Origin of the sequence: Acinetobacter suaedae, from assembly GCF_008630915.1 — a bacterium.
GTDB classification, from domain to species: Bacteria; Pseudomonadota; Gammaproteobacteria; order Pseudomonadales; family Moraxellaceae; genus Acinetobacter; species Acinetobacter suaedae.
In genome coordinates this window covers 2767053-2824723 of the sequence record NZ_CP043909.1, presented here as the reverse complement: position 1 = coordinate 2824723, position 57671 = coordinate 2767053, and the positions used below count along the sequence as shown (strand labels likewise).

The 57671-nt window shown below is 40.0% G+C and carries 56 protein-coding genes and 1 pseudogene (2 of these 57 cut by a window edge); 35 read left to right on the top strand and 22 right to left on the bottom strand.

The window, feature by feature from the left end; all coding sequences use genetic code 11:
* Window positions 1-389 carry the end of a PHP domain-containing protein gene (locus tag F2A31_RS13080; RefSeq protein ID WP_004637865.1) on the top strand. The gene continues 487 nt to the left of window position 1, outside the view, so the window shows 389 of its 876 coding nt (coding positions 488-876); the start codon falls outside the window, past its left edge; its stop codon occupies window positions 387-389.
* On the opposite strand, the gene F2A31_RS13075 is transcribed toward F2A31_RS13080, so the two are convergent.
* Both F2A31_RS13075 and radC read right to left on the bottom strand, forming a co-directional pair.
* A complete protein-coding gene (locus F2A31_RS13075; protein WP_075316221.1) occupies window positions 384-1295 on the bottom strand; it encodes a bestrophin family protein in 912 nt (303 codons plus the stop codon). The two genes, F2A31_RS13080 and F2A31_RS13075, sit on opposite strands and share 6 nt — an antisense overlap.
* A 44-nt stretch (window positions 1296-1339) precedes the next feature.
* On the bottom strand, window positions 1340-2074 hold the full coding sequence (radC, locus tag F2A31_RS13070) for a RadC family protein (protein WP_150026783.1): 735 nt from the start codon (window positions 2072-2074) through the stop codon (window positions 1340-1342).
* A 114-nt stretch (window positions 2075-2188) separates the two neighbouring features.
* Here radC and coaBC point away from each other — a divergent pair, with 114 nt between their 5' ends.
* The 6 genes and pseudogenes from coaBC (at window position 2189) to F2A31_RS13040 (ending at window position 6556) form a co-directional block, all read left to right on the top strand.
* Window positions 2189-3442 (top strand): bifunctional phosphopantothenoylcysteine decarboxylase/phosphopantothenate--cysteine ligase CoaBC, encoded by a 1254-nt coding sequence (gene coaBC / locus F2A31_RS13065; RefSeq protein ID WP_017395626.1) that lies wholly within the window; start codon window positions 2189-2191, stop codon window positions 3440-3442.
* A gap of 156 nt (window positions 3443-3598) precedes the next feature.
* Entirely contained in the window at window positions 3599-3976 is a 378-nt protein-coding gene (locus tag F2A31_RS13060) for a cytochrome b562 (protein WP_017394705.1), read from the top strand.
* A gap of 166 nt (window positions 3977-4142) precedes the next feature.
* Window positions 4143-4988, top strand: coding sequence for a methylated-DNA--[protein]-cysteine S-methyltransferase (locus F2A31_RS13055; protein WP_150026781.1), 846 nt, complete (start codon window positions 4143-4145; stop codon window positions 4986-4988).
* Window positions 4975-5712 (top strand): 2OG-Fe(II) oxygenase, encoded by a 738-nt coding sequence (locus tag F2A31_RS13050; RefSeq protein WP_150026779.1) that lies wholly within the window; start codon window positions 4975-4977, stop codon window positions 5710-5712. The genes F2A31_RS13055 and F2A31_RS13050 overlap by 14 nt, the downstream gene beginning before the upstream one ends.
* A 4-nt stretch (window positions 5713-5716) precedes the next feature.
* Window positions 5717-5961 (top strand): annotated as a pseudogene (locus F2A31_RS13045) (Ada metal-binding domain-containing protein).
* Window positions 5948-6556 (top strand): alpha-ketoglutarate-dependent dioxygenase AlkB family protein, encoded by a 609-nt coding sequence (locus F2A31_RS13040; protein ID WP_005085472.1) that lies wholly within the window; start codon window positions 5948-5950, stop codon window positions 6554-6556. The pseudogene F2A31_RS13045 and the gene F2A31_RS13040 overlap by 14 nt, the downstream one beginning before the upstream one ends.
* A 55-nt stretch (window positions 6557-6611) precedes the next feature.
* Here F2A31_RS13040 and secB read toward each other — a convergent pair whose 3' ends face one another.
* The 4 genes from secB to rsgA form a co-directional block, all read right to left on the bottom strand.
* On the bottom strand, window positions 6612-7070 hold the full coding sequence (secB, locus tag F2A31_RS13035; RefSeq protein WP_005085470.1) for a protein-export chaperone SecB: 459 nt from the start codon (window positions 7068-7070) through the stop codon (window positions 6612-6614).
* 27 nt (window positions 7071-7097) lie between these two features.
* Window positions 7098-7358, bottom strand: a complete 261-nt coding sequence (gene grxC / locus F2A31_RS13030) for a glutaredoxin 3 (RefSeq protein ID WP_004637875.1) — start codon at window positions 7356-7358, stop codon at window positions 7098-7100.
* Window positions 7359-7369: 11 nt separating this feature from the next.
* Window positions 7370-7786 carry a rhodanese-like domain-containing protein gene (locus F2A31_RS13025; RefSeq protein WP_004637876.1) on the bottom strand — a complete coding sequence of 139 codons (417 nt, stop codon included), beginning with the start codon at window positions 7784-7786 and terminating at the stop codon, window positions 7370-7372.
* Window positions 7787-7882: 96 nt separating this feature from the next.
* On the bottom strand, window positions 7883-8941 hold the full coding sequence (rsgA, locus tag F2A31_RS13020) for a ribosome small subunit-dependent GTPase A (protein ID WP_004637877.1): 1059 nt from the start codon (window positions 8939-8941) through the stop codon (window positions 7883-7885).
* A gap of 124 nt (window positions 8942-9065) precedes the next feature.
* Here rsgA and orn point away from each other — a divergent pair, with 124 nt between their 5' ends.
* The 3 genes from orn to F2A31_RS13005 all read left to right on the top strand — a co-directional run bounded on the left by orn (window position 9066) and on the right by F2A31_RS13005 (window position 11517).
* Window positions 9066-9626: an oligoribonuclease gene (gene orn, locus F2A31_RS13015; RefSeq protein ID WP_162784529.1), complete on the top strand. Its 561-nt coding sequence runs from the start codon at window positions 9066-9068 to the stop codon at window positions 9624-9626.
* Between the two features lie 159 nt (window positions 9627-9785).
* Entirely contained in the window at window positions 9786-10514 is a 729-nt protein-coding gene (locus F2A31_RS13010) for a Bax inhibitor-1/YccA family protein (RefSeq protein ID WP_017395631.1), read from the top strand.
* Window positions 10515-10713: 199 nt separating this feature from the next.
* Window positions 10714-11517, top strand: a complete 804-nt coding sequence (locus tag F2A31_RS13005; RefSeq protein ID WP_035375350.1) for an enoyl-ACP reductase FabI — start codon at window positions 10714-10716, stop codon at window positions 11515-11517.
* 168 nt (window positions 11518-11685) lie between these two features.
* Here F2A31_RS13005 and F2A31_RS13000 read toward each other — a convergent pair whose 3' ends face one another.
* Window positions 11686-12156: a hypothetical protein gene (locus F2A31_RS13000; protein WP_150026777.1), complete on the bottom strand. Its 471-nt coding sequence runs from the start codon at window positions 12154-12156 to the stop codon at window positions 11686-11688.
* A 337-nt stretch (window positions 12157-12493) separates the two neighbouring features.
* Here F2A31_RS13000 and F2A31_RS12995 point away from each other — a divergent pair, with 337 nt between their 5' ends.
* Window positions 12494-12919, top strand: a complete 426-nt coding sequence (locus F2A31_RS12995) for a hypothetical protein (RefSeq protein ID WP_005085454.1) — start codon at window positions 12494-12496, stop codon at window positions 12917-12919.
* A gap of 10 nt (window positions 12920-12929) precedes the next feature.
* Here the strand turns inward: F2A31_RS12995 and F2A31_RS12990 are convergent, their stop codons facing one another.
* The 7 genes from F2A31_RS12990 to F2A31_RS12960 form a co-directional block, all read right to left on the bottom strand.
* Window positions 12930-14318, bottom strand: a complete 1389-nt coding sequence (locus F2A31_RS12990; RefSeq protein ID WP_150026775.1) for an efflux transporter outer membrane subunit — start codon at window positions 14316-14318, stop codon at window positions 12930-12932.
* Window positions 14319-14578: 260 nt separating this feature from the next.
* Window positions 14579-16570: a MacB family efflux pump subunit gene (locus F2A31_RS12985; protein WP_150026773.1), complete on the bottom strand. Its 1992-nt coding sequence runs from the start codon at window positions 16568-16570 to the stop codon at window positions 14579-14581.
* 1 nt (window position 16571) lies between these two features.
* The gene (locus tag F2A31_RS12980) at window positions 16572-17891 is read right to left on the bottom strand and encodes a MacA family efflux pump subunit (protein WP_150026771.1); all 1320 of its coding nucleotides are present in this window, start codon (window positions 17889-17891) and stop codon (window positions 16572-16574) included.
* A gap of 107 nt (window positions 17892-17998) precedes the next feature.
* On the bottom strand, window positions 17999-18994 hold the full coding sequence (holA, locus tag F2A31_RS12975; RefSeq protein ID WP_150026769.1) for a DNA polymerase III subunit delta: 996 nt from the start codon (window positions 18992-18994) through the stop codon (window positions 17999-18001).
* A 9-nt stretch (window positions 18995-19003) separates the two neighbouring features.
* A complete protein-coding gene (locus F2A31_RS12970) occupies window positions 19004-19513 on the bottom strand; it encodes an LPS-assembly lipoprotein LptE (protein WP_150026767.1) in 510 nt (169 codons plus the stop codon).
* A gap of 167 nt (window positions 19514-19680) precedes the next feature.
* Window positions 19681-22305 carry a leucine--tRNA ligase gene (gene leuS / locus F2A31_RS12965; RefSeq protein WP_150026765.1) on the bottom strand — a complete coding sequence of 875 codons (2625 nt, stop codon included), beginning with the start codon at window positions 22303-22305 and terminating at the stop codon, window positions 19681-19683.
* A gap of 142 nt (window positions 22306-22447) precedes the next feature.
* Complete coding sequence (locus F2A31_RS12960) at window positions 22448-22798, bottom strand: DUF4124 domain-containing protein (RefSeq protein ID WP_150026763.1); 351 nt, start codon at window positions 22796-22798, stop codon at window positions 22448-22450.
* A gap of 507 nt (window positions 22799-23305) precedes the next feature.
* On the opposite strand from F2A31_RS12960, the gene F2A31_RS12955 reads away from it, so the two are divergent.
* From F2A31_RS12955 to F2A31_RS12940, 4 genes are all read left to right on the top strand, one after another.
* Entirely contained in the window at window positions 23306-25030 is a 1725-nt protein-coding gene (locus tag F2A31_RS12955) for an acetolactate synthase 3 large subunit (protein WP_150026761.1), read from the top strand.
* Window positions 25030-25521 (top strand): acetolactate synthase small subunit, encoded by a 492-nt coding sequence (ilvN, locus tag F2A31_RS12950; RefSeq protein WP_004637892.1) that lies wholly within the window; start codon window positions 25030-25032, stop codon window positions 25519-25521. The genes F2A31_RS12955 and ilvN overlap by 1 nt, the downstream gene beginning before the upstream one ends.
* Window positions 25522-25626: 105 nt before the next feature.
* On the top strand, window positions 25627-26643 hold the full coding sequence (gene ilvC, locus F2A31_RS12945) for a ketol-acid reductoisomerase (protein WP_150026759.1): 1017 nt from the start codon (window positions 25627-25629) through the stop codon (window positions 26641-26643).
* Window positions 26644-27119: 476 nt separating this feature from the next.
* Complete coding sequence (locus F2A31_RS12940) at window positions 27120-29183, top strand: putative bifunctional diguanylate cyclase/phosphodiesterase (protein WP_150026757.1); 2064 nt, start codon at window positions 27120-27122, stop codon at window positions 29181-29183.
* Window positions 29184-29244: 61 nt separating this feature from the next.
* On the opposite strand, the gene F2A31_RS12935 is transcribed toward F2A31_RS12940, so the two are convergent.
* The 4 genes from F2A31_RS12935 to F2A31_RS12915 all read right to left on the bottom strand — a co-directional run bounded on the left by F2A31_RS12935 (window position 29245) and on the right by F2A31_RS12915 (window position 33701).
* Window positions 29245-30390, bottom strand: coding sequence for an alpha/beta fold hydrolase (locus F2A31_RS12935; RefSeq protein WP_150026755.1), 1146 nt, complete (start codon window positions 30388-30390; stop codon window positions 29245-29247).
* Window positions 30391-30620: 230 nt separating this feature from the next.
* On the bottom strand, window positions 30621-31328 hold the full coding sequence (locus F2A31_RS12930; RefSeq protein WP_150026753.1) for a hypothetical protein: 708 nt from the start codon (window positions 31326-31328) through the stop codon (window positions 30621-30623).
* A gap of 294 nt (window positions 31329-31622) precedes the next feature.
* On the bottom strand, window positions 31623-33134 hold the full coding sequence (locus tag F2A31_RS12925) for a hypothetical protein (RefSeq protein ID WP_150026751.1): 1512 nt from the start codon (window positions 33132-33134) through the stop codon (window positions 31623-31625).
* Between the two features lie 180 nt (window positions 33135-33314).
* Entirely contained in the window at window positions 33315-33701 is a 387-nt protein-coding gene (locus F2A31_RS12915; RefSeq protein WP_150026747.1) for a carboxymuconolactone decarboxylase family protein, read from the bottom strand.
* Between the two features lie 258 nt (window positions 33702-33959).
* Between F2A31_RS12915 and F2A31_RS12910 the strand changes: the two genes are divergently transcribed.
* From F2A31_RS12910 to F2A31_RS12880, 7 genes are all read left to right on the top strand, one after another.
* On the top strand, window positions 33960-35552 hold the full coding sequence (locus tag F2A31_RS12910; RefSeq protein ID WP_150026745.1) for a peptide chain release factor 3: 1593 nt from the start codon (window positions 33960-33962) through the stop codon (window positions 35550-35552).
* A 74-nt stretch (window positions 35553-35626) separates the two neighbouring features.
* Window positions 35627-36445 carry a hypothetical protein gene (locus F2A31_RS12905; protein WP_150026743.1) on the top strand — a complete coding sequence of 273 codons (819 nt, stop codon included), beginning with the start codon at window positions 35627-35629 and terminating at the stop codon, window positions 36443-36445.
* A gap of 105 nt (window positions 36446-36550) precedes the next feature.
* Entirely contained in the window at window positions 36551-37447 is an 897-nt protein-coding gene (locus tag F2A31_RS12900) for an RsiV family protein (protein ID WP_150026741.1), read from the top strand.
* A gap of 53 nt (window positions 37448-37500) precedes the next feature.
* A complete protein-coding gene (locus tag F2A31_RS12895; RefSeq protein WP_150026739.1) occupies window positions 37501-38316 on the top strand; it encodes a TatD family hydrolase in 816 nt (271 codons plus the stop codon).
* Window positions 38317-38441: 125 nt separating this feature from the next.
* Window positions 38442-41198, top strand: a complete 2757-nt coding sequence (acnA, locus tag F2A31_RS12890) for an aconitate hydratase AcnA (RefSeq protein WP_150026737.1) — start codon at window positions 38442-38444, stop codon at window positions 41196-41198.
* A 105-nt stretch (window positions 41199-41303) separates the two neighbouring features.
* Window positions 41304-42497: an MFS transporter gene (locus F2A31_RS12885; RefSeq protein ID WP_150026735.1), complete on the top strand. Its 1194-nt coding sequence runs from the start codon at window positions 41304-41306 to the stop codon at window positions 42495-42497.
* A gap of 62 nt (window positions 42498-42559) precedes the next feature.
* Window positions 42560-43351, top strand: a complete 792-nt coding sequence (locus F2A31_RS12880; protein ID WP_150026733.1) for a tRNA threonylcarbamoyladenosine dehydratase — start codon at window positions 42560-42562, stop codon at window positions 43349-43351.
* 21 nt (window positions 43352-43372) lie between these two features.
* Here the strand turns inward: F2A31_RS12880 and F2A31_RS12875 are convergent, their stop codons facing one another.
* Together F2A31_RS12875 and dusA are read right to left on the bottom strand one after the other, a co-directional pair.
* Window positions 43373-43828 (bottom strand): CHAP domain-containing protein, encoded by a 456-nt coding sequence (locus tag F2A31_RS12875; protein ID WP_150026731.1) that lies wholly within the window; start codon window positions 43826-43828, stop codon window positions 43373-43375.
* Between the two features lie 256 nt (window positions 43829-44084).
* On the bottom strand, window positions 44085-45104 hold the full coding sequence (gene dusA / locus F2A31_RS12870) for a tRNA dihydrouridine(20/20a) synthase DusA (protein ID WP_150026729.1): 1020 nt from the start codon (window positions 45102-45104) through the stop codon (window positions 44085-44087).
* A 517-nt stretch (window positions 45105-45621) separates the two neighbouring features.
* On the opposite strand from dusA, the gene F2A31_RS12865 reads away from it, so the two are divergent.
* From F2A31_RS12865 to thpD, 11 genes are all read left to right on the top strand, one after another.
* The gene (locus F2A31_RS12865; RefSeq protein WP_150026727.1) at window positions 45622-46215 is read left to right on the top strand and encodes a LysE family translocator; all 594 of its coding nucleotides are present in this window, start codon (window positions 45622-45624) and stop codon (window positions 46213-46215) included.
* A gap of 275 nt (window positions 46216-46490) precedes the next feature.
* Window positions 46491-46925 (top strand): arsenate reductase (glutaredoxin), encoded by a 435-nt coding sequence (gene arsC / locus F2A31_RS12860; RefSeq protein ID WP_150026725.1) that lies wholly within the window; start codon window positions 46491-46493, stop codon window positions 46923-46925.
* Between the two features lie 58 nt (window positions 46926-46983).
* Window positions 46984-47304 carry a metalloregulator ArsR/SmtB family transcription factor gene (locus tag F2A31_RS12855; RefSeq protein WP_075316165.1) on the top strand — a complete coding sequence of 107 codons (321 nt, stop codon included), beginning with the start codon at window positions 46984-46986 and terminating at the stop codon, window positions 47302-47304.
* A gap of 6 nt (window positions 47305-47310) precedes the next feature.
* Window positions 47311-47784 carry an arsenate reductase ArsC gene (locus tag F2A31_RS12850; protein ID WP_005092314.1) on the top strand — a complete coding sequence of 158 codons (474 nt, stop codon included), beginning with the start codon at window positions 47311-47313 and terminating at the stop codon, window positions 47782-47784.
* 11 nt (window positions 47785-47795) lie between these two features.
* Entirely contained in the window at window positions 47796-48842 is a 1047-nt protein-coding gene (gene arsB, locus F2A31_RS12845; protein ID WP_150026723.1) for an ACR3 family arsenite efflux transporter, read from the top strand.
* Window position 48843: 1 nt separating this feature from the next.
* A complete protein-coding gene (arsH, locus tag F2A31_RS12840) occupies window positions 48844-49548 on the top strand; it encodes an arsenical resistance protein ArsH (RefSeq protein ID WP_150027817.1) in 705 nt (234 codons plus the stop codon).
* Window positions 49549-50051: 503 nt separating this feature from the next.
* Window positions 50052-50486, top strand: coding sequence for a MarR family winged helix-turn-helix transcriptional regulator (locus F2A31_RS12835; RefSeq protein WP_004637923.1), 435 nt, complete (start codon window positions 50052-50054; stop codon window positions 50484-50486).
* 130 nt (window positions 50487-50616) lie between these two features.
* Window positions 50617-51192, top strand: a complete 576-nt coding sequence (ectA, locus tag F2A31_RS12830; RefSeq protein ID WP_004637924.1) for a diaminobutyrate acetyltransferase — start codon at window positions 50617-50619, stop codon at window positions 51190-51192.
* Window positions 51193-51237: 45 nt separating this feature from the next.
* Entirely contained in the window at window positions 51238-52563 is a 1326-nt protein-coding gene (gene ectB, locus F2A31_RS12825) for a diaminobutyrate--2-oxoglutarate transaminase (protein WP_150026721.1), read from the top strand.
* Window positions 52560-52973 carry an ectoine synthase gene (locus F2A31_RS12820; protein ID WP_005085334.1) on the top strand — a complete coding sequence of 138 codons (414 nt, stop codon included), beginning with the start codon at window positions 52560-52562 and terminating at the stop codon, window positions 52971-52973. The genes ectB and F2A31_RS12820 overlap by 4 nt, the downstream gene beginning before the upstream one ends.
* A 2-nt stretch (window positions 52974-52975) precedes the next feature.
* On the top strand, window positions 52976-53881 hold the full coding sequence (thpD, locus tag F2A31_RS12815) for an ectoine hydroxylase (RefSeq protein WP_150026719.1): 906 nt from the start codon (window positions 52976-52978) through the stop codon (window positions 53879-53881).
* Window positions 53882-53925: 44 nt separating this feature from the next.
* Here the strand turns inward: thpD and F2A31_RS12810 are convergent, their stop codons facing one another.
* Both F2A31_RS12810 and F2A31_RS12805 read right to left on the bottom strand, forming a co-directional pair.
* Window positions 53926-55113, bottom strand: a complete 1188-nt coding sequence (locus F2A31_RS12810) for an MFS transporter (protein WP_150026717.1) — start codon at window positions 55111-55113, stop codon at window positions 53926-53928.
* A gap of 16 nt (window positions 55114-55129) precedes the next feature.
* Window positions 55130-55549, bottom strand: coding sequence for a RidA family protein (locus F2A31_RS12805; protein WP_150026715.1), 420 nt, complete (start codon window positions 55547-55549; stop codon window positions 55130-55132).
* A 71-nt stretch (window positions 55550-55620) separates the two neighbouring features.
* Here F2A31_RS12805 and soxR point away from each other — a divergent pair, with 71 nt between their 5' ends.
* Complete coding sequence (gene soxR, locus F2A31_RS12800) at window positions 55621-56118, top strand: redox-sensitive transcriptional activator SoxR (protein ID WP_150026713.1); 498 nt, start codon at window positions 55621-55623, stop codon at window positions 56116-56118.
* A 692-nt stretch (window positions 56119-56810) separates the two neighbouring features.
* Window positions 56811-57671 carry the 5' portion of a Re/Si-specific NAD(P)(+) transhydrogenase subunit alpha gene (locus F2A31_RS12795; RefSeq protein ID WP_150026711.1) on the top strand. Its footprint extends 267 nt past the window's final position, so 861 of the gene's 1128 nt are visible here — the first part of the coding sequence; it begins with the start codon at window positions 56811-56813; its stop codon lies off the right edge, out of view.

Sequence of the window (57671 nt, the reverse complement as noted above, 5' to 3'; positions counted from 1 at the left end):
CATTTGATCGCTTTCTCAAAGAAGGCAAAAAAGCATTTGTTAAGTTTGATGGCGTTGGATTAAAAGAAACCATCGATGTGATTCATGCCAGTCAGGGCTTTGCCGTGTTAGCACACCCAACACGTTATGATCTTTCTGCGACCAATATCCGCTATCTGATTGAGTTATTTGCTGCAAGCGGTGGTGATGCTGTTGAGTTGCCACCAAGTATAGAACCAGCTTCGACTCGACAAATGGTGGATCGAATGATTCAGCAATGTGATTTAGCGGTATCGATTGGTAGTGATTTTCATGGCGACAATATGCCTTGGATTAAATTAGGACAAACACCTCGAGTTAAAGAAGGGCAACGAGGTGTTTGGGAGCAATTTAAATATCCAACATCATAATAAATTATGATCATGTGCCTGAATCGGCGGTGGAGTCGGACGACCTAAAGTACCGAGTAGCTCGATTTCAATGTTACGTACCATTGCATCTAATGGTAAGTCATTGCTTTGTGTACCAAAGGGTTCTTCGATTTCTGTACTTAATGCATCCAAACCGAGAAAAGTATAAGCCAAGATTCCAACTAAAAGAGGTGTGACTAAGCCTAATAACGAGCCTAAGCTAAACGGCAACATGACACAGAAAAAATACACCGTGCGATTCAGTAAAACAGAATACGCAAATGGAATCGGGGTATTCGCAATACGATCACAGCCTGTCTGCATTTCACTTAATGCTGCTACATGTTGATTCATTTGAGTATAAATAATATCTGTGATTTCGCCTTCTTTGAGTGCTTGTAAAAGCTCCCATTGGATTAAGCTGAGTGTGTACTGCGGCGCATTTTGTTGTTGATAGAGTTGAGTAAGCGCTTGCGGACTTAAACCACTTGTTTCAGTCAGCTCTGTAGGATTGGCAGTTTGATGACGTAAACGGTCACGTAAAACGTTGGCAAACACAATCACATTTTGGATTACACGTTCACGACGCGCTTGGGTTAGAACACGACAATCACGATCGAAATGCCGAGCTGTGGCAATTAATACACCCCACAGTTTACGCGCTTCCCACCAACGTTCATAACAAGCACTATTCTTGAAACCAAGGAAAATCGAGAGTACGACGCCGATTAGAGTGAAGCCAACTAACGGAATTTCAGGAAAGCGGTATAAATTGACATACTCAATACCACCGATGATGGCTGAGACCAGCATAACAAAGCCGAGTGAGGGTAAAATTTTAGGTAAAATCGTCCCACGCCACGAAAATAAAACTTTAAAAATACTGGGCTGGTCACGAACAATCATGTTATTTGGATCATTAATTTTATCAGTTGATATTCTCGTTTGCTTTACTCTTTGTCAAGATCAGATTGCTTGATTTTAGTAGGGTTGAGTAGTTGTTGCTCAGAAAAAGAAAAATAGCTTTCAGGCGAAATAATAAAGTGATCGATCAGATGGATTTCAAGTAATTTACACGCTTGTTTGAGCTGTTGTGTAAGGTAAAGATCTTCAGTTGAAGGATGAGCAATTCCATAGGGATGATTATGCGCAACCACGATTTGGCAGGCTTGTTGTTGTAATACATAACGTAGTGTTTGATTCAATGAAACACTACACGAATGATGTGAGCCAAAAAACAATTTCTTGAAATGTAACTTCCTTAACTCAGCATCTAAACACAGTACCGCAAAGACTTCTTGTTTTTCACCCATCAATTCATAGCGTAAATAGTCGAGTACCAGACTAGAGGTATCCAGACAAAGTCGTTGTTGTTGAAAATGATTGTTTAAATAGCGCCGTCCAAGTTCTTTTACTGCCATGAGCTGGGCATATTTAGTGGAGGCGATGCCATTGAATTGGGATAAATCTTCAAGTGAGGCATCAAAAATAGGATTCAGCCCACCAAAGTGTTGAATGAGGATGCGCGCTAGTTCAACTGCGGAATGTTGTTTAGAACCTGAACGTAAAAAAATCGCAAGAAGTTCTGCATCGGATAAACTTTGAGCCCCTTGAAATAATAAACGCTCTCTTGGTCGTTCTTGTTCAGGCCATGCTTTGATGGACTGCTTAATAGATTGATTCATTGTTAAATTCACTTTGATTTTATTGTGTTTATGACTTTTTAAAAACCCATCACTTGGGTCTGATCGTATTTAATGCTATTGTGAGCGCCACTGCAACAGCAAGGTATCCTGTTTGTGAGCTTCGATCTTAGTGTTATTCCTCATAAAAACATTATATTGGCGGTTACTGGCGGCATTGCTGCCTATAAAAGTGCCATTTTGGTACGTCGTTTAAAAGACTTTGGTTTTGATGTCCGTGTGGTCATGACACATGGCGCACAAGCTTTTATTACGCCATTAACCTTTCAGGCACTTTCAGGTAATCCTGTACATACAGAGCTACTTGATCCAGAAGCTGAAGCAGGTATGGGGCATATCGAATTGGCGCGTTGGGCAGATTTAGTGTTGGTCGCACCTGCAAGTTGTGACACGATCGCAAAATTTGCAAATGGTTTAGCTGATGATTTGCTCAGCACATTATATTTAGCAACCAAAGCACCTGTTTGGGTAGCGCCTGCAATGAACCAGCAGATGTGGGCGGCAAAAGCGACTCAGCGTAATTTGCAAACTTTGGTTGAAGATGGCGTGCATGTCATTATGCCTGATGCAGGTGAGCAAGCTTGCGGTGATGTAGGTTTAGGGCGTATGCCTGAACCAGAGGACTTGGCAAGACAAGTCGCTGCTTACTTCCATAAAGCACAACGTGCGATTGCGGAAAAGTTTGGTTTACTGGCAGGAAAACGCGTCACCATTACTGCAGGACCAACGCGTGAAGCGATTGATCCTGTACGTTATATTTCAAATCATAGTACGGGTAAAATGGGCTTTGCTTTGGCAGCCGCATGCTATGCTGCGGGCGCAAAAGTAACGTTGGTGGCGGGGCCAGTCAGTTTAGATACCCCAAATGGTGTAGAGCGAATTAATGTAAAATCTGCAATGCAAATGTTAGATGCCAGTATGAATCAGCTTGAAGAAGGCTGCGATATCTTTATTGCGACTGCGGCAGTTGCGGATTATCGTGTGGCTGAAGTAGCTGAGCATAAAATCAAAAAAGCGGGTGATGAGCTGGCAGTATCGTTGGTGAAAAATCCGGATATTGTTGCGACGATTGCACAGCAACAACAGCGTCCCTTCATGGTGGGCTTTGCTGCGGAAACACGTAATGTGGAAGAATATGCAGCAGGGAAGTTGGTTGCTAAAAAGCTCGATATGATTGCATGTAACGATGTTTCTCGCCCTGATATTGGTTTTGCTTCTGATGAAAATGCGATGACCGTATTCTTCGCGCAATCCTATCATCTAGAGAAACGTGAGTTAGAGAAAGCGTCTAAGCAAGAAATATCACAACAATTGGTTGAAGCTATCCATGATGCGTTACTGCAAAAATAGAGTAACTTGACTTTGCCGTTTTATCAAAATGCAACGAAATCGTTGCATTTTTTATGTATGCTAAAACGGCATAGACATTTGAGCTTGTTGAGCTTAGGTGGTCGATGGATCTGCGCAAAACCGAGAATAGCCACAGTTTTTATTAGGGATATCCTGATGATGAAAAGAACTTTAGCCACAATCATTTTAGTATCATCTTTTTCACTCAGTAGTGCTGTTATGGCTGCGAGTCTTGCAGATGATATGAAAACGCTTGGCAAAAATTATAAAGTGTTTAATCAAGCTAAAAATCCACAAGATGCAACGGCCGCATTAAATAATATGCGCGGTGCAGCTGTAAATTCAAAACAGTTTAAGCTGGCTGCACATACTTCTGACAAAGTGCCAAGCTCAACGGATTTATTTGAGCAAATTATTGTCGAAATTGATAAAGCAAAAGCGCTTGTTCAAGCTGGTAAGCTAGATGAAGCAAAGCAACAAGGCAAAAAAATTGCTACGTTACGTGACCAAGGGCATAAGTATTATTCGCACTAATAGATCTGTGGTAGGAATAATAGGATAAGGCTGTACTTAAAAAAGTGCAGCTTTTTTTATTGGAATTCAGCTGGTTAGTATTTAAAGCTAAGACTGAGCATGATTCAGATTTTCACTGAAAGACAAAGTTGCTACAGTGAAAACATGAATGATGAGAGGTGATGATATGTCCTCACAACAACGTAATTATGAGCGCATTGCTCAAGCGATTCAGTATATCCAGCAGAACTTTCAGCAACAGCCACAATTGGATGAGGTGGCCGCACATATTCACTTAAGCCCTGCTCATTTTCAGCGGTTATTTACGGATTGGGTCGGCACCAGTCCTAAGAAGTTTTTACAGTATATTAGTGTTGAATATGCCAAACAGATTTTGAAGCAGGAGCAGGGTAGTGTTTTTGATGCGACCTTTGCCACAGGATTGTCCAGTACCAGCCGCTTGCATGATTTATTTGTTCAGATAGAAGGCATGACTCCGGCCGAATATAAACAAGGTGGTCAGAGTCTGACGATTCACTATCAATTCACAGAGACTTTGTTTGGTGAAGTGCTGATTGCATCGACACATAAAGGGATTTGTGCATTAAGTTTTGTCGATGATCGTGCTGATGCCTTAGCGCAGTTAAAGCTGCAATTTCCTCAAGCTGTCTTTATTGAGCAGATTGATGCTTTTCAACAGAGTGCTTTAGCTTTGTTTCAAAAAGACCAGCAGCAATTGGCTGAGATTAAACTGCATTTGAAAGGAACTGATTTTCAACTCAAGGTTTGGCAAAGTCTGCTTAAAATTCCGATGGGACAACTTGCGACTTATGGTGAGCTTGCAAAAGTGATTAATCATCCTAAAGCAGCCCGTGCGGTAGGATCGGCGATCGGCAGTAATCCTGTGGCATTTTTAATCCCATGCCATCGGGTAATTCAGTCAAGTGGTCTCTTTGGTGGTTATGAGTGGGGCAGTGTCCGAAAAACGGCAATTATTGGCTGGGAAGGTGTTCAAACACATGCAGCAATCTGAACTGACACAGATCCAAGCCGTGATCGATAAGATTCAAGCGCTGAATTGGGATGTTATCACTGAGCAAATACATCAACAGGGATTTGCCTTGATTAAGCAGATTTTATCGACTGAGCAATGTGAGCTGCTCAAACAGCTATATTCGCAACCTGATCTGTATCGTAAATCAGTTGAGATGCAACGCTATCGCTTTGGTTTGGGGGAATATAAATATTTTACTTATCCTTTACCAAATCTGATTGAACGGATACGCCATGAAGTTTATCCCCATCTGGTGCCGATAGCCAATGCATGGTTTAGGGTATTGAAATTAGAGCGCTCATTTCCATCCTCACATGCAGAATTTTTACAGCAATGTCATCAACATGGGCAAACGCTGGCAACGCCACTGATTTTGAAATATGGACAAGGTGGTTTTAATACACTTCATCAGGATTTATATGGTGAGGTTTATTTTCCTTTACAGCTGGTGATTGTATTGAGCCAGCCAAATGTGGATTTTACGGGAGGTGAATTTGTTTTAACCCAACAAATTCCTCGAGCTCAATCCAAGGTGTTGGTGATGCAGCCAGAACAAGGCGATATATTGATTTTTACGACACAGTTTAAACCTGAAAAAGGCAATCAGGGCTATTATCGGGTCAATATCAAGCATGGAGTGAGCCCGATTCTACAAGGGGAGCGTTATAGCCTTGGTATTATTTTCCATGATGCGATGAGTTAGTCTGATGTGGCGGCATAGTGAGTTAGAGCAAACTGAGTTACATCTAAAATTAAAACAGCAGGAAATTCGGTTTGCAGGCAATGCTCAGCTTAAAATTTATGGCAGATTGACCTGTACTTCAGGGAAGCGCATGCTAAAAAGTAATCGGGTGTTTTTGCTGATGAGCATGAAGCAAGGGGACAAGGTTATCGCCCTTGTGGACATTGTATGAAGCTGGCCTATAAGAAGTGGAAAGATGCAACTATTTGATATTGAAGCTGATCCAGAGCAGAATTATTTACCTTATGATGGTACGGTACAGTACTATGGCAAAGTGGTGCAAACAGCGGCGGCAGATCATTATTTTGAGGCATTGCTACATACAATTGCTTGGGAAAATGATCAAGCACTGATTTTTGGCAAACTATTCACCACCAAACGTAAAGTGGCTTGGTATGGTGATCGGCGCTTTGAATATACCTATTCCAACATGAATAAATATGCGTTGCCGTGGACAGTTGAACTCATCGAGCTCAAAGCACTGGTTGAAACGTTAACAGGCGAAACATTCAACTCTTGTCTACTCAATCTTTACCATTCCGGTGAGGAGGGAATGGCATGGCATAGTGATGGTGAAACAGATCTGAAAAAAAATGGTGCGATTGCCTCATTAAGCTTTGGGGCAGAACGAAAATTCGCGTTTAAACATAAACAGAGTAAAGAAAAAGTAGAACTATATTTAGAGCATGGTAGTTTATTGGTCATGAAAGATGTGACACAAACGCATTGGCTACATCGTTTACCGCCCACTAAAAAAGTCAGTACTGCAAGGATAAACCTGACTTTTAGAACTATTGTGGGGTGAATATAAAAAGGGACTGAAAAAATCAGTCCCTTTTTATAAGTAAGCTTGAGTTTGATTAAGCTTGACCTTCCGCATCAGCATTTGCTTGTAGGCGTTGCATGTTTGCTTCGAACTCAGCATCAAAGTTAATTGGTGTAAGAAGCAATTGTGGGAAGCTACCTTTTGTTACTAAATCATTTACTGCTTCACGTAAGAACGGGAACAGAATGTTTGGGCAATAAGCGCCAAGAATGTATGGAAGACGATCTTCTTCTACACCATCAATCAAGAAAATACCTGATTGAGTTACATCAACGATGAACGCAGTTTCATTTTCGTTGTTCGCTTGAACCACAACTTTCAAAGACACTTCATAATGTGTTGGATCAATTTTCTCTGCTGCAGAAGATAAATTGATATTAAGTTCAGGCTGCCATTGTTTAGTAAATACTTGTGCACCTGGAACTTCAAATGAAATATCTTTTGTGTAGATACGTTCTAACGCGAGTTGTGGTTGAACTTGTTCTTCGCTCATTGTTTTTCCTTAAATTTTGGAGTGTAGTTAAGCCAATAATGAATCGAGTTTACCTTCACGCTCTAAAGCATAAAGTTGGTCGAAACCGCCAATAAACTGGTCTTTGATAAAAATTTGTGGCACGGTACGATGATTAGTACGTTGCATTAACTCAATACGAACTTCCGGCGCTTCATTGGAAAGATTAATTTCTTTATAAGCAACACCCTTACGTTCCAGCAATTGTTTCGCACGGACACAATATGGACAAGAAAGTGTTGAATAGATCGTGACGTTTGGAGTTGTCATCTGTTCTCTCCTTAAGCTTTGGTTTTACTTTTCACTAATGGCAAGCCTTGTGCTTTCCAGTTACTAATTCCGCCGTCTAAGCGGTAACTGTCTGCATGACCCACTTTTTGCAAAGCGGTGCCTGCAACTTGCCCTAAGTTACAAATAAAGACCAATGGACGGTCACTGGCTTTTAATTCATCGATGTGACTGGTGATTTGGCTGTAAGAAATGTTACGGCTACCACTAATGTGACCTTCACGGAAATCTTTCGCATCACGAAGATCAATCAGCATGGCATTTTTTGCTTTAACCAAAATACCTAAAGATTGTGGTGAAATTTTACGACCATTGCGTTGTCCTTCTAAAACAAAGAACAAAATGATTAACACCCCAAGTGTGCCAAACAAGAAGGGGTGATTCCCCATAAACTCAAACCAACGTTCCACAAGTCACCTAAAGTTAGAAATCAAAAATTGCCACTGAGTATAACTTATCTCAATGGTGATCAAAAACCTTAGTTCAAGGGCAAGTTTTAATTAATGTTAATTTTTTTGTTGAGCTTCTTGGATTTCATCGCTCAGTCGTAAATAACTGTCTAAACGACGAGGCAAAATCTCTCCAGCTTCAACCGCTTGTTTCAACGCGCAATTCTTCTCATGGGTATGGGTACAGTTGCGAAATTGGCAAAGCCCTAAGTGTGCTTCGATTTCTGGGAAGCCTGTACGTACTTTTTCCAAACTCAAATGCCAGAGTCCAAATTCACGAATACCCGGTGAATCGATTAACGCACCATTTGTTCCAAATTTAATCAAACGGGTTGAGGTGGTGGTATGTTGACCCAATGCTGAGTTTTCTGAGATGACATTGGTTTTCTGTGCAGCGTCTGGAACAATGGTATTAATCAATGAGCTTTTACCTACGCCTGATTGACCTACAAAAGCCACCGTCTCATTATCCAGTCGTGCAGCAAGCGCAGACAAATCACCTTGTGATTGGCAAATCAAACTTTCATAACCCAAAGCTTCATATTCGCTGAGCAAGGTTAGAATTGGATCATTTTCTGTGAGCAGATCAGATTTATTCAGCACCAATAAAGCTGGAATATTGGCATCTGCACACGCGACCAAATAGCGATCAATTAATGTCGGTGCAGGTTCAGGTAGGGGCGCAAATACAATCACGATCAGACTGATATTGGCAGCTACGGGTTTGACCTTATGATAACGATCTGGACGCGTGAGTAAGGATTGTCGAGGGTATATCGCCGTGATAATCCCAAGCCCTGTATTTGGATCTGCTTGCCATTTGACACGGTCACCGGTTACCAACAACTCTAAGTTGGTACGGGTATGGCAACGCCAAATGCTATCTAATTCAATCGGTTTCCAAAACGGTTCTGGCTCACCATCTGCAACCAGCGGTTTTTCGGGATGTTGTGCAGGTACAGACAAAGCTTGTACTTCGAGTTGACGACCATAATGCTGAACCACCAGTCCATCTAAATCTTGCGATGTATCAATGTCATCTTGACGAGACTTATGTTGTTTCTCAATACGACGTTGCTGCTGTTCAGTTAATCGACGCTTACGAATTAAAGCCATTCATATCCCAAAAAATCCACACTTTCAAGACCGCAAAAATAGCACGAAGCCGCTATAGAATTACAGCCAAGATGTAATTAATTTGCTACTATTGATGTTTTTAAGCACATTAGAATCGCCATCCATGAGCAGCACCCCTGATACACGATTAATTTGGATCGACCTTGAAATGACAGGTCTTGATACCGATAACGACAAGATTATTGAAATTGCGACAATTATTACGGATGACAATCTTAATATCTTAGCTGAGGGTCCTGTTTTAGCCGTACACCAGTCTGATTTGATTTTAAATGCAATGGACGAGTGGAATACCAAACAGCATGGTCAATCTGGTCTAATTGAACGTGTGCGTCGCAGTAAATTGACTGCACAAGATGCGGAACAGCAAACATTGGAATTCCTGAAAAAGTGGGTCAATCCAAAATCATCGCCGATGTGTGGTAACTCGATTTGTCAAGACCGTCGTTTCTTGCATCGTTTAATGCCTGAATTAGAACAATTCTTCCATTATCGAAACTTGGATGTATCTTCAGTGAAAGAGTTAGCCAAACGCTGGAGACCTGAAATTATGAGTGGCTTAAAGAAAAATGCGTCACATTTGGCGATGGATGACATCCGAGATTCAATTGCAGAGTTAAAATATTACCGTGAATATTTTTTTATTATGAATAATGATAAATAATCATGGTATTTGATCTTCTCTAAAAAAATAGATCATTATTATTGAGAAAAGGAGCTTAAATCGGCTCCTTTTTTATCGAATGTAAAAAAATATTGGGCTAAATTGCAAAATCGCTTACACTCACATTTTCATTTCGTTAACTATAAAAAGAGAGCAGACATGCAAAGCGATAATCCTATTTTAACCCGTGTTGAAACCTATAGTAATGTAGCCGAGCCCATGACCATCCAAGGGGCTATTCAGAAGTCTGTGCTATTAACCGTGATTGCAGCGGCATTAGGCATTGCATTATTTTTATATTGTGCGATGACTGCTAATTTTTCAATTGCTTATGCAGCGACCATTGTCGGCATTATTGGTAGTCTTGCGCTTGGTTTAATCACCACGTTTAAACCAAATACAGCCCCAGCTTTGGCGATTCCTTTTGCTTTATTTGAGGGTGCATTTTTAGGTGGGGTATCTTTCATTTTCCAAGTGAAATTTCCTGGTGTGCCATTACAAGCTTTACTTGCAACGTTTGTGACCACTTTGGTTTTGTTTGCTTTGTATAAGTTCCAAGTGATTCGTGCTACAGAGAAGTTTAAGGCTGTAGTCATTTCTGCTTCGATTGCGATTGCATTGGTATTCGTCGTACAGATTTTTTTAAGTTTCGCACTTGGTTCGACCATCCCTTATATCTTTGAGAGCAATTGGTTGGGAATTGGTTTTGCTGCTTTTGTTGCGGTAATTGCATCCTTAAATCTTATTTTAGATTTTGATTTGATTGAAAATGCTGCTGCTCAATATGCACCTAAAAACTTTGAGTGGGTATGTAGTATTGCGTTATTGGCAACTTTGGTTTGGATGTATTATTCATTTATGCGCTTATTGAGCTTAATTCAGAAGTAAGCATAGATTCGAGTTGTTTTATCGACTTCAACTAAACACGCTGAATCGTTTTATGCATCTGACGTCATGTTTAAACTGAGGTAGATGCAAGCGATTTCAGCGTGTTTTTTTGTAGGATTGAGAAAAAAGATGCATTATGCAATTCCGAAAAACACGGAATATTGGCATCATGGGTGAAAATTTTTCGAGTGAGAATAAGATGTCACAAGGACTTTTAGCTGGTAAACGTTTTTTAATTGCTGGGATTGCCAGCAAATTATCAATTGCTTACGGTATTGCAGCCGCTTTACATCGTGAAGGTGCGGAGTTAGCGTTTACTTATCCAAATGAAAAGTTAAAGAAACGTGTTGATGATTTTGCAGCACAATTTGGCTCAAACTTGGTTTTTCCTTGTGATGTTGCAGTAGATGAAGAAATTGATAATGCCTTTGTCGAACTTGCAAAACATTGGGATGGTTTAGATGGTGTGGTGCATTCAATTGGTTTCGCACCAGCACATACGCTTGATGGTGATTTTACAGACGTGACAGACCGTGACGGTTTCAAAATCGCGCATGACATCAGTGCTTATAGTTTTGTTGCGATGGCTCGTGCAGCGAAGCCTTTATTACAAGCGCGCCAAGGTTGTTTATTGACTTTGACTTATCAAGGTTCTGAGCGTGTGATGCCAAACTACAACGTGATGGGTATGGCAAAAGCATCTTTGGAAGCAGGTGTTCGTTATTTAGCTTCTAGCTTGGGTGCAGATGGTATTCGTGTAAATGCGATTTCAGCGGGTCCAATCCGTACTTTGGCGGCATCTGGTATTAAATCTTTCCGTAAAATGTTAGATGCCAATGAAAAGATTGCACCTTTAAAACGTAATGTGACTATTGAAGAAGTCGGTAATGCTGCATTATTCCTTTGTTCACCGTGGGCTTCAGGCATTACAGGTGAAATCATGTATGTTGATGGTGGTTTTAATACTGTGGGTATGAGCCAATCAATGATGGATGATGAATAAGATTAATCTAATTTATTTGATAAAGCCGCTTTGATAGCGGCTTTATTTTTTTAGGATTATGAGGCTTTTAAAAATGTAGTTTTGGTATTTTTATTTGCCATGTTGAGTAAAACCTTGGTTAATACCTAAAAAATTCATCTTGGCAGAGAAACTATACCTCTTGATGATTCAATTGAAGAACTCTGTTTGATTGTTTTGTTTAGTATGACCTTCGCTAAGATAAGCCCAAGATTGACGAATACCAAAGGCATAAAGTAAACCAAATACAATACATATAGTTGAGCTGACTAACCAGAATGTAAGGCTATTCTCGGGAAACATTGGCATTAATGGGATAAAAACTATTCCCCGTATTAGATATATTGTGGTGATTACGCATAATGCGAGACGTAATAATGGAAGTTTTAAAATAACACCTGCCCCCGATAAAGCGTAAAGCGAACAAATTATTAGCAGGGTGACAATTATCAGGGTAACTATTGTGGGATAAATATGACCCATCTCAGCCATTTGCGCCATTTGTTCTCCAGCTCCAAAAAATCTATACCAGTCACCGCCGAAGATAATGCAGCCTAAATGTAATAATGCAGCTACTCCACTACAAATTGCTGCTGCGATTAAAAATTTATTCTTGTGCACGTTGTTTGTTCCTTTTCGTGTTTAACTGTAGCTATCACGCATAATTTCATATAACTATTTGATTTTCTATTTTATCTTAACTTTTTTTTGCTTAAAATATAAACATAAGTTTGGGCGCAAACACAAAAGCTATGGACAACATCACTTCATAAACTTTGATCTTATATTTAATTCGACAATAAGCGATCCATTGAAAATATATCAATAAGTATAATTAATCATTTGTCATCCCATACTTTATATGATAATTAATGCTGGTTTTTTGTTTAATCGAAAATTTTTAAATAGAGTGTCGATAAACATATTATTTTAATGCTTCGGGGAAGGTCATCATAACGTGAAGAAAATTATCATTGTATTCGGTTTAGCGATGCTACTATCGCTACAAGGCTGCGCAGCGGTTATGGCAAGTAACCAACCGCATAAAAAGAACTTGACCGTTTTAGAAGTAGGAAAACATCGTAATAACGTGATTTCTGAATTGGGTGCGCCAGTCACCTCAGAAACCATAAATGGCGAACGTAAAGAGATTTATACCTTTCAACAAGGATATTCAAAAGCAGCAAGAATCAGCCGCACACTGTGGCACACGACTGCGGATATTGCCACAATTGGTCTATGGGAAATTATTGGTTCACCAACTGAGATCTACTTTAATGGGCAAAAACTCTCATATGAGGTTGTATTTGATGCCCAAGATAAAGTGAAATCTTCTCAGTTGATTCATACCAATACGGAAGACCAAGCAGAATTAAAACAATAGTCTAGATAGACTATTGTTTGATCGGGCTTCCACCCAATGCCTGCATCAAGGTCACATAAGCATTGTACTGATTCTGTTTGGTTTCAACCAGACTGAGTCGTGCGTTACGGGTGGTCGCTTGAGCATCGAGTAAATTCTTCAAAGCGATCGCACCATTACGATAACGAACCTCTGTTAATCGCTCTGTTTTATCCGCTAGCTCTAGATTGCGTTGTTGCAATTGCACCTGTTGATCCAGTTGAGTTCGATTGGATAAAGCATTCTCTACATCTGCAAAAGCCTGATATAGCGTCTGGCGATATTGAATAATTGCTTTTTCATATTCCAGATCGCTGATCGCAAGATCTTTCTTCATGTCGTTATATTGCAGAAAGGGAAGACTTAAACTTGCACCCAAAGTTAAGGCCGGATTTTGCAAGAGTTGCGTTAACGAGGTGCTCGATGCACCTAAATTACCAGTCAAATTAATCGAAGGATAATAACTGGCTTTGGTTGCATCTTTATTGGCAAGGGTTTTGCGTAAGCGCAGTTCAGATGCTTGTAAATCAGGACGACGAGATAAAATTTCGGCTGGCAATCCAACAGCAATATTAGGCAATGCACTTTGAGGTAATTGCGCTGGCTCTTGAATATTCAGTTGTTGCACAGGTTGATGCAGCAGTACCGCAATGGCAGTGCGTGCTTCAACACGTTGTTGTTCGATCTGGCTTAAACTGGCTTTTTGGCTTTGTACCGATTGTTCCGCTTGAGTAAGGTCTAAACCTGAAACTGCACCTGCTCGGTATTGAGATTGGACCAACTCATATATTTTTTGCGTAGATGCTAAATTTTGTTGGATGGTGTTATAGCGTTCATTTAAATAACCCAGTTGCCAGTAGAGTTTGGCTGTGGTGGCAACTAAGCTTTGCGCTGTTGCTTGAAGGTCTTGTTCGCTTGCCAGAGCTTCCCAACGACTTGCCTCAGTTTGATTGGCAAGTTTTCCAAATAAATCTAACTCATAACTCACGCCAACACTGGTTGATAAACCGCGATCACTGCCATCACCTGAGCGTAGGTCATAGTTGTGACCTGTAGAAACACTAGAGCTGGTTCGAATACCTTGCTGATTTTCAGCCAAGCCTGCTTGTAAACGAGCTTGTTTCAAGGCGATACCTGCAACAGCAAGATCCGTATTTTTTGCTAAAACCTGTTCAACTAATTGATTGAGTTGAGCATCATTAAATAATGTCCACCATTGATCAGTCAGTTTTACATTTTGTTTTTTTTGTGCATCGTACTGAAACTGTTGTGGTACTTGGACTGTTGGTGCGTTATACGGTGTTTTGACCACAGCAGAACAGCCAGCTAAAGAAGTGCTAAGACATAGGGCAAGTGCGATTTTATGTGTTTTGAATAACATTGTTTGTCATTCCTTTAATAATTTGAAAGAGCATGATTATCGAGACGGAGTCTTATCGAATTCTCATCCCTTTTCAGGTTAAGCCTTCGGCTCGACCTACTTTTCTTTCGGGAAAAGTAGGCAAAACCATTGTCATCCGCAAAACCTGTCATATTTTTTCAATTATCTTAATCTATCGCAGAAATAATATTTTGTTGATACCACGCAGGTTGCGGATGACGTTCACGTGTATCATATTTTTGGGATAGATTTTTTCGCTATTATTCTCTTGCTAAAGCAGCAACTGGATCGAGTTGTGCTGCGTTTCGTGCTGGTAAGAAACCAAAAACGATACCAATTAAACTTGAGCATACAAAGGCAGCAACAATTGAAGTGGTTGAGTAACTCATTTCAATAACGCCTTTGGCAAAATGCCCGATGACTTGACCAATGCCTAAAGAGAGCAGGACACCAAGAACACCACCTAACAGACAGACCAAGATCGCTTCGATCAAAAACTGCTGCAAAATATCGCTTTGTCTTGCGCCGACCGCCATACGTACCCCAATTTCTTGGGTTCGTTCAGTCACCGAAACCAGCATAATATTCATCACGCCAATCCCACCTACGACCAGAGAAATGACGGCAATCGCTGAGATCAGTAAAGTCATCGTGGCTGTGGTTTGTTGAATGGTTTCACGAATACTGTCTGAGTTTTGAGTAAAGACATCTTGTGCGCCGTGACGCTGTTCAAGCAAAGTCAGGATTGCATTTTCAGCTGCTGTACTTGGATATTCATCTTTGATACGCACAATGATGCTACGAACATTGGACTGTCCCAACATACGGCTCATCACAGTCGAGTAGGGGAGATAGACATTTAAACTGTCGGAATTTCCCATAAAGCCTTTTTCAGCTTCAATGACACCAATAATTCGGCTCGGAACACTTCCCAACAGAATCACTTGACCTACAGGATTGGTACCATCAGCAAAAAAAGTCTTTTCTGTATTGGCATCAATCACCACATCCTGTGCACGTTGGGTGACACCTGCTTTGTCAAAAGGCTGTCCCGATTTGAAGGTCATGCCTCGAACATAGAAAAAGTCTTCACTCACACCATTTACGGTTGCGGAAGCTTCGGTATCTTTAAAACGTAACGTTACACTGGTGTTTGCAGATGGACTTACCCCATCGACATAAGGCTGTTCAGCTAATGCATCAGCATCCGCAGGAACCAAGGTTTTGACTTGGGAGGCCCTTGATGTATCACCAAACCCCCGACCTTGATAGACCGTGATGGTATTGGTGCCGAGACTGCTGATATTTTCTAAAATTTGTTTTTGCGAACCATTTCCGAGCGCCACAACGGAGACGACAGATGCAATCCCGATGATAATCCCAAGCATGGTTAAAAAGGTTCGCATGCGATGGGCATTCATTGCAAGCAGCGCCATGCGAAAAGCTTCACCGAGACGATCAAAGAAAGAACGCCAAGCAGAAGTTTTCTTTTGCGGCTCCCGTTGCAACGGTTGATGTTCAAGGTCTGGATCAGTATTTTCAGGCGTATTGGCACGATCCGAAATAATATTACCATCACTGATTTCGATAATACGCGTTGCATTTTTGGCAACATTTAGATCATGGGTCACCAAGATAATAGTATGACCTTTGGCATTGAGTTCACGCAAAATTCGCATGACTTCAATACCACTATTTTTGTCCAATGCACCCGTCGGTTCATCTGCCAAAATAACATCACCACCATTCATCAAAGCACGTGCAATCGATACACGTTGCTGTTGACCGCCTGAAAGTTGGCTTGGGCGATGATGTAAACGTTCTCCTAATCCGAGTTCAGACAATAACTCTGCGGAACGTTCTTGGCGTAAATGATTGTCTACACCTGCATAGATTGCAGGAACTTCGACATTGCCTGATGCACTCAGATCACCCAATAAATGATAACGTTGGAAAATAAATCCAAAATATTCACGGCGTAATTGCGCGAGTTCGTCAGGTTCAAGTTGCCGTGTTTCACGGCCATTGACCAAATAACTTCCCTCAGTCGGTTTATCTAAACAACCGAGGATATTCATTAGGGTTGATTTGCCCGATCCTGATTGACCGACGATCGCAACCAACTCACCTGCATAAATCTTTAAATTGATGCCCTTGAGAATTTGGACCGTGGTTTCCCCCGCAGGAAATTCACGGGTTAGGTTACTGACTTCGAGCAGTGGTTTGGTCGAATGAATTTGATCTTGAGTCATATTACATTCTCATCGCACGCTGGCCACTGCGTTTGGCTGCATCATTTGAGCTATCTGAGCCATCAGCAATGATCACTTGATCACCTTGTTTAAGACCTTTGATGACTTCAACTGTGACACGGTTATTTAAACCCACCAATACCGGTTGTACTTTGGCAGAACCATCTGCTTGGATGACACGTACATTTGCGATACTGGCTTTTCCTTCAGTGACCAATTGGCGTTGTTCTGGACTTAGCTCAAGTCGGTTATTCGGACGTTGATCGGTTTCATTATTTGATGCAGGCGCTGCACGATCTTTACGAGCAGGGCGTTTGCTACTTTGAACCGCTGCCGCAGGAATCGTCAGTACATTTTTAGCTTCAGCTAAAACAATGTAAACCTGCGCAGTCATGTCGATTCGTAATTTGCCATCCTCATTTGGCACATCAAATAGCGCATTGTAATAAACAGCAGAATTTGATGAGGATGAAGAGCTATTGGTCGAGGTTTCAGTGTTAATTGAATTTGGAGCAGGCTCAACTTGACGCAATTTTGCATAGTGTTTCTTTTCACTGTTGCCAAGCGTTGTGAAGTAAACCGTTTGACCTTTCTCCACTTTCATCACGTCCGCTTCAGAAATTTGCGCCTTGACGGTCATGTTATCTAGCGTTGCGAGTTTGACAATGGTCGGAGCAGTTTGGTTCGCATTTACCGTTTGGCCTTCTTCAGTCACAATCGCCACAATTGTTCCATCCATCGGTGCAACAATGCTGGTATAGCCTAAATCCTCTTTAGCTGTTGCAAGGGTTAGACGTGATTGTTCGATTTGTGCATTAATTGCTGCGATTTGAGCTTGTGCTGTTTTATAGCTTGCTAGTGCCGATTCTAGCTCAGCACGAGAGGTGGCATCTTGGCTGAACATGGTTTGTTGACGCTTATATTCGGCTTCAACTTTGGCGAGATTGGCTTGTTGTACGGCCAGTTGAGCTTGTTGATTTTTAATATTGGCTTCCGCTGTTTTTAGCTCATTCTCTTGGCGTACCGAGTCAATTTGAGCGATGAGTTGCCCTTGTTTGACTTGGTCACCAAGTTGCACATACATTTTTTTGACCTGACCCGAAACCTGTGCGCCAACGCTGACCATTTTAGTGGCTTCTAAAATCCCTGTTGCCAAAACTGAGTTTTCAATATCACCACGTCCTACTTCAGCTGTGATGTATTGTGGTGTGGCTGTTTTAGGTTTTAACATGAGCCAACTCAATAGTGCAATCACGACAATACAGACTAAGATGATGATTGTTTTCACAGGTTTCATATTTTTAGAAATCAGTTTTGGCATGGGATGTGTGCATAATTAAAGATTTTATTTAGTATAAAAGTGAAATAAGGATAAAACGTGAATATTTTTAATTTAAAATGAGAATTATTCTCTATTTTTATTTTGACCTAGATTGATGGGGTAAATAATGTACGCCCACACAGCTCGCTAATGGCTTGTAACATGAGCTGCTCTGAATTTTCTTGGGACATTCCTTTAATTGCCGCATCGATACGTAATAAGAGATCGGACCACATTAAAAACTGTCTTGGATTTAATCGCCGTAATGCTTGTTGATACAGTGATACTTTGGTTTTCCAAATACCCAATTGAATAGCGTTATGAGGTTGTTCAAATAACTGCATCAGCAAACGCATTTCTTTACTTAATGTCCAAAGAATAAGGCTATCAGGCTCACCAGCGGCAAGAAGATATTGATAGATTTTGACTGATTGAGCTAGATTTCCTGCCAATAACGCATCACTTAAATCATAAGTGGTGTAGCGCGATTGATCCTGTAAGCAGGCATAGAGCTGTTCAATTTGAATCTGCTGAATGTCAGGAAAAGTATCTGCAACACGCATTAAGCTATTTTTTGCGGCGAGTAAGTTATGTTCATGATGTTGCATGAGCCATTGCCAAGCATCATTATTAAGCTCAATGCCAAGCTTTTCTGCTTCAATGGTTAGAATACGTTGACGGTCTTGAGGATAATTTGCAGTGAGTGGAACAACGACGCCATTTGCTTCGATAACTTGGAAAAAAGCGGATTTTAAACTGCTGCTGTCTTGTTTCGGTAAAACAATCAACAACAAGTTTTGTTCATTATGTTGGATGTAGTTCTTTAATAGTTTTAGCCCGTTTGCATCAGGTTTGATATTACCATGTACTTCTACTGCAAGTTGCTGAGAAAATAGTGACAAACTATTCAGTGCGTTAAAGACATTTTTCCAGTCATGGACACTATTAATATCATAGCGTTGCCGTTCCACTTCCTGCTCTTGCCAGCTTTTGCGAAAAGCATCCAGTAGATTTTGTTCAAGCAAGGGCTCTTGCCCATGCATAATCCATGCACCACGAGCTTCTGCAACACGTTTTAACGCTTGAACATAATCGAGTTTCATGAATGAGAACTAAGATTGAGCTTTAGGAAGACGGTTGGCGGCAATTTGACGTGTCACCTGCTGAGCAACATCATCAATCACAATTCGGTTCAAATAATCTTCTTGTTGGTTATCTGTATTGACTGTTGCGACATCATATTGATAGCTGCGAGATGCAGTTAAAGTACGTGGTTCAGTAATTTTGTTACCTTGGCGATCTTCGATTTGGAAAGTTACGGTTAAACGGAGGAGTACTTCCGTCAGTTTACCATTGAGGAGCTGGCGACGTGGTGTGTAATCAAGTACACGTAATACATAAGCATCATTAGAATTACTCAGTTGTACGCCTGTTGCTGTTAAATAAATGCTTAAACGATTTTCCAGTTCGTCGGTATTATCTGGCATGACCAAAGTCAGCTTGTTATAAACCAATGGTGTTGCTGCTGGGTTGTTACCTTTTAAATGAAAACCACAGCCGACTAAGCCAACACTTAGACCTAAAGTTAAAACAACTGCTGCAACACGTTGAACTAAATGCATGCTTTGTCCTTATGATATTCCAACAAATATGGAAGATTTAATCTTGATAAATTGACCACATTTTAGAATCAAAGCCCGTTGAATGACAGCGGGCTTTGATGAGGTTTTGTTTATTAACTTTAAATTTCTTTTTCCTCTCCTGAGTGGAGAGGGGCATAAGCAAGAAATTAAACCACCAAATTAACGAGTTTATTCGGTACAACGATTTCTTTTTTGGTTGGACCCGTCAAGAATTGTTGAACTTCTGGTAAAGCTTTTGCCAAAGCCAATAAGTCATCTTTTGAAATATCGACTGCGACATCTAATTTACCACGAAGTTTACCATTCACCTGTACAACAATCGTTTGTGTATTACGTGTTAATGCAGATTCATCTAATTGAGGGAATTCAACCGTGGTTAAATCCATTCCAAATTGAGTCAATAATGTTTGACTCAAATGTGGTGCAAATGGAGCAAGCAAGGTTAACAATGTGGTAATCGCTTCGCGTGCTACAGCAGCATCATTATCATCTTTTGCTTCAAACTTGTTAGTGGCATTCAGCAACTCCATCAACGCTGCAATCGCTGTATTGAACGCATGACGACGTTCGATGTCATCACCCACTTTTTGGATGGTTTCATGGGTTTTACGACGTAAATCTTGTGCATCTTTAGACAAGTTCGCAGGATCAATAGTCGTTGTTTGATTGCCTTTTTCAAGGAAGCCAGCCGCTAAACGCCATACACGTTTCAAGAAACGGTTGGCACCTTCCACACCTGCATCAGACCATTCTAATGATTGATCTGGTGGTGCTGCGAACATCATGAAGACACGTGCAGTATCTGCACCATACTGGTCAATAATTGCTTGTGGGTCAATCCCGTTGTTTTTCGACTTTGACATTTTCTCTTGTCCGCCGATCACAACTTCTTGACCATCACCCGTATATTTCGCAGAAAGGATGCGACCTTTCTCATCACGTTCTAATTCAATGTCCGCAGGGTTAAACCAAGTCTTCTTACCATTCTCAGCTTCACGATAGAAAGTATCTGCAAGCACCATGCCTTGAGTAAGCAAGTTGGTAAATGGTTCATTACCTTGTACAACACCCTCGTCACGCATTAATTTGTGGAAGAAACGAGCATAAAGTAAGTGAAGAATTGCGTGTTCAACACCACCGATATACTGGTTTACAGGAAGCCAGTTTTGAGCTGCTTCAGGTTTTACCATACCGCCAGTAAAGTCTGGAGATGCATAGCGAGCATAGTACCAAGATGATTCTACGAAGGTATCTAAAGTATCGGTTTCACGACGTGCATCGCCACCACAGTTAGGACACTTAGTTTCATAGAATTCAGGCATCTTGTTCAATGGATTGCCAGAACCATCTGGCACCACATCTATTGGCAACACCACTGGTAATTGATCTTCTGGCACGGGCACCTGACCACAAGTATTACAGTTGATCATCGGAATTGGACAACCCCAGTAACGTTGACGAGATACACCCCAGTCACGTAAACGGAATTGAACTTTAGCATTTGCTAAACCTTGTGGTTCTAATTTTGTAAGGAAAGCATCAAAAGCGGCTTGGAAAGTCAAACCATCAAATTCGCCAGAATTAACCAATTTACCTTCTTTAGAACCGTACCATTCCTGCCATTCTGTTGCTGAGTATTCAGCGTCATCAGCGCCTTTGGCATCAATCACTTGTTTGATTGGCAAATTGAACTTATTGGCAAATTCGAAGTCACGCTCGTCATGTGCTGGAACAGCCATCACCGCACCAGAACCATATGACATCAATACATAATTCGCAATCCAAACTGGTAGGTCTTCACCGGTTACAGGATGCTTAACAAATAAGCCTGTTGCCATGCCTTTCTTTTCAGCAGTGGCTAAATCAGCCTCAGCAACCGAACCCATGCGACATTCTTCAATGAATGCAGCAAGTTCAGGGTTGTTTTCAGCAGCTTTCAACGCCATAGGGTGTTCAGCTGCAACTGCAACATAGGTCGCACCCATTAAGGTATCACCACGAGTGGTATATACGGTTAAACCATCAGCGTAAATTTCAGTATTGCTCGATGGGAAAGTAATTTCCATGCCTGTAGAGCGACCAATCCAGTTACGTTGCATAGTCAATACTTGTTGTGGCCAACCGTCTTGTAACGTATCTAAATCGTCTAATAACTCTTGTGCATAGTCCGTGATGCGGAAGTAATACATTGGAATATCGCGTTTTTCTACCAATGCACCAGAACGCCAACCACGTCCATTTTCAACTTGTTCATTGGCTAAAACGGTTTGGTCAACTGGATCCCAGTTTACGGTTGAGAGCTTACGATAGATCAAACCTTTTTTATAAAGCTGGACAAATAGCCATTGTTCCCAGTGATAGTATTCTGGTGTACAGGTTGCAAATTCACGATCCCAGTCTACAGACAAACCCAATTTTTTTAATTGGTCACGCATATATGCGATATTTTCAAATGTCCATTTTGCTGGTGCAACTTGGTGAGCTATGGCTGCATTTTCAGCAGGTAAACCAAACGCATCCCAACCCATTGGTTGTAATACCGTTTCACCTTTTAAACGATAAAAACGGCTGATCACGTCACCAATCGTGTAGTTACGCACATGCCCCATATGCAGCTTGCCACTCGGATAAGGGAACATCGACAGGATATAGCGATGTTTGCCCTCTACAGTGTCTGCAACTTTAAAAACTTTGCGATTGTCCCAGTCTTGTTGAACTTGAGGCTCAATGGCACTTGCTTGATATTCGGAGTCAATGTGAGAAGTCGTCATAGGGATATGCGATACAACAAAAATTAAAGTTAAGATTGCCGCACAGCATAGCGCAAAATAGGGGGGAATGTCAGTTTTTAGCGGTGTTTTTATTCGATATAAATGAGGAGAATGTCTTGGACACTCTCCATAAACTTTTCAGTTATTGATCTGCTGGCGCTTCTACTATTTCTGTATTTTGAGGTTGGAGTGTTTCATCTTTGTGCATATTGTCTGGTTGAGGGGGATTTGTAGGCGATGAAGTGTTGTGTTGAGGTGTTTTTTGCTCATCTGGTGTTGGTGTATTGGTCTTATTTTGGTTGCTATTTACCCCATATGTTGAAACTTTATCTAAAAGTTTTGTTCCTTTGGGCGGTGGAGTCCGAGTGTAATGGGTTGACCCATTTGCATCGACCCATTTGTAATACTGCTGAGCATGTATTTGGCTCGAATAGAGTAGAACCAAACTGGTTAGTGCTATAAATGTGTTTGTTTTTAAATGAAATAATAACATTGCTGTTTTCCCCAAGATCATTTGGTTTGATCAGTTTCTTTATACTAAGAATAAATACTTTAACTGGAATTTAGACATATCAAAAGCGCAATAATTAAGATAAAGCTCATTTGAATGTGCTTGTATTTTTATGAATGATTAGTTTAAAAAAACATCAGCTAAAAAATATTATATAAAATCTTTTGCTTTATTCTTGACTTTGTGCAGGAAAGCAACAAAAATGCTTGCTTTAGTTTTATATGTGTTTATTTGATCACCCTTCGAATAAATATCATGGCTTGCAATGGACATTCTTTCTAGCCGAGAGGATGATTTTTTGAAATATGTTTATCCCAACATGTTTTGATTCGAGATGTAATAACAGCTTATACGGCTGATGAGTCAGAAAATTTTTCCTATTGCAGCAAAAACGAGTAGAATATGCACACTTATAAAAAGTGCATAAATTAATGAATGAAACACAGTTTATGTCTTCCATAAATTGTGCAAACACTAGGGTGAATCACGTTGGAACTTTTATCTGGTGGTGAAATGCTCGTTCGTGCCCTTGCGGACGAAGGCGTAGAGCATGTTTTTGGTTATCCAGGCGGCGCAGTTTTACATATCTATGACGCGCTATTTCAACAAGACAAAATCAATCATTACCTCGTACGTCATGAACAAGCAGCTGGTCACATGGCTGATGCTTACTCACGCGTAACAGGCAAGACGGGTGTTGTACTTGTGACTTCAGGTCCGGGTGCAACCAACACGGTCACACCAATTGCAACTGCTTATATGGACTCAATCCCGATGGTGATTTTGTCTGGTCAGGTTGCGAGTCATTTAATTGGTGAAGATGCATTCCAAGAAACTGATATGGTGGGTATTTCTCGCCCAATCGTAAAGCACAGTTTCCAAGTGCGTCACGCTAGCGAAATTCCTGCAATTATTAAGAAAGCATTCTATATCGCGTCTTCTGGCCGTCCAGGTCCAGTTGTAGTTGATATTCCAAAAGATGCGACTAATCCAGCAGAAAAATTTGCTTATGAATACCCAGAAAAAGTGAAAATGCGCTCTTATCAGCCACCTTCACGAGGTCATTCAGGTCAAATTCGCAAAGCGATTGATGAATTGATTTCTGCAAAGCGTCCAATCATCTATACAGGTGGTGGTGTTGTGCAAGGAAATGCTTCTGGTCTATTGACTGAGCTTGCACATTTATTGGGTTACCCTGTAACCAATACCTTGATGGGCTTAGGTGCTTTCCCAGGTAATGATCCACAATTTGTGGGTATGTTGGGAATGCATGGTACATACGAAGCCAATATGGCAATGCATAATGCCGATGTGATTTTAGCAATTGGTGCACGTTTTGATGACCGTGTGACCAATAATCCTGCAAAATTCTGTACCAATGCAAAAGTCATTCATATCGATGTTGACCCTGCAACGATTTCGAAGACGATTATGGCACACATCCCAATTGTGGGTGCTGTTGAGCCAGTTCTTCAAGAGATGTTGGTGCAATTGAAACAAATGAACGTATCTAAGCCAAACCCTGAAGCGATTGCGGCATGGTGGTCTCAAATTAATGAGTGGCGTAAAGTTCATGGCTTGCGTTATGAAGAAGGTCAAAACGGTGTAATGAAACCTCAGCAAGTGGTTGAGGCATTAGATCGTGTGACCAATGGTGATGCAATTATCACTTCTGACGTAGGTCAACATCAAATGTTTGGTGCTAACTACTATAAATATAAGCGTCCACGTCAATGGATCAACTCCGGTGGTCTTGGAACTATGGGTGTGGGTTTACCTTATGCCATGGCAGCAAAGCTTGCATTCCCTGACCAACAAGTGGTTTGTATCACTGGTGAAGCATCGATTCAGATGTGTATCCAAGAATTATCAACATGTAAGCAGTATGGCTTAAATGTGAAAATTCTATGCTTAAACAACCAAGCTTTGGGTATGGTTAAGCAGTGGCAAGATATGAACTATGAAGGACGTCATTCAAGTTCTTATGTGGATTCATTACCTGACTTTGCCAAGCTTATGGAAGCTTATGGTCATGTAGGCATCCAGATTAACCATGCAGATGAGTTGGAGTCTAAGCTTGCTGAAGCGATGGCGATCAATGACAAGTGTGTATTCATTAATGTCATGGTTGATCGTACAGAGCATGTTTACCCAATGTTAGTTGCCGGTCAATCAATGAAGGATATGTGGTTAGGTAAAGGGGAGCGTACGTAATGAGACATATTATTTCTGTACTCGTTGAAAACGAGGCTGGTGCGCTTTCTCGTCTTGTTGGTTTGTTTAGTCAACGTGGCTATAACATTGAAACCTTAAACGTTGCGCCAACCGAAGATGAAACCTTATCTCGTCTGACTTTAACTACCTATGGTGATGATCATAAAATTGAGCAAATCACCAAACAACTCAACAAATTAGTTGAAGTTGTAAAAGTGGTTGATTTGTCTGAAGGGGCACACATCGAACGCGAATTGATGTTAATCAAAGTGAAAGCTTTGGGTGCAGCGCGTGCTGAAATCAAACGTACTGCGGATATCTTCCGTGCTCAAATTGTTGATGTAACACCGACCACTTATACAATTCAAATCGCGGGTACAACGGACAAGATTGATGGTTTTATTGATGCATTGGCTGAAAATACCATCCTAGAGGTTGTACGCTCTGGTGTTTCAGGCATCGCGCGTGGCGAAAAAGTTCTAACAATTTAGTATATATTTCTCCCAATTTTGGTTGAAGCAATGCCAAAATTGGGGGCGACCAAATCTGGCCTTGTATAACAAGGGAAATGACAAAAATTTTAGCGGAGAAAACAGATGCAAATTTTTTACGATAAAGACTGTGACTTATCAATCATCCAAGGCAAAAAAGTTGCCATCATTGGTTATGGTTCACAAGGTCACGCTCATGCGCTTAACTTGAAAGACTCTGGTGTGGACGTAACTGTAGGTTTACGTGCTGGTTCAGCATCTTGGAAAAAAGCTGAAAACTCAGGTCTTAAAGTATCTGAAGTGCCTGCAGCTGTTGCTCAAGCTGACTTAGTCATGATTTTGACTCCAGATGAGTTTCAAGCTCAACTTTATCGTGATGTGATTGAGCCAAACATCAAAGAAGGTGCGACTTTAGCATTTGCGCATGGTTTCTCTGTTCTTTATAACCAAGTTGTTCCACGTAAAGATTTAGATGTAATCATGGTTGCTCCAAAAGCGCCTGGTCACACTGTACGTTCAGAATTCCAACGTGGTTCAGGTGTTCCTGACCTTATCGCGATTCATCAAGATGCTTCTGGTAATGCACGTAACGTTGCACTTTCTTACGCTTCTGGTGTAGGTGGTGGTCGTACTGGTATCATCGAAACTTCTTTCCGTGAAGAAACTGAAACTGACTTATTCGGTGAGCAAGCCGTTCTTTGTGGTGGTGCTGTTGAATTGGTTAAAATGGGCTTCGAAACTTTAGTTGAAGCTGGTTATTCACCAGAAATGGCTTACTTCGAATGCTTACATGAGCTTAAATTGATCGTTGACTTGATGTTCGAAGGCGGTATCGCTGACATGAACTATTCAGTATCTAACAATGCTGAATATGGTGAATACGTAACTGGCGTTGAAGTAATCAACGAACAGTCACGTGAAGCAATGCGTAATGCATTGAAGCGTATCCAATCTGGTGAATATGCGAAAATGTTCATCCAAGAGGGTGCCTTAAACTACCCATCTATGACTGCTCGCCGTCGTCAAAATGCAGCACACGGTATCGAAGTGACTGGTGCTAAATTACGTGCGATGATGCCTTGGATTCAAGCAAATAAAATCGTTGATAAAGAGAAGAACTAATTTCTCGAATCAATTGATTTGAATGCGAAGACCCACTCTATTTGAGTGGGTTTTTTATGTTTATTGTTACGTGCCTCAAAAAAGATGAAAGCAGTGCTTTCAGCTTTTTTCGTACCTTGGACTCAAGTAAACAAAATCGTTGATTAAGACAAAAAAGCTTGCATAGTTCTGGGGAATTGTGCAATTTAAATAGATTGCAATAAGGAAGAGAGCGATTAAGAATTTAGTATAGATGAGTCTGTTTGTAAAAATAGAATTGATGAAAGCGAATTTTCATTGGGGTGAAATAATTCTATGTTTATATTCTATTGATTTATAAAGTGAAAAAGACTTGACCTTATGCTAGATGATGTTATTGTTACAAAAAGTTTATGAATTGTATTTCATTGCTTTTTGGGGTGTGAAGGATCGTTCTGGTTTTTGAGCATATTGCTCTGTAAATAAAAAAAAGTACTGAATAATCATGGAAGTCCTTTATGGTACACGTTGATTACGATAACACATTGGTCATCGTTTCCATTCTGGTTGCAGTTGTCACATGTTACGCTGCAGTTTCAATGGAAGAACTTGTTTTTAAAGCGGCTTATAAAAAGTTCGAAAAAAGCATTTTAATCGCAAGTGGTTTAATCTTGGGGTTAGCGATATGGTCAATGCATTTTGTGGGGATGCTGGCGAGTCATTTGCCAGAAGGTCATTATTTTGATATTGGATTGACAATATTGTCATATCTGATAGGTGCTGTTGCATCAATTTTTGCGGTATGGTTAACATCGAGACCAACTCTACCCGCAGCGCGTTTAATTCTGGGTGCTGTTTTTATGGGGTTAGGCATATCTGGTATGCACTATACTGGTATGATGGCACTGACAGTTGATTATCATCAAGTCTACTATGACCCTTTATTAGTTATTTGTTCTATTTTGATTGCGATCAGTGGTTCTGGTTTAAGCTTCTTTTTTATTTTCAAATACAAAGCGGCTATTCGTCATCGTGTCACTTTAAAAGCTATTGTTGCACTACTTATGGCATTAAGTATTGTCGGTATGCATTATACGGGTATGGCAGCAACTTTCTTTAATGAAAGTTTGATGAGTACTGCTTCGCCAGCACAAACTGAACAGAGTATTTTATTATTTACGATTATTTTTATTGCTAGTCTGGTCTTTGTTGCAGGCTTTGCAGTCGCAGTATTAGAGGCTCGTTTGGAACAACGAAATCAGCAGCTTATGCTGATTAATAAAGAGCTTGCGACACAATCATTGCATGACTCATTAACTAAACTTCCTAACCGCTTGTTTTTAACCGACTATGCTGAAGTTATTTTCCCTCTTCATCATTTACACAATCAAAAAGTCGCTTTTTTCTATATCGATTTGGATCGTTTTAAGTCAGTGAATGATGCATTTGGTCATCACATTGGTGATCAGCTCTTGATTCAAATGGCTCATCGTTTGAAATCGAAGCTGAATGCAAATCAGCGACTTTTCCGTATCGGAGGAGATGAATTTGTTTTAATCTCTGAAAATACGGAAAGTACTGAGGCAATGAAATTTGCAGATGAGATACTGCATCATATTCAAGAAACTTATTTGATTGCAGGTAAGGATATTAATATTTCAGCTAGCCTTGGAATTGCAATCTACCCAGAACATGGTCGTAATATTCAAGACCTTTTGATTAATGCAGATATCGCTATGCTGATTTCCAAAGATCAGGGGCGAAATACATATACGATGTTCAATGCTATGTCTGATCAGCAAGATGTTCGTAGTCAATCAAAATTGATTAATGATTTATATAAAGCAGTAGATGAGCAGCAATTTGTTCTATTTTATCAACCTAAATTTACAGCAAATTATGAGGTTTGTGGTGTTGAAGCTTTAATTCGCTGGGAGCATCCAAGTCTAGGGTTATTGACGCCACAGATGTTTATTGATGGTGCTGAAAAAACAGGATTGATTATTCCCATGGGGTATTGGGCATTAGAACAAGCATGTCAACAAATTCAAAAGTGGGAGCAAAATAATAGTCCTTTCTATCCGATAGCTGTAAATTTATCTGCACTACAGTTTGAAAATAAAAAGTTATTTAGCGTTCTGGAACAACTCATCGCACAATACCAGATCAAACCACATAATTTAATTTTAGAAATTACAGAATCAACAGCGATGCATCATATTGATTCCAGCATTCGAACTCTGGAGCGTTTACGCCAACTCGGTATTCGTATTGCGATTGATGATTTTGGAACAGGGTATTCGAGTTTTCTTTATTTAAAAGATTTACCTGTGGATGAACTTAAAATCGATCGTGGTTTTATTATTGATTTACAACCAAACTCAAAAGAAGAAGCAATTTTAGAAAGCATTATTCATCTTGCTACAAAATTAGGTTTAACTGTGACTGCAGAAGGGGTAGAGACTCAACAACAAGCAGATATTTTAACAAAATTAGGCTGTCATCAGTTGCAAGGTTATCTATTAGGTACACCTGTCAATATTGAAGCTTTAGTATTACATCATCAGCATAATTTCGCTTAGAGTTAAAGTCTTAATTAAGGTTGTCCCTTAGTTGAAGTTACAACCTCTCGCATGTTTTTGTTTAGTTAGAACGTTGAACTAACCATTGATGTATCACAGGCCAAACGGTTTGTGGTGCTTGATTACCTGATACTAATCCCATATGCCCACCAGCAACGATTCTGAATTGTTTATCTTTACTGCTAATCAAATCCATGAGTGGGCGAACAGCTTCAGCGGTCACGATGATATCGGTATCTCCACCAATTGCCAGTACTGAGCAATCAATATCTTTTAGGTCTGCAATTTGGTCTCCAAATTGGACTCGACCTGTTGATAATTCATTATCTATCCAGAAACGTATGATGATATCGCGCATGACCCCACCAGGATAGGCCAACATATTATCGACAAAAGAACTTGAGGTTGCATGATTAATGACAAACTGACGATCATTCAAATTCTTTAAAAGTTCCCAATAGTTTCTGATGTTTCCGATGGGATCAGTGAGTTTAAAACCAAGCGTATTTTGCCAACCATGAATATGAAATACACGGCTTGGAATTTGTCGAATACGAAAGTTGGTATTATTGCGAATCCATTTTGCAGGGATAGTAAGACGTTGATAAAACTTGCCCATATAACCTGATTTATGGGTGTTAATCGGAGATGCCAAGATCAGTAGATTTTGGATATTCTTGTCTTTGAATAGAGATGTGTAGCATAGAGAGAGTGCACCACCTAGGCTCCAACCATAAAGGGAAAGTTGTTGTTGACCACTATGTTCTCGAACCTTTTCAATAAAGTCCGGCATGAATACTTTTACATATGTACCGAGATTATATTTAGCTTGGCGTAAACTCGGGCTGCCCCAATCAATGAGATAGACATCAAAGCCTTGTGCGAGAAAATAACGAACCAGACTGCGGTGGGGAAATAAATCATAAATCAACATATTCGCAGCCAATGGAGGAACAATCACAAGAGGAATACGATGTTTAGGTGATTGATCCGAATGTGCAGTGTAGTGACGTAAGCTAATGATTTCACGTTGATAAATGATATCAAATGGTGTTTTCCCAGATAAAACCAGTTGATGTCCTCTTAAAATACGATCTGCTGCGTTTGTAAATACATGTTGTGTACGTTGACCTGTGCGACTGTTGAGTATTTTCTGTGCAGCTTGAGAACCAAGCAAATTACGTTTAACTTTTGACAATTGAGTCATTGGAACCTAAAACTCTAAGGTTGCGATGGAATAGCCGCATATTAGAAGAAAAAAGAAATTAGCTCAGTGACTCATCTGCTTAACTTATATTCCAAAATGATCAATTTAAGATATTTTGCAATAAAAAATAGTCTCTCTGAGCGTGGAATAAAGTTTTTAGGAGTAGATTTCTTTCATTGGTTATCTTGTCGTAATAACTGGGAGATCTGCTCCTAAGGCGATTTTATAAATCATGGAAGCATGGCTGAACGATATAAAACGAGTCCAATTGAGAAAAAATCACTCTGCTTGCTTCTTTGTAATTGTTTTCCATAGCTTGTATCAAGTTGAATACGATCCTTGCTCAGCATATAACGAAAACCTGTTTGGACGAATGATTCCTTGTGATCATTACCGTATAGCTCGGTCGTGAGTGTGAGTTGTGGAGTAACCAGTGTTTCGCTGCCGACTCCCCAAGTGAAAAAGTTCCGATGATCTTGTTTTTCATGTGACCAACCAAGGTTAGCATGCATAATAAAAGCATCATCCATAGTGGATAGGCTGACTGGAACAGAGGTATACCAAATCTGATCAGTCGAATCATTCACATTGAACTGACTGCCTGTGACTAAACCTATTCCCCAACTATTTGTTTCTAATGCTTTTAGTAATGTCTTTGCTTGTAGAACTGCATAATTCTGCGGGTCTGCTTGATCTGTATCCGTTCGTCCCGTACCCAAAGCAAGTTCGAAGTTAGAGCCAAAATTACAAGCTGGAATACTCCAGTACTCTCGATCATCGGCATGATTTTGCATCCATATTTCGAGTTGGCAGCTTTTTGCATCGACGACTGATGCATCATCTACATGCATTGGTCGCCCTGCAAAGAGCTGCATACTTATCGACAGTGCAGTGACACTGAGAACGAGTTTTAGTAATTGACTTTTTAATTTGAACATACACATCACTCCTATTGTTGGAGGGCGAAAGTGAGTGCTTGTTATCTCATTAAATCTTGGATAGATAAAACAGAGGTCTGAAAGATATAGATGACCTTACCTTGTATCCACAAGGAAAGGTCTTAAGAGAAGAGCTTTTTGTGGATACTAGACGAAAATAGATCGACTACAACTGTCGCTAGAACAAGTACTCACAATGAAGCCCCTTAAAATGAATTGCGCGGATTTTAGCAATCGATGACGCAAATTTACAAGTGAATTTTTCATGACGATCAATGTATATGTTTATCGATCTTAAAACTTTTCTCTAACCCAACCATATGCCGCAGCAAAGGGCAGCGCCGTTCTTGCTAAATAAGGAACATGCCATAGACCGCCATGATTAGCATTTTCCATAATCAGTTCAAATGGATGCTCCAATACTTTTTCTGGGTTGGTCGCACTTTCTGGATTATTTAAATCATGCACCCAAAGTGCAGCCATAATTGCATTGGTCGTTTCAGGGCTAAAGGTTTCGACTTTAAATAAATCTGCACCTGAAAAGGCGGCTTTTAAAATTGGATTTTTCACAACAGAATGAGTTGTTGTTGATGGTGCAATATTAATCACTGTTTTTTGACCACGTGCGCGTGCAGAGATTGCAAACCACTGTTGTAATCGTTTTGCGAGCGCGTAGTTTGGACCTTGCTCGATCACCATACAGTCAGAAATACCATACTGTTGACCGTTATCAGACTTGATGAATTGTTTCGAGTTAGGTTTAAAAAAGTTCGTCAGTGAGATGTTATGAATGGATTTTGTCAGAAGCTTTTCCAGCATGGGGCGTTGTGTAATCTTATCTTGAACCGATTGTACGACTGACTTAGGAATTGCATAAATATCAGTTGGCGTGAGCATAAACATGATACTGCTATCTGGCTTTTGCTGACTGACTTGCTCCATGATACTGATCATTGCGATCGAAACACGAACATGCTTTTCCCCATCTAAATAAGCAATGCCAGCCAAATCTAAAGTTTCAGTAAAAGTATTTAACCAGTTAGCAATTTCCGGTGTTTGGGTAAGTAAATTGGCACCAAGTTGCTGTTCATTCTTTGCTGTAGAGATTTGAGGTGCAATTAAAGTGGCATTACCTTTTTCAACGACTTTAGTGATTTTTTCCCAAATCGCTGGGTTTGGTAAATCAATTGCAACAATATTGGCACGCCATTTTGCTAACCAACTTAAAGGGCCAGCTTCTGAGCCTGCACCAAACAGCACCATGGTTCTTTTCGATAAATCAAACCATTCAGGATGTTGGTTGAGTAAGCGTAATGCCTTAGCATGGCTTGGTTCGATGATCTGTTGTTGTTCCCAGAGATCAATTTGTTTTAGAAGAGCATCACCTTGTAATTTTTTTCCATGATAAGGAATAAACCACGGTTCAATGGTTGGGCTACCTGTCCCTTTTATAATAAAACGCTCAAAAGGTTGGGATTTAATATTTGTCATGGCATGAGTTAAGGTATCACTCTGCTCTGCACGGTTGAAACTAAATGATGCTTTGGCTGCATCGAGTCCACTCTGAGCAATTCGTAAAGGATGATCGACAGATTCGATTCCTCTTTTGACTAATTCTTGAAAATAAACAGGGTAGTTTTTTCTCCAGTTTTTTTCGGCGATTAGTTTAGATACATAAGGTGAGTCAACACTTTGCAATGCTGATTTTAGGATTTGTTTTGCGGTTTGAGTTGTGCTGGGTACTTTTCTTCCTGGCGGTATGGGAAACTGTATGCCATCATGATTGGATTGTATTTTTTTGCTCAACTGAATACTCCATTATCTTCAAACTTAATTCAAAAGATCTCATTCATCATCTGTGCCATCTTAGTCATTCAATCGAGTAAAGAAGATGGCAAAAAGTGTATTAATGATCTGAAATTTTTATTTGATTGATATTGTAGGAAATTTAGTTAGAGTTTCAGCCTGTCTATCAGGACAATCAGTTTATGATTCTGATTGATATTCATTGATCACTTCAAGTGCAGCGCGGAATGCTTCTTGTGTTGCTGGTGCACCGCAATAAGGAAGGCTGTGGAGTAATACCTCCTGAATTTCTTCAATACTTGCACCGTTATTCAATGCACCACGAATATGACCTTTAAGTTCGGTTGGACTTTTTAGTGCTGTTAAAAAAGCAATCGTCACCAAAGAGCGATATTTACGTGGTAATACATCTTCACGTTGCCAAGTTGATCCCCAAGCATGTTCATTAATCCAATCTTGTAAGGGTTGAGTGAATGGTACAGTATTGTCTTGGGCACGTTTGACAAAGGATTCACCCATCACTTCAGTACGAACTTTTAAACCATTTTCATAATCTTGTTGTGACATGTTTTGACTCTTGCTCAGATGAGATAATTATTGAATTTATAGTAGCGAAATCATGAAAGAAGCTAAAGCGGCTTATCTAGATTGTTACATTTAAACATGTTCAGGCATCAGTGTGGATAACTCAGGACTTATCAACAATCAATAAATATATTCTGTAAATCTGCTACAATTGCGCCAATTTCGAATTCTCACTTTTTCAGTTAGTCCATATTAGAAAATGATATGTACTGAACTGCGTATATATTGAAGATTTTTCTCATGAGTTTTAAAGACGAATTGGCAGCACAGGTTGCCCAACGACGCACATTTGCGATCATTTCCCACCCCGATGCGGGTAAGACAACGATGACAGAAAAACTGTTGTTATGGGGGAAAGCAATTCAGGTTGCGGGTATGGTAAAAAGCCGTAAGTCTGATCGTGCAGCAACCTCAGACTGGATGGAAATGGAAAAAGAACGTGGAATCTCTATCACCACGTCGGTTATGCAATTCCCTTATAAAAAGCACACTATCAACTTATTGGATACACCGGGACATGAAGACTTCTCGGAAGATACCTATCGTACCTTGACGGCGGTTGACTCTGCTTTAATGGTGATCGATGGTGCAAAAGGTGTCGAAGAACGAACCATTAAATTGATGGACGTGTGTCGTATGCGTGACACACCGATTATCTCATTTGTGAACAAGATGGACCGTGAAATTCGCGAGCCATTAGAATTACTTGATGAAATCGAGAATGTCCTCAATATTCGTTGTGTACCGATCACATGGCCTTTAGGTATGGGACGTGACTTTGCAGGTGTATATAACCTGATTGAAGATAAATTTTATATGTATAAAGCTGGTTTTGGTTCAACCATTACCGATATAGAAGTTCGTGATGGTTATGATCATGCCGATATTCGTGAAAAAGTCGGTGAATTGGCTTGGGCATCTTTTGAAGAGTCGCTTGAGTTAGTTCAAATGGCGAATGAGCCACTTGATCGTGAATTGTTCTTACAAGGTAAACAAACACCTGTTTTGTTTGGTACAGCATTAGGTAACTTTGCGGTTGATCATGTATTGGATGCCTTTATCAATTGGGCACCAGAACCTAAAGCACATCCAACCCAAGAACGTACAGTCGATGCGAATGAGGAAGGATTCTCAGGCTTTGTCTTTAAGATTCAAGCGAATATGGACCCGAAACACCGTGACCGTATTGCGTTTATGCGTATTTGCTCTGGCAAATATGAAAAAGGCTTGAAAATGAATCACGTGCGTCTTGGTAAAGATGTACGTATTAGTGATGCATTAACTTTCCTCGCAGGTGAGCGCGAGCATCTAGAAGAAGCTTGGCCGGGGGATATTATTGGTTTACATAATCACGGTACCATCCAGATTGGTGATACCTTTACCAGTGGTGAAAAACTACATTTCACAGGGATTCCACACTTCGCACCAGAAATGTTCCGCCGTGTCCGCTTAAAAGATCCTTTGAAATCGAAGCAATTGCAAAAAGGTTTAAAAGAGTTATCTGAAGAAGGCGCGACGCAAGTGTTTATGCCGCAAATCAGTAACGATCTGATTGTGGGCGCTGTCGGTGTGTTACAGTTTGATGTGGTCGCTTATCGCTTAAAAGAAGAATATAAAGTGGATTGCATTTATGAGCCAGTCAGCGTACATACTGTGCGTTGGATTCATTGTGACGATGAAAAGATTCTTAATGAATTTAAGAAAAAAGCACATGATCAATTGTCAGTTGATGGCGGTGGTCATTTAACTTATCTTGCGCCGAGTCGTGTTAATTTACAGTTAATGCAAGAGCGTTGGCCTGATATCGAGTTCCGTAATACACGAGAACATTAAAAATATAAAAAACAGCTTCTATGATTAGAAGCTGTTTTTAATTGAAGATGCTAAAAATAAAGGGATGAGTGATCATGAATATTTTAAAACCACTTGCTACGATCAGTTTAATGATGGGAATAATGGCTTTAACCGCATGTGATCGTCCTGATAAAAACGAGGCAGATTCCACAACACAGCAGACATCTAAAGTAGAAAAAGCCGAGGTATTACCTTATTTAAATATCCAAGAAGCAAAAGCGAAATATGCTTTGCCTTTTTGTGAAAAGAAAAATTGTATTGATATTACGATTCAAACGGTCAACACCCAAGATCAATGGCTTAATTCGTGGATTGAGCAGCAACAGTCGAGTGTGATTCAACAACAAATTGAATTAAAACAAAATATGAGCTTGCAACAAGCGATTAATGCATATGTGAAAAAGTCTGATGAGTGGCAGGATAAATATTCGCAAAATAAAGCCTATGAGTTACAGATGAGTACCCGTATAGCCTCACAACGTAACCAATATGTGTTGCTGCAGATTGGGGTAGACAGTAAACAGGAAGATGTTTTGGTGAAGGATCGTTACTATTTTTTTGTTGCTGATCGGAAGTTGCAGAAATCTATAACGGTATTGGACGTGATTCAAAAGGATCAACAAACAGCGATGCATAATTTAATTCAGGCACATTATCAAACATGGCGTGAACAGCAGTCTGCTGAAGTCAATAAACAGCTTCCGAAAACTTTATATTGGGGGCAAGCAGACTGGTTTTTTGATGGTGAAGGGATTGGTCTTCATTATCGTGCTAATGAGATTAGTAAAGATGCACCACAACTGGATATTTATTTTTCGACTGAACAAACGAAACAAATGCTACAACCTGAAATTTATCACAAAATGTTTTAAATTCTGGGCGGCTACGTATAGAAATTGCATGTATGCCTAGTAGTTTCAAATTAAGTTCGATAGCATTAAAAAATCTTCTGTCATAACAATGCTTATAGGTTCCAGATGAAAACATTTTATAAATATAGCGTTCTTGCCTGTGCAATGTTAGTTGCTGCTTGTCAACCAAAATCAGAGCCGAAAGAAGCACAGGAACAAACCAAAGATCCTGTTGTACAGCAGCAAACAGAAACAACTTTGCGTGGTGAAACGGTGAAAGTAGAGCTGACTTTGCCAGAATGTAAGGGAAATACTTGTCCAGAATTTGTTGTAGAGCGTTTGCAGAGTAATTTCCCATTTATTGATCAATTTTTAGATCAGCAGATCTTAGATCAGTTAAGTAAAATGTTAGATATTGTTGATATTGAAACGGCAGTATCTAGTGTACAAGCAGCTGAGCAGGAGCCTAAAATAACACCTCAAGTTCAACAGTATGCTAATGCTTTTATTAAAGTAGATGAGGAGTTAAAAGCATTGAGCGTTAATCATCAAATTAGTTTGATGGTGAAGCCTAAAATCTTACAAACAGAGGGGAGTTTAGCAACCGTTGTCCTCAATAGTAGTAGTTACATGGGGGGAGCACATGGATCCACTGCGCAACAATATTATAATTTTGATTTAGTGCAGCAAAAGCAGGTGCAGTTAAAGGATTTATTGTTACCTAAGCAGCAAGCTACCTTGAAAAAGCTAACACATGATGCATTTAAAACATGGATTGTAGATGCCAAACTTGCAAATAATCCTGAGGAATATGAGCAAGCGTGGCCATTTCAAATGACAGAGAATTTCATGTTTGGAGAACAAGGATTAATTTTACAATATGGTGAATATGAAATAGGTCCTTATGCAGTCGGTTTACCGCGTCTGGTTATTCCATATGACCAGCTACAAGGTGTAATGAAGCCTGAGTATTTGCCGAAAGTGGATGCGCCAGCAGCTTCAACACCTGTGACCTCTTCTTGACCACTTGTATGGTAGATATATCGGAAAGTAATGAAAGGGATAGGTAACTCAATATGCAGCTATTTGATACCCATACCCATTTCGATGTTGCCGATTTTGATCAAGATCGGCAACAGTTGGCGGTGCAGGCAAAACAGGTCGGCGTGGAAGCGCTGATTTTAATCGGTTTTATTGAGTCCCGCTTTGATACATTGATTCAGACCCATCAACAATTACAAGGTTGGGATAATGTTCCCAAATCGTATCTTGCACCCGGTTTACATCCTTTTTATATTGAGCAACATCATGAGGCTCATCTACAACAGCTTGAGTGGATATTACAGCAACATGATTGTGTTGCGGTGGGAGAGATTGGTCTAGATACTTTTTTAAAACAGCATAAGCAGCCTGAATTATTTGCCAAACAACAATATTATTTTAACGCCCAGCTTGAACTGGCCAACCAATATAATAAGCCTGTGTTATTGCATATTCGCAAAGCACATGCTGAAAGTATCGCGATATTAAAAGCACAGAAATTTAAATTGGGTGGGATTGCACATGCCTTTAGTGGTGGGATTGAAGAAGCGAAGGCATTGGTAAAACTCGGATTTAAAATTGGGATCACAGGACAAATCACCAATCCAAACGCCAAGAAATTACATCAAGTGGTACAAGCAATTGGCGTTGAACATCTGGTGATTGAAACGGATTGTCCTGATATGACACCATTATGCTGCCAAACATCGACCGCATACCGCACACGTAATACCCCTGTTAATTTACCTTATGTTCTAGAGTATTTGGCTGCAATGCTTGAACAACCACAAGAAGTACTTGCCCAACAAATATGGCAAAACTCTTTGAGCACTTTGAATATAAAATTTTAGAATAATAAGAACATAATCTCAGCTTGAATAAGATACTAAAAGGGAACACATTGTTTCCTAAACAAGGGTACATTAAATAAAGCACTTCATAATAAACAAAGCGCCAATACTGGGAGGGTAACCTTATGGCCAGATATAGCAAAATTAATAGTTTCAATGCATTACAAACACTAACAGTCGGTTCTAAATCCTATCAAATCTATAGCTTAGCGCGAGCAGCTGAGCAACTCGGTAATATTGATAAGTTACCCAAGTCTTTAAAAGTTTTATTGGAAAATTTATTGCGCTTTGAAGATCAAAAAAGTGTAAAAGTTGAGGATATTCAAGCCTTAGTTGATTGGCAAAAAGACAAACGATCTGATCAAGAAATTCAATATCGCCCAGCACGTGTCCTGATGCAAGATTTTACAGGAGTACCTGCTGTCGTTGATTTAGCCGCCATGCGTGCTGCGATGGCCAAAGCAGGCGGTGATCCGAATCGGATTAATCCATTGTCACCTGTTGATTTGGTAATTGATCACTCGGTGATGGTCGATCATTTTGCCAATCAAAATGCATTTGATGTGAACGTGAGAATTGAGATGGAGCGCAATGGCGAGCGTTATCAATTTTTGCGTTGGGGGCAATCTGCTTTTGATAATTTTAGTGTTGTGCCACCTGGTACAGGCATTTGTCACCAAGTCAATTTGGAGTATCTTGCTCAAGCCGTCTGGTTAGGTGAAGATGATGGGCAGACGTTTGCATTTCCAGATACCTTAGTGGGTACAGATTCACACACCACCATGATCAATGGCTTAGGTGTTTTGGGTTGGGGTGTCGGTGGGATTGAGGCGGAAGCTGCAATGCTAGGACAGCCTGTATCGATGCTGATACCTGAAGTCGTTGGTTTCAAATTAACGGGCAGACTAAATGAGGGGATTACTGCGACAGATCTGGTCTTAACGATTACACAGATGCTTCGCCAAAAGGGTGTGGTCGGTAAGTTCGTTGAGTTCTATGGTGATGGTTTAGCTGATTTGCCGTTGGCTGATCGAGCGACGATTGCCAATATGGCACCTGAGTATGGTGCAACCTGTGGTTTCTTTCCTATCGATGAAGTCACATTGTCCTATTTGGCATTGACTGGGCGTCAACAACAACGAATTGATTTGGTCGAGGCATATAGTAAAGCTCAAGGTTTATGGCGAAATACAGGAGATGAACCCGTATTTACCGATACATTAAGTTTGGATATGAGTACAGTTCAGGCCAGTTTAGCTGGTCCAAAACGCCCACAAGACCGCGTGTTATTGGCGGATGTAGCAAAGACCTTTAATACGTTGATGGAGCTGACATTAAAACCTGCTGAAGATGTGAAAGAACAGCTAGAAAATGAAGGTGGTGGTGGTACGGCTGTTGCAGCTAACCAAGCGAACTTACCTCACGAAAGCCCTGCATGTACGATTGATGGACAAATCTATCCTTTGAATCATGGTGATGTGGTGATTTCAGCCATTACATCATGTACCAATACTTCAAATCCGAGTGTGATGTTAGCCGCAGGTTTATTGGCTAAGAAAGCAATTGAAAAAGGTCTACAGCGAAAACCTTGGGTGAAAAGTTCACTTGCACCAGGCTCAAAAGTCGTAACAGATTATCTTGCTGCGGCAGGTTTGACTCCTTATTTAGATCAATTGGGTTATAACCTTGTCGGCTATGGTTGTACCACTTGTATCGGAAATTCTGGACCTTTACCTGATCCAGTTGAAGAAGCAATTCAATGTCATGACTTAAATGTCGCTTCTGTACTGTCTGGCAATCGTAATTTTGAAGGGCGTGTTCATCCACTGGTGAAAACCAATTGGTTGGCATCACCGCCTTTGGTTGTTGCTTATGGTTTAGCGGGGAATATTCGTACGGATTTAACTTCTCAACCGATTGGGCAAGGGAAAGATGGACAGGATATTTATCTGAAAGACATTTGGCCGACGCAGGCTGAGATTGATCAGATGCTGCAAAAAGTAAATACAGAAATGTTCCATAAGGAATATGCGGCTGTTTTTGATGGTGATGAAACATGGCAGGCGATTCAAATCCCACAAAGTCAGACTTATACCTGGCAAGATGATTCAACCTACATTCGTCATCCGCCATTCTTTGATGAGATTGATCAACCACCAAGATCAATTGAGAATATCGAACAGGCACGTATTTTAGCGGTGTTAGGTGATTCTGTGACAACTGACCATATTTCTCCAGCGGGAAATATTAAGAAGGATAGTCCAGCGGGACGTTATTTGCAGGAGCAAGGTGTAGATCCAAAAGATTTCAACTCATATGGTTCTCGTCGTGGTAATCATGAAGTGATGATGCGAGGCACATTTGCCAATATTCGAATTAAAAATGAAATGTTAGGTGGTGAAGAGGGAGGAAACACCATTCATATTCCGAGTGGCGATAAGCTTTCGATTTACGATGCTTCGATGCGTTATCAGCAACAAAAAACGCCTTTAGTAATTATCGCTGGAAAAGAGTATGGAACAGGCTCTTCACGTGATTGGGCTGCGAAAGGAACAAATTTACTCGGTGTAAAAGCCGTTATCGCTGAAAGCTTTGAGCGAATTCATCGTTCGAATCTTGTTGGGATGGGGGTTTTACCTTTGCAATTTATCGATGAGCAGTCGCGTCAGTCTTTAAATTTAACTGGGCGAGAAATTCTCTCTATCCACGGTTTATCGGATGATATTCAACCGCATCAAACGTTGGATGTTAGTGTGCTTCGTGAAGATGGTCAGCAAGATCAATTTAAGGTCTTGTGCCGTATTGATACTTTAAATGAAGTGGAATATTTCAAAGCTGGTGGTATTTTGCATTACGTCTTACGAAATCTAATTGCAGCATAAAGCCAAAAGTATAGTTTTTAAAAAGATGAAAGCGGGTCTTTCATCTTTTTTATTTGAATGTTAGCTTTTCAGCGTTAATGTGATAACGATTAATTTCTAGGAATCATGGTTTTGAATCAGCTGCCGCGATATGTTTATTATTTATTGGTTGCTCAAGCATTTAATTTAATTGCAGCAGTATTGTCGGTCACGGTTTCAGCGATTGTTGGCTTAAAGCTCGCACCTACTCAGACTTTGGCGACAGTACCTTATGGTTTGCAATTCTTGGCCATGTTACTGACGACTTTTATCTTTTCATTTTTAATGAAAAAGTTGGGGCGACATTTGGTATTTCAGTTTGGATGCATTTGTCTTTTTTTAGCAGGTGTGTTTGGCTATCTCGCCTTACAAAGTGAACAGTTTTATTTATTGTGTCTTAGTCATTTTTCGCTAGGCTTATTCATTTCTACGGCTAACTTTTATCGTTTTGCTGCCTCGGATCGTCTCGATTCTGATTTAATCCCCAAAGCCACAGCGATGGTTATTTCTGGTGGCGTCGTCGCTGCGATTATTGCACCTGTTTTGGCGATCCAATTTCAACAGGTGCAAGGTTTACCTGATTTTACTGCGATTTACTTAATTTTCAGTTTGTTGGCATTGTTGTTGTCACCAATTCTTTATATTTGGAACCAAAAATTTAAATTACTGCAAGCACAGCAAGTTGTGACCCAGTCGCTACAACGAGCTAAATTGCCCATTAATATGATTGTCGTGGCTGTGATCAGTGGGGCATTTGCTTACTATATTATGAATGTCATGATGATAATGTCTTCCCTGCATTTAAAGGAACACCATTCATTTCATTATGCTTCGATTTCTATTCAGCTACATGTTTTGGCCATGTTTGTTCCTTCATTCTTTGTATCTAAGCTGATTCAGCGTTGGGGAACACATCGCACAATTTATATCGGTTTTATTTTGTTGATGCTGTCCTCTTTGATTCCAATATTTGGACAAGAAGGAATTTATATCAATATTGCACTGATTATTCTGGGTGTAGGCTGGAACTTTGCGTATTCAGGTGCATCTACGCTCTTGGCTGGTTTAAATGATCAGCAAAAGCATCGTGTACAAGGCATGAATGAAACCATGATTGCCTTATTTGCTACACTCGGTGCTTTCCTCCCTGCACCAATTCTGACTAAGCTGGGTTGGATGAATGCCAATTTGTTGGCCTTATCGATCAGTGTTGTTATTTTTATAATTTTGATGATATTAAGTGGACGTCATCGATCTGCAATCAAAGTCTCATCTACCTAACCCAAAAGATATTAAACGAGTTAAAATAGTGCTTTGATTAAAAGATATAGACCACCACTGTTATGACTGATTTGCCTGTAAATGATGAATATGACCGCCGTTTTGCTGGTGTGGCAAAAATTTATGGAGAAAGTTCATTTAGCCATTATGAAAACAGTCATGTGATGGTGATCGGTGTTGGTGGTGTTGGGAGTTGGGCAGTAGAAGCGTTGGCGCGTACAGGGATCGGTGAGTTAACTATTGTTGATATGGATGTGGTTGCCGCATCGAATATTAATCGTCAGCTTCCAGCGATGACATCCACTTTGGGACAAGAAAAAATCGAAGTGATGGCAGAGCGGTGTCGTCAGATCAATCCACGTATGCAAGTGAATGTGATTGATGACTATTTAACACCTGAGAATATCAAAGAGGTTTTAACTCCTACTCCCGATATCATTTTAGACTGTATCGATGATGTCAAAGCCAAACTCGCATTGATGCTGCATTGTCGTTTTAACAAGATCCCGTTAATTGTGTCGGGTGGGGCAGGCGGTAAGCTTGATCCTTTAAAGATACGAGTCGCAGATTTATCAAAGACAGAACAAGATCCGATGTTGGCAAAATTACGCGCTCAATTGCGCTCTAAAGGTATCTGCAAGAAGCCTAAAGAAAAGTTTGGGATTACGTGTGTGTATTCTATCGACAACCCATTTTCAAATACAGAAGCTTGTTCGACATCGGAAGATACAGCATTTAATCCAAGTGCTGGCTTGCGCTGTGGTGGCTATGGGTCAGCCGTAGTGGTGACATCAAGCTTTGCGATGGTTGCAGTGGCAGAAGTTCTGAAAAAGTTAGATACAAAGAAGGGCTGATGATCACAGCCCTTGCTTTGATTAGATATAATTTGAACTTAAGCGGTAGTAGCTATACGTCACGTTTTTATCTTTGTAAATATCATGACTACGTTGTTTAAAATCGGAAATCCATTGTGTACCAGAATAGCCAGCAATATGACCATAGCGGTGTTTGGCAGTACGATGAATGATGTAAATATCACCCTTTTGTGGATTGTCAAAAGCAGGACTAATCTTTTTATAACCAATATCTTGTAAGGTTCTTCCCCAGTCAGATGCTGCAACAGGATGATTTACAATATTGGCGCCAGCTGCTTGCAATGCGATACGAACAAACTTCGCACATTGTGAGGAGCTACGATAAGATGCTCGACGAGTTAACTTTTGAGCAAATGTCATTACATCTATTGAAGGCTGTTTTGGGGTGGTCACAATCAATTGATGAGGTGGGGTGTGAACCATACTGTGATCAACTGAGGGCGCATCATAAATCATCTTCAAACTCTATCGCATTTCTAAATAACCAGACTAAATGCCAGACTCTTGGCGGAAGACATGGTAAGCGAAAAAACGTCTAAAAAGTCATTTGTAATGTAATAATGTATCATTTCTATGATGTGATGAATCACTTAGAGAAAATGAGGCATGAATAATTTGTTTTTAATCATGCCTTTGAAGTTTGTTTAGTTTAAATAAATTGATTTGTAAAATAATATTTCATTTTTATTGAATAAAGAGGTAAAGTGTGATTTTAATCACACTTTTGCGCTCGAATATAATCTTCGGTGCGTTGCATGGCTGCTTGGATATTTTGGATTGCATTTTCAATATCATTGATGGTTTTTGCATTGCCACCGCTTAGGGCTTGACGCCATTTGCGAGCACCCGGCAAGTTTTGAAACAAGCCAAGGATATGTCGTGTGATAATTGATAATGGTGCGCCTTCTGCAACACGTTGATGAATATATGGCATCATTTGTTGCATAATTTCAAAACGATCAGGTGCCGCTAGATTCCAAAGTTGTCCCATTTCAGCGAGCAAATAAGGATTGTGATACGCTTCACGTCCAATCATGACGCCATCAACATGCTGTAAATGTTGTTGTGTCTCATCAACGGTTTTGATACCACCATTAATTTCAATCGTAAGATGTGGGCGCTCTTGTTTTAAACGATAAACATCTTCATAGCGTAGCGGTGGCACTTCTCGATTTTCTTTTGGTGATAGACCTTGCAAAATCGCGATACGTGCATGCACGATAAAATGGGTACAACCTGTTGCAGCGACAGTATCGACAAAATGCAGCATTTCTTCATAGGATTGCATGTCATCAATACCAATACGGTGCTTGACGGTTACAGGAATCGATACAGCTTTTTGCATGCTATGAATACATTCAGCAACCAGATTCGGCTCCGCCATTAAACATGCACCGATCTTATTATTTTGTACTCGATCACTTGGGCAACCAACATTTAAATTGACTTCATCATAACCCCAGTCTTCAGCCATTTTGGTACAGGTTGCTAACTCTTGCGGATTGGAACCACCGAGCTGTAATACGATTGGGTGTTCTTCTTTATTGAAGTCTAAATGACGATTTGCGCCACCGTAAATAATTGCGCCTGTAGTAACCATTTCGGTATATAAGACAACATTCGGATTAAACAAACGCGCAAAGAAACGATAGTCCTTCGTTGTCCAATCCATCATCGGTGCAACACTGATTCGAGGGCTTTCAATGGTTTCAACGGTTTGCTTAAGCGTCATTAAAAATCATACCTTAAATAGCTAATCGGATTGTAATCAAGCAAAAGGAATACACTGCACATATTTGTATGGGCTGAATACAATACATTGGATCGGAGGAAGAGGTCGAAAATGCTAGCCCGTGCTTGATCTTGCTGAATGATCAATGGGCCAATTGCGCGCAATATTAGCATAAAACGACAAGCAGTACATTTGCTTATGGAGACATGTGTAAGTCATTCAAAAGAGAGTGAGTTTTGATCACTTTAACGTTCATATATTTTAATCTAGATCATAAATTGTTCTGAATAATCAGAATAATATATGAATTAAAAAAAGTTTAATTGGCTAAAACATGATAAAAGGTGATGCCTCTCACATATTTTGTTTAAGTAGACTGAAAATTGTATTTTGTTTAGTTTATTGATTTTTATATTAAAATTTAGTGGTAAATATTTTTTGTTACAACCACTTTGTCGACAAAACTCTATCTATTTTGCCATAGTGCACCTGCACAATTTAGCAAAGGTATTTGTTTATGGTGACATTTTTATTCTTTGGTTTGATCATTACGATCTTACTTACACCAGGTCCAACGAATACATTATTGGCGTCATCTGGAATTCAAATTGGTATCAAACGTTCACTTAAATTAATTCCATCTGAGGTTCTGGGGTATTTTATTGCAATTACTGCATGGGGGTTTTTACTTGAATCAGTTTCACACTATATACCTTGGTTACCACCTCTTATAAAGTTGTTGAGCGCCGCTTTTATTATTTACTTAGCAATTAAACTATGGATAACTTCAACTAAGCAGATAGATCTAAATCAACCATTGATTACATCAAAAGCTTTGTTTTTCGCTACTTTACTTAACCCTAAAGCATTGTTGTTTGCTTCGGCAATTTTTCCGCCTACAGTTTGGTTGAATCTCCATGAATATATAATTCATATGGGAACATTTTTGGCACTGATTACACCGATTGCATTTTTATGGATTGCTTTTGGAACAGTTTTAATTTCAAACAAAATCGCTTGGTTGAATCAGCGTAATTTACAACGTACAGCATCTTGTATCTTAACTTTCTTTGCTATGCCATTGGCTTTTTCTGCAATTACATCATTTTAAGTTTTGAAACTGGAATTTCGAATCAATCCGATCAAATCAAAGTTAAGAACCTTTTTATTCTGAGCAAATAGTGTTACTAAGATCTTGAGAATCGTGAAATAGAGTAAACCACAATTTAATCGTTGTGGCTTCTTTATTTTTGATTTTGTTATATAAATATAGATAAAGGTCAAAGTTTATGTCGCATAGAAGGAAAAAATAAATTTGATGTACATTGTTTATATATGCTAATTCGTATATAAATATATAAGAATATAAAGCTTGGATGAATCCAAATGACAGCTTCTTTAGATGTAACGATTTACCATAACCCAGCTTGTGGGACGTCTAGAAATACGTTGGCTTTGATCCGTAATACAAGGATTGAGCCAACAGTAATTGAATATCTAGTAACACCACCTTCGCGAGAAAAGTTGATTCAACTGATCGCTGATGCTGGTTTATCTGTAAGGGATGCGATTCGTAAAAATGTCGATCCATATCGTGATTTGGCACTGGAACGTGAGGATTGGAGCGATAAAGAACTCATTAATTTTATGCTTGAACATCCGATTTTGATTAATCGTCCTTTTGTTGTGACGGCATTGGGTACGCGCTTAAGCCGCCCATCTGAAGTAGTTTTAGATATTTTGCCATTGCCACAAAAAGGCGCTTTTATCAAAGAAGATGGTGAGCAAGTTATTGATGAAAATGGGCAAAGAGTAAATTAAATATTTAGTTTTTATATGTGATTATCTGCATATTCAAATATGAGATTTAGAGGTGGATATGGATCAAGTCAATTTTTTTAAATGTTTATCGGACGAAACTCGTCTCAATATCGTCACCTTAGTCGTAGAAAATAAAGAATTGTGTGTATGTGATCTCACCGAAAAATTACAACTGAGCCAACCAAAGATTTCTAGACATTTGGCTTTATTGCGTTCTTCAGGGTTATTGCAAGACAGACGACAGAGCCAATGGGTGTATTACAGTATTAATCCACAATTGCCTGATTGGTGCCATGACATCTTGAAAATATTAAGCACCACGTCAGTGGGTAATCTTTCAACATTAGCGACGCTATCAACACAAAGTTATTGTGAGTAAGACATTATGAAATTTCTTTTTTTATGTACAGGTAACAGCTGTCGTAGCATTTTGTCAGAAGTGCTTTTTAATCATCGTGCGCCAGTAGGATGGAAAGCTTATAGTGCGGGCAGCAAGCCTTCAGGACAAGTGCATCCATTGACTATTGAAACCTTACAAAGTTTAGGACTAGAAACGGATGGGCTGTGGAGTAAGACCATCGATGATTGTGAGCAATACCAACCTGATGTGGTGATTACGGTTTGTGATTCTGCGGCACAAGAAGCATGTCCGCTTTATCTAGGTGGTGCAATCAAGGCACATTGGGGCTTGGCGGATCCTTCTCATTTAGAATTACCAAAAGATGAAAAGCTCAAAGCTTTCCAAGAGACCGTTGATCATATTAATCGCCGTCTTGATGCGCTATTTGCACATGATTTTACTAATATGACACGTCCAGAAAAAATTGCTGCGATTAATCAAATCTCACATATCGACTAACTGGATTGAACATGGCTAAATCAGGATTGTCCTTTTTAGATCGAAACCTCACTCTCTGGATTTTTCTGGCGATGGGACTTGGGGTGGCGATCGGTGTATTTTTCCCGCAAGTTTCTGTCGGATTGAACGAAATGAGTGTGGATTCCGTCAATATCCCAATTGCGATTGGATTGATTTTGATGATGTATCCACCGTTAGCTAAAGTAAATTACGCAACCTTGCCAGAAGTATTTAAAGATAAGAAAACCTTGGTTTTATCTCTAGTACAGAATTGGTTGATTGCACCGATCCTCATGTTTTTACTGGCGATCATCTTTTTGCATAGTTATCCAGAGTATATGACTGGCTTGATTTTGATTGGGTTGGCACGTTGTATTGCAATGGTGTTGGTTTGGAATGGACTTGCTTGCGGTGATAATCAATATGTTGCGGCTTTGGTCGCGTTCAATAGTATTTTCCAGATCTTATTTTTCAGTACTTATGCATGGTTATTTTTAACTGTTTTACCACCTTATTTTGGGATAGCAGGGCAGGTTATTGATGTTGACTTTTGGACCATTACTCATGCGGTATTGGTTTATCTTGGCATTCCATTTTTACTTGGCTTCTTTACGCGGTTGATTTTGGTGAGATCTAGAGGGTTAGATTGGTATCAAAATACGTTCTTACCTAAGATCAGCCCTTTAAGTTTGCTTGCATTATTGTTCACTATTGTGGCGATGTTTAGTCTCAAAGGTAGTGATGTAGTGAGCTTACCTTTAGATGTGATTCGCATTGCAATTCCATTGACGATTTATTTTGTCTTAATGTTTTTTATCAGCTTCTTTATGAGTAAAGCAATGGGGAATAATTATCCTCGAACTACGGCGATCTCATTTACGGCGGCTGGTAATAATTTTGAGTTGGCATTGGCTGTGGCGATTGCGACGTTTGGTTTAGCTTCTCCAGTGGCATTTACGACTGTAATCGGTCCGTTGGTAGAGGTTCCAGTATTAATTGCACTGGTGAGTGTTTCACTATGGTTGAAGAAGAAGTATTTTCCTAATGAACAAATTTGATATTGATGTCCCAAATGTCGAAGTTGAACTGTTAGCTAAGCCTGAATTTAAACAGATTCAGGCGGTAGAGTTGGAACATCCACCTCGTATTCTATTGTTATATGGTTCAAATCGTGAACGCTCTTATAGTCGTTTAGCTGTGATGGAGGCAGGACGCATTTTGCAATACTTGGGTGCTGAGGTGAGAATTTTCCATCCAAAAGGTTTACCTCTACCTGAAGATGCTGATATGGAACATCCAAAGGTCAAAGAATTACATGAGTTATTGGCATGGTCAGAGGGAATGGTATGGTGTTCACCTGAACGTCATGGTTCGATGAGTTCAATTTTTAAATCACAGATTGATTGGATTCCACTTGCGGGTGGTGCGATTCGTGCTACGCAAGGTAAAACCTTGGCATTGATGCAAGTCAGTGGTGGTTCGCAGTCCTTTAACAGTGTTAATCAAATGCGTATTTTGGGGCGTTGGATGCGGATGATCACGATTCCAAATCAGTCTTCGATTCCTAAAGCATTTTTAGAGTTTGATGAGGATGGTCGCATGAAACCTTCGTCTTACTATGATCGTATTGTTGATGTGATGGAAGAGTTGTTTAAATTTACCTTGCTCACACGTGGACAAAGTCAGTATTTCACAGATCGTTATTCGGAGCGAAAGGAGTCCGCGGAAGAGTTGTCTAAGCGAGTCAATCAACGCTCAATTTAAAGTACTTGTTGATGTCAAAATGAATTACAAAACGCATGAAAAATCACTTTTATTTGTGCTGTTTTAAAGCTTTTAGATGATTCAATCACGTATGACTTGATGTTGATTTAGATTAAAAGTTTAATCATGTTTGTGGATTAGACCAGTAAATCACGATTATGCGCTAAAGTTGGAAATGGTCGATATTTGTTCATAAATATCGACCATTGTTATTTTATTGACTTTACATAAAATTACATGATTTTTAATTTATTGATTAATAAGTATTTTATTTGTTTATTCTGAGTAAAATAGTTCTTATTGAAACTATTTGAGATCAATTTATTTGAAGAAGAAATATTCACTACCTATAATGATTTCTACTCAAGGTATCAGAGATCAAATGTATTTGGAGTGATGATTAAGGCGGATAGATAGAACACGAATGTTTTTCTGAAAATACAGACAACATCATGTACAACGTACTACAATAGTGTGTTTAGCTTTTTTTGTGCGTGATTAAGATGGATGATGCTGTTCGTGTTTTACAAAGTGTTCGGCGGATTGAACAATGTGTGGAGTTATACTCCAAACGATTGTCTCAACTTCACCAGATTACAACGCCGCAATTAGTTGCCCTTATGACCATCGCAAAAATGGGTCCATGTAGTATGTCTACGATCGGGAAAGCCATTTTTGTGAGTCCAAGTACAGTTGTTGGAATTGTTGATCGTCTAGAAGAAAAGGGCTTGGTATTACGAATGCGAGATACACAAGACCGTCGCCATGTACATGTGAGCTTAACTTCAAAAGGCGAACAACTCTTAGATCAATCACCATCTGCGTTACCTGAAGGTTTTTCACTGGCTTTACAAGCTTTAACGGATGATGAGCGGCAACGTCTTGTGATTTCATTAGAGCAGTTTGCCCAGTTGCTTGAGGCAAAAGTACCGAATTAAAGTCAGTACAAAATTTTTAATAGGTAATGAAAGATTATAAGTTTGATTGTGTTCAATGACGAATGTCTCATGATTCTGATGCCACTACTAACTTGAGTATGCCGAGTATGGAAATACAAAAGGAGATAGCGTGGAAGCTTTATCAAGACAGTCAATTCGTTTGACCAAATCATCAATTATTCATCAACTGAATCAGTGTCGAGTTCGTAATTTTCAACCCCAAGATGTACGTGAAGTGCATGCGTTGATTCAGTCTTGTCCATCTTTGGATCTTAATTCATTGTATGCATATGCATTACTTGCCGAGCATCATACCGATACCTGTTTTGTTGCCTATGATCATAAAGATCAGATCTGTGGTGCGGTGACAGGCTATGTTTGTCCAGAAGACCCCAACACCTATTTCTTGTGGCAGATCGCGGTATCGCCCAGTGAGCAAGGAAAAGGGATTGGCTCCTTGCTCCTTGATCAAGTAAAAGAACAATGTTTAGCATCCAGACAATTAGAATTTTTAAAAACAACAATTTCTCCAAGTAACAAAGCCTCTCAAAATCTTTTCCGAAGTTTCGCTGAACGATTTGACGTTGATTGCAAAGTCAGTCCTTTCTTGTCAAAACAAGCACTGCAACCGATTCAACCTGAACCTTTTGATACCCAACACGAACCAGAAGATCTGTACACCATTGGTCTTTGGAAATGGGATTGAGCGACTTTTTAAGTCTTTTAATTTTTTAACTACTTGGAGTTATTCATGAATATTTTCAGTCGATTGGAGTCTGAAGTCCGCGGCTATATCCATTCTTTCCCCACTGTATTTAAAACCGCAAAAAATGCAGTATTAGTGGATGAAATGGATCGTGCTTATATCGACTTTCTCGCAGGGGCAGGCACATTAAATTATGGACATAACCACCCTGTGCTGAAGCAGGCTGCAATTGATTATCTGGTACAAGATGGAATTGTGCATGGTTTGGATATGGCGACTTCTGCAAAGAAGGCGTTTATTGAAAACTTTGAACAATATATTTTGAAACCGCGTCGTCTGAATTATAAGTTGCAATTTACAGGTCCAACGGGAACCAACGCCGTGGAAGCTGCAATTAAGTTAGCGCGAAATGTCACCAAACGTCATAATGTTATTGCGTTTACCAATGGTTTTCATGGTGTGAGTTTGGGTGCACTGGCACTCACAGGTAATCAAAAGTTTCGTGAAGCAGCCGGCGTTGCTTTGGGAAATGTCCATCATGCAGCTTACGCAGGTTATTTCGGTCCAGATGTTGATACGATTGATATGCTCAATAAATTATTGACGGATCGAAGCAGTGGTGTGGATTTGCCTGCTGCAATTATTGTGGAGTGTGTGCAAGGTGAAGGTGGCTTAAATACGGCCAGCATTGATTGGTTAAAGCGTCTTTCTGCACTGTGTAAGCAACATAAAATTTTATTGATTGTCGACGATATTCAGGCAGGTTGTGGTCGTTCGGGGCATTTCTTTAGTTTTGAAACTGCTGAGATTAATCCCGATATCGTGACTTTATCAAAGTCTTTATCTGGTTTTGGTTTGCCGATGTCGTTGGTGTTGTTTAAGCCAGAATTGGATATTTGGCGTCCGGGGCAGCACAATGGCACGTTCCGAGGACATAATCTCGCATTTGTGACAGCAACTAAGGCAATACAACATTTTTGGGCTGATCAAAAATTCCAAACTGAACTTGTAGAAAAATCAGCTTTGGTTAGTCGCCGTTTACAAGAGATCGTGCAAAAATTTCCTACTGCGGAATTGGCTCATCGTGGTCGTGGTCTGATGCAGGGACTTGCGTTTAAAAATCCTGATTGGGCTGATGAAGTCACCACACATGCATTTCAGCTCGGTCTTGTGATTGAAACCTCTGGCAGTCGGGGGGAGGTTGTGAAATTACTTCCACCATTAACCATTGAAAATCAAACCTTAGAGCAAGGCATTGATCTGCTTGAACAAGCGATTAAACATGTGGTTCAAGTCTATTCACCTTCTCTTTCATCTCAACATAAAACCAAATCCAAATCCAAAGCAAAAGTACAGGGAGTTGTTTCATGATCGTTCGTCAACTACAAGATATCTTAAATACTGAGCGTGATGTGCAAACAGAAACTTGGGCAAGTCGCCGCTTATTATTGCAAGATGATGGTATGGGCTTTTCGATGCATGAAACGACCATTTTTGCAGGTACAGAGACCCATATTTGGTATAAAAACCATTTGGAAGCTGTGTATTGTGTCAAAGGTGAAGGAGAGGTCGAGCTGATCCCTTCAGGTGAGGTGTATAAAATCACACCTGGAACATTATATGCACTTGATAAGCATGACAATCATTATCTGCGTGCTAAAACTGATTTAGTTTTAGTCTGTACCTTTAACCCTGCATTGGTTGGGAATGAGGTGCATGATAAGGATGGTGTCTATGCAACACCTGCACAAATGATGAAGCAGACGGAGGAGGAGGCTTAAATATGCAAATGAGCAATCCTTATCTGACACGAAGAAGTGATGCTGCGGCTATTATTTCTCGTGCAGATCCTGTTGTTTATGAGCAGAATCTGGTCGAAGGTGCAACAGCACAACAAAAGCAGGATTATGCGACCAATGGTTTCTTACAAATAGATGATCTGTTTAGTGCAGATGAGGTTAAATATTTGCTGGATGAGCTGCATCAAATGCGTCATGCATATGCGATGCAGCAACGACCAGAGGCAATTATTGAGCGTGAAAGTCAGGAAGTCCGTTCTATTTTTAATGTCCACCGACTCAATGATGTGTTTAAAAACCTAGTTTCAGATGAACGTGTTTTAAATATTGCACGATCACTATTGGGCAGTGAAGTGTATATACATCAATCACGGATTAACTATAAACCAGGACTACATGGCAAAGAGTTTTTTTGGCATTCTGATTTTGAAACATGGCATAGTGAAGATGGTATGCCGAGAATGCGTGCGCTCAGTTGTTCGATTTTATTGACTGACAATAATGAGCATAATGGGCCTTTGCTGGTGATTCCGGGATCACATCAACATTATATTTCTTGCCAAGGTGAGACGCCGGATGAGCACTATAAAAAGTCACTGAAAAAGCAAGAATACGGTGTTCCTGACGGAAGTCTACTGCGTTATTTAGCGGATATGGGCGGTATTCATTCTTGTACTGGACATGCGGGTAGTGTTGTATTTTTTGATTGTAATTTGATGCATGGTTCAAACAGCAATATTACACCGTTTTCTCGAAGTAATATTTTCTTTGTTTACAATAGTATCGACAATCAACTGCAACAACCTCTTGGGGGGCTCCAACCTCGACCTGAGTTTGTTGCAGCCCGAGAAGATATTGCGCCGATAAAACCCAAAAATCTCATCTTATAAAACATTAAGCCAAGAAGAGTATTGATTCTTCTTGGCTTATGACTTTATGCTTGAATACTTTGAGCGGAAATACGATTATCCAAAAAGCTAAACAACATACACGCAAACACTAAACAGATCCCCACTAAACAGGTCATGCTCCATCCGCCGTGATTCCACGAAAAAATCCCTAAGGCTGAGCCACACGCGCCTCCAGTGAAATATGCCGTCATATAGATCGCATTAATCCGAGATTTGGCATCAGGACGTAAACGGAAAATAATGCTCTGATTGCTGGTATGTACAAGGGCTAAAGCGAGCTGAATTAACGCAAAGCCAAGGATATAACTCAATAAATAAATCTGTCCGAAATAGAAACAGATCCAACTCATGATAAATAAGCCACAACCCATCCATGTCAATTGTTTGGTATAGCCTTGATCTGCATATTTACCAATATATTGTGTAGATAAGGCGCCAAAGATACCAACCAATCCGACCATCCCGATCATAAGGTCTGGAAGATGGTGTGCGGCTGTGAGTAATAATGCAATAGTGGAAAATAAGATACTAACAGCGGCAAAGGCAAAAGCGCCTGAAAGTGCACGTAAGACTAAACGCTTTTCTTGTTTGAGCAGTTGTCCCATTGAGACAAAGACTTGCCCATAATTCAGTTTCATGCGCATTACATAAGGGAGACGGCTTTTTAAAGCATATGCAAGGATAAGCATTAAAATACCGCTAACAACGTAGATCATTTTCCAGTGGAATAAATTAGAAAATAATCCTGCCAAACTGGTCGACAGTAAAATCCCAACCAATAACCCACTCATCAAAAATCCGACCACTTCACCTGTCTTTTCAGGATTGACGGTCATCGTCGCCAGTGGAATCAGGATTTGTGCTGCAACGGAGAACATCCCAGCCATAATCGTACCAAGCCATAGCATGGGTAAATTGACCGAAAAGGCACTCACGAATAAACCGAGCGCACATAAACACATTAATAGTGGAATGAACTTGGTTTTGTTGACGACATCTCCCATGGGAACAATAAAAAGCAAGCCCAAAGCATAAGACACTTGAGCAAAAGTAACGGTGAGTGCTGCTTGCCCCTCCGTCACTGCAAAATATTGTTGAATGGAGTGAATCAGAGGCTGACTATAATAGTTAGCGCCCGCACATAAACCACATGCAGTCGCCATAAACCATAGCAGGGCCTTATTTTGACTAATATCTTGAGGTGCAGACATGATTCTCTCGATCTGGTTATGCGATATATGCTGTTGCTTCAACTTCGATCAGCATGCCTTTCAATGCTAAACATGGCACAGGTATAAGCGTGCACACAGGGTATGGATGATCTTTCCATAAGCGTTGCATGATTTGTGTGAAGCTGTGAAGTTTGTCCTCATTATGATTGACAACGAGGACACGTAAAACAGCAATATCTTGAAGTTTGGCTTGTGCCGATGCTAAAGCGTGTTGGATATTATAAAAGACTTGTTGTACCTGTTGGTCAAAATCTTGTGAAAGTTCACCATTTTTATTCTCGCCACCTTGTCCTGCAATATGAATAGTTCGCATATTGGGTTGAATCACGGTGACATGGCTATACCCATTGCTGATCGGGTCGTATAGCTCACTTGGATTGATCATTTTAAAGGCTGGTGGGTTAATAAGATTCATAGCAAGATTCCATAAAGAAAACGAAGTTATGCTAGTATCAAAGCTCAAGTTAACTAGAGGTCAAGTAAATTTTGAAATCACAACAATTACAAACTTGGCTTAGTATTGGGGAGTTGGCGAAACGGAGTGGTGTGAGTGTTCCAACGATTCGTTTTTATGAAGAAAAAGAATTGATTTGGGGGCTAAGAACGACTGGAAATCAGCGTCGCTATCAACGGGCAATGTTACGACGAATTGCGATTATTAAAGCAGCACAGCAAGTTGGAATTAGCCTAAAACAAATCAAAGAGACGTTTGCGACCTTACCTAAGCAACGGATCGCAAGTAAAAAGGACTGGCAAACCATGTCACAACAATGGCAAGGACAGCTTGATCAGCAAATTATGATGTTATTGCAGCTACGCCAGCAGTTGGATCAATGTATTGGTTGTGGTTGCTTGTCTTTGGAACAATGTCCGTTGCGAAATCCAGATGACTGCTTAGCCGAGCAAGCAATGGGTGCTCATTTTCAGGAAATTTTATTTTTATTGAATCAGAAAAACGAAACAGGCCGTGATTTTGTTGAATAAATGCACTAATTTTGTGCAAAAAAGACAAATTGTCTGGCAAAATCCTCTTAAATATCACCCGAAAAAATGCTAAATCGATTTTTTACATTTCTTTTTGCTGCATTTTGAGGGGCTGTTGGAAAGATTAAACCTAAATACAGAGAAAATAATTGAGTTTTCAATAGTTATAAATTTACATACAGCGAATAATCATCAAAACAAGTCGCCGAACAGCCCAATAAAAGTTCAAATAAGCCAATCCCACTACGAAATTGCATGATTATGATGCCGAATGAGACTCCTAATTTGCAAAGCTTGGAAATTGCCATATGTGAGGTATGAATCACGTACACAAGGTGTTTTGATGCTAGGCTTAAAAGGAGAGAGGGTAATAAGTACTTTCGGGTTTGGTTTGTGACAATGCTTTATCACATTGTTATATGGGCAAGCTCGGTTTACTGAAGATGGATGTTTGGACTAAAACGACGTGTTTAATTTTAGTTTGCTGTATCAAAAGTCAAACGTGCTGAGCATACAAGTTTTAAAATCAAATGTGAATCATCAGTTCAAAATATAGGTATTTATTAAATAAATATTGGGTGGAATTTTAGAAAAGTTCCATTAAAATCCAAAAACTCTACTAAAGAATACTCCTGGGGGAAACATTGCGAGTCGCGATGTTTACTTAAGAAAAACTAGCTTGAGGAACGCTCATGCAGATCGGAATCCCAACCGAAACTGTCGCAGGTGAAAGTCGTGTAGCTGCTACACCAGAGACAGTTAAGAAGTTGATTAACGCAGGTCATAGTGTTGTCATTGAACGTGGTGCTGGTGTTAAAGCAGCCTATATTGACAGTGCTTATGAACAAGTTGGCGCAACCATTACGGACGATGCATATACAGGTAGCCAAATTATTTTGAAGGTACGTGCTCCGAAAGGTGACGAAATTCAAAAACTTGCGGCTAATACCACTGTAGTAGCAATGTTTGACCCTTATCGCAATCCAGAATTAGATCAGTTTGCTTCACAGCAAGTGTCTGCTTTTGCGTTGGAATTACTTCCACGTACACTTTCACGTGCACAAAATATGGATGTACTTTCTTCTCAAGCAAACTTGGCAGGTTATAAATCTGTATTGTTGGCAGCGGCTGAATATCAGCGCATGTTCCCAATGTTAATGACTGCTGCGGGTACAGTAAAACCTGCGCGTGTTGTGATCATGGGGGTTGGTGTTGCAGGTCTTCAAGCGATTGCAACTGCAAAACGTTTAGGTGCAGTTGTGGAAGCAACTGACTTGCGTCCGACAGCAAAAGATCAGGTTGAATCTTTGGGTGGTAAATGGTTAGACGTTCCAATGTCACCAGAAGAGCAACAGAAAGCTGCTGATGCTGCTAAAAATGGTTACGGATGGATGCCAGGTGAGCAATACATCAAGGACCAAGCAGCTATCGTTGATAAAGCTGTATCAAATGCTGACATCGTGATTACTACTGCGTTGTTACCAGGTCGTAATGCACCGCGTCTGATCAAAGCTGAAACCGTTGCCAAAATGAAACCAGGTTCAGTCATCTTA

Bases quoted from the DNA above. Each gene is read 5' to 3' on its own strand.
- acnA (WP_150026737.1), top strand. From the start codon at position 38,442: ATGGCCAGATATAGCAAAATTAATAGTTTCAATGCATTACAAACACTA.
- F2A31_RS12810 (WP_150026717.1), bottom strand. From the start codon at position 55,113: ATGTCTGCACCTCAAGATATTAGTCAAAATAAGGCCCTGCTATGGTTT.
- F2A31_RS12930 (WP_150026753.1), bottom strand. From the start codon at position 31,328: ATGTTCAAATTAAAAAGTCAATTACTAAAACTCGTTCTCAGTGTCACT.
- leuS (WP_150026765.1), bottom strand. From the start codon at position 22,305: ATGACGACTTCTCACATTGACTCCGAATATCAAGCAAGTGCCATTGAG.
- F2A31_RS12940 (WP_150026757.1), top strand. From the start codon at position 27,120: ATGGTACACGTTGATTACGATAACACATTGGTCATCGTTTCCATTCTG.
- F2A31_RS13075 (WP_075316221.1), bottom strand. From the start codon at position 1,295: ATGATTGTTCGTGACCAGCCCAGTATTTTTAAAGTTTTATTTTCGTGG.
- F2A31_RS12855 (WP_075316165.1), top strand. From the start codon at position 46,984: ATGGATCAAGTCAATTTTTTTAAATGTTTATCGGACGAAACTCGTCTC.
- F2A31_RS12880 (WP_150026733.1), top strand. From the start codon at position 42,560: ATGACTGATTTGCCTGTAAATGATGAATATGACCGCCGTTTTGCTGGT.
- F2A31_RS12960 (WP_150026763.1), bottom strand. From the start codon at position 22,798: ATGTTATTATTTCATTTAAAAACAAACACATTTATAGCACTAACCAGT.
- F2A31_RS12900 (WP_150026741.1), top strand. From the start codon at position 36,551: ATGAAAACATTTTATAAATATAGCGTTCTTGCCTGTGCAATGTTAGTT.
- F2A31_RS12915 (WP_150026747.1), bottom strand. From the start codon at position 33,701: ATGTCACAACAAGATTATGAAAATGGTTTAAAAGTTCGTACTGAAGTG.
- F2A31_RS12835 (WP_004637923.1), top strand. From the start codon at position 50,052: ATGGATGATGCTGTTCGTGTTTTACAAAGTGTTCGGCGGATTGAACAA.
- F2A31_RS12885 (WP_150026735.1), top strand. From the start codon at position 41,304: ATGGTTTTGAATCAGCTGCCGCGATATGTTTATTATTTATTGGTTGCT.
- F2A31_RS13050 (WP_150026779.1), top strand. From the start codon at position 4,975: ATGCAGCAATCTGAACTGACACAGATCCAAGCCGTGATCGATAAGATT.
- F2A31_RS12820 (WP_005085334.1), top strand. From the start codon at position 52,560: ATGATCGTTCGTCAACTACAAGATATCTTAAATACTGAGCGTGATGTG.
- F2A31_RS12980 (WP_150026771.1), bottom strand. From the start codon at position 17,891: ATGCCAAAACTGATTTCTAAAAATATGAAACCTGTGAAAACAATCATC.
- F2A31_RS13010 (WP_017395631.1), top strand. From the start codon at position 9,786: ATGCAAAGCGATAATCCTATTTTAACCCGTGTTGAAACCTATAGTAAT.
- F2A31_RS12990 (WP_150026775.1), bottom strand. From the start codon at position 14,318: ATGTTATTCAAAACACATAAAATCGCACTTGCCCTATGTCTTAGCACT.
- F2A31_RS12935 (WP_150026755.1), bottom strand. From the start codon at position 30,390: ATGACTCAATTGTCAAAAGTTAAACGTAATTTGCTTGGTTCTCAAGCT.
- F2A31_RS12910 (WP_150026745.1), top strand. From the start codon at position 33,960: ATGAGTTTTAAAGACGAATTGGCAGCACAGGTTGCCCAACGACGCACA.
- F2A31_RS13005 (WP_035375350.1), top strand. From the start codon at position 10,714: ATGTCACAAGGACTTTTAGCTGGTAAACGTTTTTTAATTGCTGGGATT.
- thpD (WP_150026719.1), top strand. From the start codon at position 52,976: ATGCAAATGAGCAATCCTTATCTGACACGAAGAAGTGATGCTGCGGCT.
- holA (WP_150026769.1), bottom strand. From the start codon at position 18,994: ATGAAACTCGATTATGTTCAAGCGTTAAAACGTGTTGCAGAAGCTCGT.
- ilvN (WP_004637892.1), top strand. From the start codon at position 25,030: ATGAGACATATTATTTCTGTACTCGTTGAAAACGAGGCTGGTGCGCTT.
- F2A31_RS13055 (WP_150026781.1), top strand. From the start codon at position 4,143: ATGTCCTCACAACAACGTAATTATGAGCGCATTGCTCAAGCGATTCAG.
- grxC (WP_004637875.1), bottom strand. From the start codon at position 7,358: ATGACAACTCCAAACGTCACGATCTATTCAACACTTTCTTGTCCATAT.
- F2A31_RS12895 (WP_150026739.1), top strand. From the start codon at position 37,501: ATGCAGCTATTTGATACCCATACCCATTTCGATGTTGCCGATTTTGAT.
- orn (WP_162784529.1), top strand. From the start codon at position 9,066: ATGAGCAGCACCCCTGATACACGATTAATTTGGATCGACCTTGAAATG.
- arsB (WP_150026723.1), top strand. From the start codon at position 47,796: ATGGCTAAATCAGGATTGTCCTTTTTAGATCGAAACCTCACTCTCTGG.
- secB (WP_005085470.1), bottom strand. From the start codon at position 7,070: ATGAGCGAAGAACAAGTTCAACCACAACTCGCGTTAGAACGTATCTAC.
- arsC (WP_150026725.1), top strand. From the start codon at position 46,491: ATGACAGCTTCTTTAGATGTAACGATTTACCATAACCCAGCTTGTGGG.
- F2A31_RS13040 (WP_005085472.1), top strand. From the start codon at position 5,948: ATGCAACTATTTGATATTGAAGCTGATCCAGAGCAGAATTATTTACCT.
- radC (WP_150026783.1), bottom strand. From the start codon at position 2,074: ATGAATCAATCTATTAAGCAGTCCATCAAAGCATGGCCTGAACAAGAA.
- F2A31_RS13060 (WP_017394705.1), top strand. From the start codon at position 3,599: ATGATGAAAAGAACTTTAGCCACAATCATTTTAGTATCATCTTTTTCA.
- dusA (WP_150026729.1), bottom strand. From the start codon at position 45,104: ATGACGCTTAAGCAAACCGTTGAAACCATTGAAAGCCCTCGAATCAGT.
- F2A31_RS12985 (WP_150026773.1), bottom strand. From the start codon at position 16,570: ATGACTCAAGATCAAATTCATTCGACCAAACCACTGCTCGAAGTCAGT.
- F2A31_RS12970 (WP_150026767.1), bottom strand. From the start codon at position 19,513: ATGCATTTAGTTCAACGTGTTGCAGCAGTTGTTTTAACTTTAGGTCTA.
- F2A31_RS12805 (WP_150026715.1), bottom strand. From the start codon at position 55,549: ATGAATCTTATTAACCCACCAGCCTTTAAAATGATCAATCCAAGTGAG.
- F2A31_RS12865 (WP_150026727.1), top strand. From the start codon at position 45,622: ATGGTGACATTTTTATTCTTTGGTTTGATCATTACGATCTTACTTACA.
- ilvC (WP_150026759.1), top strand. From the start codon at position 25,627: ATGCAAATTTTTTACGATAAAGACTGTGACTTATCAATCATCCAAGGC.
- F2A31_RS12850 (WP_005092314.1), top strand. From the start codon at position 47,311: ATGAAATTTCTTTTTTTATGTACAGGTAACAGCTGTCGTAGCATTTTG.
- F2A31_RS12875 (WP_150026731.1), bottom strand. From the start codon at position 43,828: ATGATTTATGATGCGCCCTCAGTTGATCACAGTATGGTTCACACCCCA.
- ectB (WP_150026721.1), top strand. From the start codon at position 51,238: ATGAATATTTTCAGTCGATTGGAGTCTGAAGTCCGCGGCTATATCCAT.
- F2A31_RS12905 (WP_150026743.1), top strand. From the start codon at position 35,627: ATGAATATTTTAAAACCACTTGCTACGATCAGTTTAATGATGGGAATA.
- rsgA (WP_004637877.1), bottom strand. From the start codon at position 8,941: ATGGCTTTAATTCGTAAGCGTCGATTAACTGAACAGCAGCAACGTCGT.